We start from the raw sequence: 57,671 nt of genomic DNA on the forward strand, positions 1-57,671 counted from the left end.
ACATTCAGTTGTCCGAACCGCCCGGGTATCGTGGCGGCAATCAGTCAGCGGCTTTTCGAATTGGGTGCCAATATTACCGAGGCGCAGCAGTTCGACGATACGGACAGTACTCAGTTCTTCATGCGGATCGTCTTTGAACTTCCCAAGGATGGTCTTTCAGAAGAGACGTTAAAGACGGAGTTTGCCGGGCTGGCTAACATCTTCTCGATGAATTGGTCCATCAGCGACCGTTCAAAGCGTCTCAAGGTTCTTCTGTTCGTTTCCCGCTTTGATCACTGTCTCGTGGATCTCCTGTATAGGTGGCGGCTTGGCGAACTCCAGATCGATCCTGTAGGCATTATCTCCAACCATCCCCGGGAAACCTACGCGGATCTGGACTTCCACGGCATTCCTTTCCACCATCTGCCGATTACGAAAGAGACCAAGGCAGAGCAGGAGGAGCGGATCTGGACGGTCTTTCAGGACAGTGGTGCGGAACTCGCTGTCCTTGCCCGATACATGCAAATCCTGTCGAATGAGATGGCAACACGTCTTTCCGGGCGGTGCATCAATATTCATCACTCGTTTCTGCCAGGCTTCAAGGGGGCCCGTCCCTATCATCAGGCGTTCAGCCGAGGGGTCAAACTGATCGGGGCCACAGCCCATTATGTGACAAGCGATCTCGATGAAGGTCCGATCATCGAACAGGACGTGGAACGGATTTCTCACGCAGACGATCCAGATGATCTGATCCGCAAAGGCCGGGATATTGAACGCCGGGTTTTGGCCCGTGCCGTCCGGTATCATGTGGAGCGTCGGGCCATTCTGAACGGAAACAAGACGATCGTTTTCACGCCCTGAAACAGCTCGATGATCGTGCAGTCTGGCAGACCGGAAGTGCTTGGACATGCCTTTTTCGATGTGTCAGCATGGCGCGTCATATCCTGAGCAGTTCTGGTAGAAACAGTCTTTGAAACCCGTCAAAATTCTTCACACATCCGACTGGCATCTTGGTCACGAACTTTCAGGTCACTCGCGTGAGGCAGAACACGATGCTTTTCTCGGCTGGCTTCTGGATGCACTCGAAGAACAGGCCTGTGACGTCCTGCTTGTCACAGGGGACCTGTATGACATGGCGAACCCGCCCGTCTCGGCACAGCAGAGACTCTATGCCTTCATAGCAAACGCCAGAAACCGGTTGCCGCATCTCCAGATCATCATGATCGGGGGAAACCATGATAGTGCCCTGCGGATTGATCTGCCAGGCGCCCTTGTTGATGAGCGGGTTTATCTTGTCGGTGGTCTTCCGAAAAAGAACCGTCAGCCAGATTTCGAACGGATTTGCATCCCGCTTGAGAATTCGGAGGGTCAGGTTGCCGCCTGGCTCGGAGCAATCCCTTTCTGTCGCCCCGGCGATCTTGGAAAAGAAAGCCTCGAAGAGCTTTACGCGGAAACAACCCGGCAGCTTTTGGCTCGGGCAAATGGCCTTCCCCTTGTTCTCACCGGGCATCTGCATGTCGCCGGAGGAGATGTGTCAGAGCTGTCAGAGCGTCGGATCGTCATAGGGGGCGAAGAAGCGCACGCCGCGTCCCTGTTCAGCACAGACGTCACGTATGGTGCTCTCGGACATTTGCATCGACCGCAGCAGATTGCTGGACCGTCACTGGTTCGCTACGCAGGTTCCCCCTTCCCGCTCTCCGTGACGGAACGCAACTATAAGCATTCCGTGACCTTGTTAACGCTGACGCCGGGTACGCCGGTGGTCCAAGAACTTTTAATTCCTCGGGCTGTTCCTTTCTTGCGTATCCCCAATGGGGCTCCGCGTTGTCTTGATGATGTCGTGAAAGAGCTTGAGGCTCTTCCTGTGGAAACACTCCCGCGCGATCAGCAGCCGTTTCTGGAAGTTTCCGTTCTCATGGAGACTGCCGAACCTCATCTGCAAGCCCGCATTTTGAATGCGCTGGAAGGGAAATCTGTTAGGCTGACGCGGATCAACCGTGTTGTTCAGCAAAGCGGCCACTTGGGATCACTGGCGGATCAAAGACAGGAACTGGCCGACCTCCAGCCCGAAAAGGTTTTCGCGGCACTTCATGAGCGGAAATACGCCACGAGCCCGGACGCAGCGCTGGAACGCGCCTTTGCCGAACTTCTTCTCCTGGCAGAAACCGCAGACCCTACTCTTTCGAAGGCAGACTGATGCAGATCCTTGCAATCCGTGGCAGTAATCTTGCCAGTCTGGCTGGATCATTCGAGGTCAATTTCAATACGGGGGTTCTGGCTGATGCCGGCATCTTCGCGATTACAGGACCGACGGGGGCTGGGAAATCCACGCTTCTGGATGCCATCAGTCTTGCCCTTTTTGACACCATTCCCCGTTTGGAAAGTGCTCCCAAAACAGGTCAGATCACGCAGGATGAGATTGGCCCGCAGGATCCTCGGGCGATTTTGCGGCATGGCTCCAGCCACGGTTTCGCAGAGCTCGATTTTGTCGGGCGAGACGGTCGAAGCTATCGCAGTCGTTGGGCAGTCCGTCGCGCGCGGGACCGCGCAGAAGGTAAACTTCAAACCAGTACGCTTGATCTGGAATGCCTTGATACCGGGGAACGGCTGGGCGGGAAAAAGATAGAAACCAAAGCGGAAATTCTGCGGCTCGTCGGTTTGAATGCACAACAGTTTGGTCGGGCTGTTGTGCTGGCGCAGGGAGAATTTGAAGCCTTCATCAAGGCAGATGGTGATGAACGGGCACAATTGCTCGAAAAGCTGACAGGCGCTGATATCTACAGTCGTGTTGGCAGGATCGCTTTTGAGAAAGCCCGTGATGTTAGAGCGGGATATGACACTCTGGAAAGGCAGATTGCGGCGATGAACGGCCTCGATACAGAGGCGCGCCAGTCACTGGAAGAAGAACGACAGGCGGCAAAAGTCGCTCACGACGAAAAGCTGGCGATCTGTGAACAATTCCAGACCGCTCAGGACTGGCATGACAGACTGTCGGATCTTAAAGCCAAGCGTGATGCCGCATTCCAGGCCTGCGAAGCGACACGGCAGGCCTGTGATAATGCAGGTCCTCGCTTCACTGCGCTTGAACGCCACAAGCAGGCTCTGACCCATATGGCGGCTTGGGAAAGGCTGAAAGATACCGAAGGCAGAGTCCGTCAAGCAGAAGACGCCGCTTTTCAAGCCCGACAGACTGAACAAAGTGTCAGCCATGCCATGACGTGTGCTGAAAATGAGCTTGAAACTGCGACACAGGCTCTCGATGCTGCCAAGTCTGCGCAGCAGGACGCTGCTGCTGCTCTTCACGAAGCCCGACAACTGGACATGGAGTTAAAGCATGTCACGGAAGGGCTCGACCTTGCGACGAAAAGCCTCAGCAAGCAGACTGATATTTTTCAGAGTGCTGATACGGCTTTAAGAAAAATCACGCAGACGGTTCTTGATATTCAACTCAGGAAAAACGAACTCACGGCCTGGTTGAGAGAGCACTCCAACCTTGCAAAACTGTCCCCTTTTGAAGCTGACCTGATTTCTGACTTCAAGGCTCAGGCCACTCTGCTTTCTCAACGCTCAAGACTTGAAGAAGCAGAACATCTGGCGGGTTGTCAGCATTTGGAAGCCATAACACAAACCCGAAATGCCAAAGAGGCGCTCGAAAGTGCCGCTCAGGCTCTGAAATCTTCCGAGGAAGCGACATGGCAGGCTGAAGAAGATTTGCCTCGCCCGGAACGCTTTGAGCATCTGACCTTATCTCTTCGTGCACTGGAAGCCATTCAGAGAAAAAATCTGGAAGTAAATCGTCTTCATGAAGACTTACAGGACTCTGAAACGAATTATGGAAAAACAGTTGATGATATTCAGCGTCTGACTTCTGAAAAGGCAGACTATCAGAGCGAACTCACTCAGCTAGAGACGCAAATCCCAATTCTTTCAGCTATTCTGAAAGAGGCAAAACGTTCGGAGGAGCACTGTAGAAATACAACCAGTGACGCAGCCATGATGATGCGAACAGCCTTGGTGGAGGGAGAGCCTTGCCCGGTGTGTGGGGCGACGGCCCATCATCTTGACGCTTTGGATGCTATGCTTGGTGGTGCAGTCGAAGCCGCGCGAAAAAGGACAGCCGATGCCGCTACGGCGCTGGAGACCGTGCGTGATCGTGCAACGGTTGTGGCGACCCTGAGTGAGACGGTGCGCGAGCAACTCCGCAATCTATATGACCAGCAGCATCACCAGAATATGGCGAAAGAGGCCTGTCAGGTAGCGTGGACATCAGGTGTGGAGCAGTTGGAGCGAGACTGTCGGGCTTATGGTCTGGATAACAAGCTGTCCGGCCACACCTTAACCGAAGAGACGCAAAAACGCCTGACGGCTCTCAGTCAGGAGCAGGCCGCACTTCATGCAAAAATGCAGTCACTCGATGCAGTCCGAGCAGCAGAGCGCACAGCAAGAACGCATCACGATACAGCCCGACAGGCTCACGAGCACGCTGAAACTCATTACCGGGTCGCAGAAGACAGGATGAAAGAGGCACGCCAACTGCGTCTTCAGGCCGATGCAGAGCAGAAGCGTCTGGAAAAGTGCCTGGACGACAGACTTTCCGACGTCATTGCATGGCGTGATCTGTCAGAAGATCCAGCCATGTGGTTGTCTCTTACTCTTGCGGCGTGGCGTCAGAGGACTGATGCGCTCTCCCAGTTGGAAAGTGATTGGCCAAGCTTGCATGCCGCACATGTGCGTGCTGAAGGTGAAGTCCAGGCAGCCAGAACATCTCTGGCAGAGGTCCAGGCAGACTGGCAGGCAAGGAACGATGTCTATCAGGTTCTGCTTCAAAGACGTTCGGGCTTGCTTGATGGGCAACCCGTTGACAGCGTTGTTGAGGCTCTTGCCGGAGCAGTCAAAGTCGCTGAAGACGCATTTCAGAAGGCACAGAATGCCAGAAATGCTGCATCAGAGCTTGCGGTGGGCGCAAGAGCGCGTCGTGAGGGGGCGGAAAAGCTTTTTGAAGAAACCCGAAAAGAGCTGGTTGATTTAGGCGAAAGCTTTGATGCTCGGCTGGAGCGTGAGGGGTTCAGCCGAGCAGATATTGGAGAGGCCGAGGCTCTTGGAGTGGACTACGCCACTTCTGAAGAAAGGGCGCTGTTTGAACTGAACAAGGCCCATAGTGATGCGTGCGCGGCCCTCACGCCCCGTGAAAGTGATTACGCACAGCACGAGGCCAGCAGGCAGGCAGTTTTTGAGATTGCTGATCTGGAGCAGCAGCTTCTAAAGGCGAAAGCAGCCGTCGCAGACGCTCAAACCGCGCTGACCCGGTTGGAAGCGCGGATTATTCAGGACGACGAAACACGATTCCACACAGCTGAACTTAGGGCGCAACTCGCAGCAAAGCGTGCGGATGGTCATGTCTGGGAGCGGCTGGGAGAGATGCTGGGTGACGCTCAGGGAAAGAGGTTCCGTAATTTCGCACAAAGCCTGACGCTTGATCATCTTCTCGACTTTGCAAACGAACGCCTTGCAGATCTTAAGCCCCGTTATACCCTTCAACGGGCGCCCGCAGGGGAAATGCTGATCGAAGTCATTGATAATGATATGGGGGGGCTGGTTAGAGGATTGCAGAATCTTTCCGGTGGGGAACGCTTTCTCGTCAGTCTTGCGCTAGCCTTGGGACTTTCTGAAATGTCTACCGGGCGCGGCATTCGGATCGAAAGCCTGTTTATAGATGAAGGGTTCGGAGCGCTGGACTCTGCAAGCCTGGGACAGGCGGTTGCTGTGCTTGAACACCTTCAGGCGCAGGGGCGCCGCGTTGGTGTGATCAGCCATGTAGAGGAACTCAAGGAACGCATCCCCGTAAAAATCGAGGTAACGCCTTTATCAGGTGGAAAAAGCCAGATCGCGATTGTCGTCGATTAGGACTGACAATTTTATGCGATGGTACGGGCAGAGGGACTTGAACCCCCACAGCTTGCGCCACCAGAACCTAAATCTGGCGTGTCTACCAATTCCACCATGCCCGCGGACTGTGGGGTGGGTCTATACGAACTCTTCGGCATCGGCAATGGCATTTGTAGTTATGGCATTGAAAATGTTGACCCACCTGCCTGATACAGATCTGGCCGTATCAGGCTCTTCCTCACAGGATGCTCGGGATTTGAAGTTCAGTCTTTAACCTTCTGGAACTTCAGAACAAAATTGTCGCCCTCCCCAATGGCTTCATATTTTGCATGGTCCGTTGCTCCCAGTGCGTAAGTGGGAGGCAGCGTCCAGATCCCTTTGGGCCAGTTGGCTGTATCTTTCGGGTTGGCATTGATTTCAGAACTGCCAACCAGTTTGAACCCTGCCTTCTGGATCAGGTCGATTGCGTAAGACTGCCGAACATATCCGTCTTTTGCCATCGGATCCTGAGGTGCGGTGGTATTCCCACGATGATCCTCAATGCCCAGTATGCCACCTGGTTTGAGGACCCTGTGAATGGCGGCAAGCATTTCCGGCGCGTTTCCGGCTTCCATCCAGTTGTGCATGTTGCGGAATGTCAGGACGAGATCAACGCTGTTTGCAGGTGCAAAATCCAGATGCTGCCCGTCAAATTGCGTGGTTTTGATCCGTCCGTAAATGTCTGGACGTTCGGACTGAAGCTTGCTGATAGCCTGTTTTTTCAGGTCAGCAGGGCCTAACGCGACGGTGTATGTGCCATGATCATACAAATAAGGCGCCAGAATTTGCGTCCAGTACCCCCCTGATGGCCAGATTTCCAGAACATGAGCGTCTGGCTTCAACCCGAAAAAAGTCAATTCTTCAATGGGATGGCGGACCGCATCACGCGCTACAAAAGCGGGCGTTCTTTCCGGAGAGTGTACAGCCTGATCCAGGGTTGGCCCGGCAAGCGCGGACGTAACGGTCAGGAGAGGAAACAGACACAGGAAGGCATATTTCGACAGCATGAAAGTGCTCCAGTCGTGAATCTCATAACTGTGGCTTCAAAACTGAAAAAAGTCTTTACTCATCTGAGAAAATTTCTGAGAGCAGAGGCGTTGTTCCGCTTTCGGATATGTTTCTTTCAACCGTTGGCAGGCACTTTCTGGCAACGCTCTCCACCGGCAGTAAAAACAGGACTGGATACCCATGCGTCTGGACGATCAGCGGGAAAGCACCAACATTGACGACGTGAGAGGTTCCGGTGGGGGTGGTCGCACGCCTTTGCGGATTGGCGGTATTGGTGGCGTCATTCTCGTGATTGGTGCGCTCTATTTTGGGGTTGACCCCCGCATCGTCCTGAACCTTTTGCAGACTGGCCCGTCATCCGACAGTTCGACGGTTGCACAGGTTCAGCGTCCAGCCAATGATGCTAGCAAGCAGTTTATTGCCCGTGTTCTCGGATCAACGGAAGACGTCTGGACAGCATACTTCCAGCAGATGGGACGCACATATCATGATCCCCGGCTGACGCTTTTCAGTGGTGGCGTACAGTCCGCCTGTGGCTATGCACAGACATCGGTTGGACCATTTTATTGTCCGGCGGATCACAAGGTGTATCTGGATCTCCAGTTCTTTCAGGAGTTGCAGAACCGGCTTGGAGCGGGCGGCGATTTTGCAAGAGCGTATGTTGTTGCCCATGAGATCGGGCATCATGTTCAGAATGAGCTTGGCATCATGCAACAGGTCAGCCGACAGGGCGATGCGTCTCAAAAAGGGGCCAACGGGCTTTCTGTACGTGTGGAGCTTCAGGCCGACTGCTTTGCTGGTGTCTGGGCCAAACGGGCGAATGACGCCAAACATCTTCTCGAAACGGGGGATATCGAGGAAGGCATGAATGCGGCTGCTGCTGTTGGTGATGATCGGCTGGAGCGTCAGGCGAGAGGATATGTCGTTCCTGACAGCTTTACACATGGCACTTCAGCCCAGCGCGTCAGTTGGTTCAAACGCGGTCTGAGCAGTGGTGACATCAATCGCTGTGATACGTTCAGCGCGCCGAGCCTCTGATATCGTCCGAGTATGCCTGAGACTGCACGCTACAGAATGAGATGACATCTTTCGATGCCGTCATGAGTCTGGAAAAGTGCGAAAATATGATGCTTCATGCTTGGATTGCCGTTGATCAGGATATTCATCATGAAGCGTATCTTGCTTCCCCTTTCCATTGCTCTGTTTGCCTGTCATGCAGGTTCTGCACTGGCTGACGACGCAAGTTGCAAAAGTGGTCTGCATCCCCTCCCTGCTGGCTATGAAGGATGGAGCAATCCCTCCCCTTTAAACGCCGCAACTCAGGCTGGTGCTCTCTCTGCGAGCAGGCTGACATTGGGACATGCCGCCACAATCCGGCTCGCTCACACTCCGGATGTGCATTTTGTAGAGCGCCCGGCGGAGCCAGGCGGAAGTGTCAGTTTCAGTGGCATGGTGGTTTTTGAGGCGCCTAAAGATGGGACATACAGGGTTATGCTCCCTAACAAGACATGGATTGATGTCCTGCAAGGAACTGTTCCAGCCAGCTCGACTCACCATCAGCACGGACCAGATTGTTCCGGTATTCGGAAGATGGTCGATTTTCCACTTAAGTCTGGCACTTACACGCTACAGCTTGCCGGAAGTGGCCAGCAAGATATTCCTGTTATGGTTTCTTCTGTCCCGTGAGAATTTCTGGGCTGTTTCTTCTCGTGGTGACAGTGAACTGCCTGCCAGCAATGGCTTGTGCGGCCTCTCTGTCTCCCGAGAGGGCCGAGACAGAGTTGGGGCATCGTCTTTTCTACGATGCCGACCTGTCTCTGGATGGAAGCATGTCCTGTGCTACCTGCCACGAGCAAAGACATGCTTTTTCTGATGGAAATCCCACACATCCCGGCGTGACGGACGAACAGGGTATCCGTAATGTTCCCTCCCTCGCCAATGTAGGATTATTCCACAGCCTGACATGGACAGATCAACATGTCACTTCTCTGGAAAAGCAGATCTTTATTCCCCTGAGCGGGAACCATCCTGTTGAGATGGGCATGACCGATATGGCCGAACTCTCTCGGCGCCTTTCGACAAATCCCTGCTATCGGGCTCTTTTCTCAATCGCATTTCCAGAGAGTGCTAGGGACATGAAGCACTTCTCTATGGCGCTTGCGGCTTTTGAGCGCAGCCTGGTGTCAGACCACGCTGTTTGGGATCAGCCGGATCATAAGGAGACAAGCGAGCAGAAGCATGGAGAAATGTTATTTTTCGGGAAAGGAAAATGCTCGGTTTGCCATAAGCCACCGTTGTTCATGGACCAGCATTTTCATGTTCTGGGAAAGCTTAAGGATGGCCCCATCAGAACGCCGTCTCTTCGTAATGTGGAAGTCACAGCCCCGTATCTGCATGATGGATCCGCGGCTACTTTGGCGGCTGCCATTCAGGCTCATCCGAATACAGATTTTTTATCTGACACAGAAATAGCCAGCATTACGGCTTTTCTGTCTCTTTTAACGGATCAGACATTTCTCTCACGTCAGGACTTCGCCTTGCCTGCCGAACAATGCCCTGTCAGGATTGCACAATGAAGGATCATTGCGTCCATGATCTGCTGATAGGACATTCAGGGTGACGTCTATGCTCAAGTGTACCACCTTTTTTCTGACAGCTGCTTTGGCGGCACTCTCCGTGGCTCATGCAGAAGATGGTCTGGCAATTTACAACAGTCGGTGCAGCGTTTGTCATCAAGCTGCGGGGATTGGTTCTCCTAGCCAGTTTCCTCCCCTTAGTGGCCGGATTGGTAAGATCGCGGGCTCTCCTGAGGGCAAAGCCTATCTGATCCATGTTCTGCTGAATGGCCTTCACGGGCCGCTTGAAGCTTCAGATGTGAGCTACATGGGCTATATGCCCTCCTTCAAATCCCTGAGTGACGAGGATCTGGCGGCAGTTTTGACCTATGTTTCTTCGTTGAATACGCCTGGTACGCCACCGGTTTTTTCTGCAGACGATTTCAGGTCGCAGCGCGACACGCCCAAAAAAGCCAAGGATATTCTGGCAGAGCGTGAAGCGCTGGATGCTCTGCATCCCCTGCCCTGATCAGCGCAGTCTCTTTGTTCGTCCTGTCCAGACCCGTCGTTTAAGAACAAACAGAAAGCCGCTCAGGATGGCCAGATAGGACAGGACGAACAGTCCCGTCCGATGTCTGGTATGAAGATGTGGATGCGCAGCCCATGAGAGAAATGCTCCAACGTCATGCGCCATCTGTGGAACGGTAGCGGTTGTCCCATCAGTATATTTGATTTGTCCGTCATGGAGTGGCGGAGGCATGGCAATGTGAAGATGGGGCATCGCGGTATTGTAATACGAACCGGGTGGAAGTTTTTTCCCTTCTGGCGGGGAGGTATAAGAGACCAGAATATCGATAATTCTCTTAATTCCGCCTTTCTGTGTCATAGCCAGACGGGAAAAATCTGGTGGAAGACCGCCGTGGTTGGCCATGCGCGCCATACCGGCTGTAAGGTAGGGAGAACCGATAACATCTGAAGGATGAGCGGGCCGTGTCTTTGGGTCGCCATCATCATCCAGGCCATCGGGGATTTCATGCTGGGCAGCATAGGCTTCGATATCGGAGACGGACAGGCCCAGCTCTCCCAGATCGGCATACGTAACATGATTGAGACTGTGGCAGGAGCTGCAAATCTGCCGAAAAACCTCGAGGCCGCGCTGTTCGGGTGTAGAGGCATGAGCTGCAAAAGCCGGAAACGCCAGCATACTGGCTATAAAGAGACGTCTCATTAAAAATGCTCTTTTCGGCGGCTGGCCTGTTCTCGACGCGCAATCATAGGAAGGAGGCCCAGAAAATAGACATACCAGTACGCGACAGCGGCACGGCTGATCCAGAGCCAGAAGGGACTTGGAGGGCTCATCCCCGCCAGACCAAGAGCTAAAAAAGCAAGAAACAGAAGAGGCAGAGCCACTCGGAGCCAAGGCCGGAAACGGGCTGATCTGATCGTCGAAGAGTCAAGCCAAGGCAACGCGAACAGAATGAGGACGCTGCCTGTCGCAAGAATAAGACCACCGAGCTTTGAGGGGACGGCCCGAAGAATGGCGTAGAACGGGGCAAAATACCACTCAGGTGTAATATCCGAAGGTGTTATGAGCGGGTTGGCCTGAACATAATTGTCGCTCAGCGTCAGAAAGTCAGGCGCGAAGAAAATCAGCGCCGCATACACCAACAGAAAGAGGCAAAGACCCAGACCGTCTTTCGTCGTGTAATAGGGGTGGAACGGCACGGTCTGGTCAGGCTCCGTCAAATCCTTGCCGGTCGGGTTATTGGACCCCGTAACGTGTAGAGTTGCGACATGCAGGACAATGACGCCAATGATCGAAAATGCCGTGACAAAATGCAGGACAAAGAGGCGGTGCAGCGCAATATTCCCCAGACCTTCCCCACCCAGAAGCCAGGATGCCAAAGGTTTGCCAACAAGTGGAACTGTATTGACGGCATTCACCACGACGGTCCCACCCCAGTAAGACATCTGTCCCCAGGGAAGAACGTAACCGGCAAACGCGGTAATCATAACCAGAAGCAGTAGTCCCAGCCCTGTCAGCCAGACCAACTCACGCGGGGCTTTGTAGGAACCGTAATACAGGCTGCGTGCAATATGCACATATAGCGCTGCGAACAGCATGGATACGCCGCCCATGTGAATGGATCGGATGAGCCAGCCTGATGCGACCTGCCGGTCGATGGTTTCAACACTTGAAAAGGCGTCGGCAAGCGTCGGTGTGTAATTGAGAGCGAGGAAGATACCGCTGAGGATCAGAAGCGTCAGTGAAACAACTGCGAAAGCCCCGAAATTCCAGAGATAATTGAGATTTCGCGGCATGGCGAATTCAACATACTCACGCCGGAAAGCGGATAAGATTGGCAGTCGGGTATTTAACCATGTCGATACGGATTGAGGACGTTCAGTCATGGTTGTGCTCAGATTTGTCGAATGTTGGCGATATCGAAGTCAGGATCGCCTTTACTCTCGCCGATACGCAGATGTGTGGCAGAGATCATCGTCACAGGCGGAACCGGGAGATTGTACGGCGCAGGCGCGTCCTTAAAAGCTCGACCAGCGCTGTCAAACTGCGATCCATGACAGGGACAAAGGTATTTCCCGAAGGGCTCGGCCTGTGTTGGAGCATCAAATGTTGGGACGCAGCCCAGATGCGTGCAGATCCCGATCATGACGCCGATGTCGGGGGTAATGGACCGATGCCAGTTTGCTGCATCCCTGGGTTGTTGCGGCATACGGGACTCAGGGTCACGCAATTTTTGAAGCAGCGCTGGATCCTGAAATTTTTTCAGCATTTCCGGCGTTCTTTTCTGCACAAAAACGGGCCAGCCCCGCCATGTGACAACACTCTGCTGGCCCGGTTTTAGTGTAGAGAGATCCACGTCCAGAATGTCGCTCTCGCCAACACGGTTGCTACGTGTTCCGTTCAGGCTGTCCAGAAAGGGATAAGCGAGCGCACATGCGCCAGCGCATCCCATGCCAACAGTCACGGTAGCCAGCACATCCCTGCGTCGAGGTCCCTGCTCCAGTTTGGAGTGGGGGATGTCAGAAGTCAGGGAGGCATCGTCTTGTGTCATGGGTTCCGCTCGAAATGGACCGGTCCCAATCATCGGAGTGCATTATGGGAGGTGTCAATCTCAAAGCGGTTTATTGTTTTCGTATGATTGTCATTATTCCCAGACAGTAAATGGATCCGGGAGAGTGTCATAGTGCCAGGGCATGAAAATGCCATTCGCATTTTCTGGCATCAGGCAGTTATCCAATGCGGCCCGAATATCTGCTTCATCCATGTTTGCACCAATAAAGACCAGTTCCTGCCTCCGATCTCCATATGTATCGTCCCAGTATTTTGCGAGTGTTGCGCGCCAGGCGTCATCGTCAGGCCAGGAATCCTGCGGCACGCTGCTCCACCATCGCCCTGCAGCCTGATTGCGGGCCAGCGCACCTGCAATGCTCAGTTCACCAACCCAGTCCGGTCGTGTTGCAAGCCAGAAATAGCCTTTGACGCGCACAACACCTGACCATGACTGTTCGATAAATTGTGCAAAGGCTTGTGGGGAGAACGGACGACGGGCTCTGTAAACAAAACTCGAAATTCCGTATTCCTGCGTTTCCGGAACATGGTCGGCATGACCATAGAGTTCCTTGAACCACATCGGATGCTGGTGAGCCCGATCAAAGTCGAAGCGGCCAGTGTTCAGGACCTTGTCCAAAGAAACAGTGCTCTGACTGGTTTCGAGGACTTCGGCATCCGCATTGAGAGATCTGATGATGAGGCGAGCTGCGTCCCTCTGTTCAGGTGTCGCGGTATCAACCTTGTTCAGCAGCACCACATCGGCGAACTCGATCTGCTCCACAAGAAGGTCAACAAGTGCCCGTTCGTCGTCCTCACCTGCGACCTCTCCCCGATCTTTCAGGAAGTCTGTTGAACCATAGTCGCGGAGCAGATTCACCGCATCCACAACTGTCACCATGGTATCGAGGCGCGCAATATCGCTGAGACTACGGCCGTCCTCGTCCCGAAACTCGAAGGTTGCGGCGACAGGCAGTGGTTCTGCGATGCCTGTTGATTCGATCAGCAGATAGTCGAACCGCTTTTCACGAGCCAGTCGATCGACTTCCTTCAGAAGATCATCCCGCAAGGTGCAGCAGATGCATCCATTACTCATTTCGACGAGTTTCTCATCCGTACGGGAGAGATCACTCCCTCCCTGTCGCACCAGATCCGCGTCAATGTTCACTTCGCTCATATCATTGACGATGACGGCGACTTTCCGCCCTTCGCGGTTGTTCAGGATATGATTGAGAAGTGTTGTTTTTCCGGCTCCAAGAAAGCCGGAGAGAACGGTAACGGGCAATCGGTCATCCATGATGACAAAAGCTCCTTGATGGAATGAACGGTCTTGCGTGAAAGGCTTATATAGTTATGATATAACATATCAATATATAGAGTGATTTTGTTGCGATGTCATCATGCCCGACGCGTCACCAACTGGTCAGCCAATCGTCTTTCAGGGAAATACTCTCCCCGGAACGCACGATTGCCGTTCATTCTCAAAGACTTACTGAATCCATCAGAAGAGCTTCTGAGAGTCATCTCCGGAATGGTGCGCGTCTGGTCATGGCTCAAGGGACGCTGGAGACGATCTGTAGCGGTCTTACCCAAGCTTTCCCGGATGAAACCCTCCCTTTGCTGGCGGATATGATTGATCTTGCAAGCCGATATCAGGAGGTTTCCGGGCATCAGACGTTACGCGTTCGGCTTGAGAAAGTGACAACGGACAGTTGCCGAAAATTCCATGTTGACTGTGTGGGGCTGCGATTGCTTCGCACTTATGTCGGCCCTGGTGTTGAATGGACGGCAGATGGAGGTTTGACCATTCATCAGGCTCCGGATGGGACCGTTGTTTTTCTCAAAGGAAAGCATTTTCCGGGATGGTCTGAAGCAACCAGTGTCCGCCATCGCTCGCCACGTTTATCGGCTCTGCCGATCGAGAAACGCCAGAGGCTTCTTCTGACGATTGACGAAGCTGGTGCGTGTGGAGCGTCCATGGACGCTCCTGTAATGATTGCGGCCTAATATCATGTTTGTCATCGAAAGCTGGCCTGATCCTGTCCTCGCCGATGCTCCGCGTGTTCGAGCCTCAAGTCGACCGGAAATTCTCGTAGACCTCGCCAGGACAGATCTGGACATGATTGTCTGGACCCGGAAAGTGCCGAACGACTGGCAGCAGAGATTGCAGGGTCATCAGCTTCCTGCAGAAGATCTTTTTCTGGACGGAACACTCAATGATATTCTGAGGCAGTTGAAGAGTTCCACCATCCGTGAGCGCTATCCGGCCTTCATGATTGAAGATGTCGAGCAGACGGTGGCTCTGGCGGCAGCATTTGCTATCTCGGATCGGCTGGTCTTGCGGTTGACATCAGAAAAACAGCCAGAGCAGCCGTTCGGGAAAGCCAAACTGCGAGCGTTTTGCTGCTATGGATCCGGGCAACTCCATTGGAAGTCGGGCACGTTCAATGGCTACGATCCGACCGGTAGTCTATCTCCTTTTGACCTTGCGTTTGTTCCTTCTTTGAGTGGGGACAGGGTGCGCGTCAGTTGCGAGGCTAGTCCACAGGCTGTGTATCTTGCGTTGTCTGTTCTCTAAAGCCCATTCACAAAACAAACATAAAATATCGTGCTCTTGCCTCGTGATTTTCAAACATCAGGCATGGTAACCATGCGTCCAGTTCTGACCATTCGAGAGAGATGATCCGGTGACCGTAAAACTCGACCGTCGCGGCCTTCTGGGCCTTGGTGCCGGCTTTTCCCTGAGCGCTCTCCTGCCCTCGATCCAGCGTGCTCGCGCCATTCCTGCGCACCGTGAGAGCGGAACGCTTGAGGATGTGCAGCATATTGTCGTGCTGATGCAGGAAAACCGTTCATTCGACCATTATCTTGGCCATCTTTCAGGCGTTCGTGGTTACGGAGATCGGCATGTTGTTCGCGGCCCCGGCGGTGAACCCATCTGGTGGCAGCAACGACAGAAGGCCGAAAACGGCTGGATTACGCCGTTTCACCTCCCAACCCAGACGTCCAGCGCGGAATGCGTTATCGACCTTGACCATAGCTGGTCGCCCACGCACGCGGCGATCAACAAGGGTTGGAACAATCAGTGGCCCCGTCACAAAAAAGATATGACGATGGGGTACTACACGCGCGAAGATATTCCCTTCCATTATGCATTGGCGGATGCCTTCACGGTCTGCGACCATTACTTCTGCTCCACACCAACCCAGACGCATCCAAACCGCTTCTATCTGATGTCCGGGATGGTCGATCCGAATGCCACGGGTGGCGGCCCAATTCTCGACAACGTGGACTGGGTAGACCGGGAGTTTTACCCCAAGGTGCCAGATCCGTTTACCTGGACAACCTATCCGGAGCGTCTGCAGGATGCCGGTGTTTCCTGGCAGGTGTATCAGCAGGGTCTTTCTGGCGCGGATATCGAAAACGGAAATTTCGGTACCAACGTGCTGATGTGTTTCAAGAATTTTGCTGAGGCACAGCCAGGCTCCGCGCTACATGACCGCGCCATGACGGCCCGGACACTGGATCATCTCAAACAGGATGTACTGGCCGACAAGCTTCCGCAGGTTTCGTGGATACTGCCTCCAGCAGCTTACTCCGAACATCCGCGCTGGACACCGGGATACGGGGCAACATTTATTGCCCATGCTCTTGATGCCCTGACGGCAAATCCTGACGTCTGGGCCAAGACAGTCTTTCTGGTCATGTATGACGAGAATGACGGCTATTTCGATCACATGCCGCCGCCACAGCCTCCTACCCCGGTTCTGCCCGGCCTGAGTACTGTGTCCACTGAAGGTGAGATCCACAGGCATCTCCAGAACTTTGAAACACAGCGCTACAAGCCTGACAATCTGCCGTATGGCCTTGGTCCGCGCGTTCCTGCCTTTGCTATTTCCCCTTGGAGCACTGGTGGGTTTGTCTGCTCGGAAGTCTTTGACCACACCTCTGTCATTCGCTTCATTGAGAGTCGGTTTGGCGTCAAGGAAACCAACATTACGCCTTGGCGTCGTGCGGTTTGTGGCGATCTGACAAGCGCTTTTGATTTCTCTCGCAAGAGACACGTAAAAGTCCCGCTCCCCGATACAGCTGCATACAAGAAAATCGCGGACGCTTCCTGCAAGCTGCCCAACCCTGTCATTCCTCACCAAAGCACAGTTGACGATATCGGAGATCAGGAGCGTGGCGCACGCCCTGCCCGTCCGCTGCCATACAATATGGCTGTGGATCTGGTTGAAGACACGCCTGATGCGGTGGCGTTCGAGATCCGGAATACGGGGAGGGTCGGTGCCAGCTTCTATGTCTATCGGGACGGAACAACCGAAACGCCGCGCCGTCATACGGTGGAGCCCGGTAAATCCGTCAAGGATCGTTGGGATATTTCGCATGAAGGCCAGCATGACTTCACGGTGCTCGGCCCGAATGGCTTCGCGCGATATTTCAAGCGTGCTGTCCCATCAACGCTAGTGCTACGGGCTCACCACCAGAAAGAAACAGGACAGCTTGTCCTTGACCTGAGGAATACTGGTACGGTCAGTAAGAACATCCTGATCAAGGATAACGCTTACGGTGCAGAAGACAGGCCGCTTTCCATAGCAGGTGGTCAGGCACTGGCTGTGTCTCTCGATCTAACTTCAAGCCATCAATGGTATGATGTGAGCGTGTTGGTCGATGGAGAAACCGATAATCATCAACGCCTCGCAGGTCATGTGGAAACCGGCCGTGCCAGTATTACAGACCCTGTCATGGGTGCGGTCATGGCTCATCAAATCAACGGCTGAGCATAAACCTCTTGAGGACTACTTTTGGGTAGTCCTCAAGAGGCCGTTCTTAGCCCTCAATATCCAGTCCGATATCGAGAGCCCTGACGGTATGAGTCAGCCAGCCGAGGGAAATGATATCGACACCGGTTTCCGCAATCGGACGAACTGTTTCAGGGGTGATGCCGCCTGATGCTTCCGCGATCCCTCTTCCATCAATTAATCTGACAGCCTGGCGCAATTGGTCCGGTTTCATATTATCGAGCAGATACGCATCTGCTCCCCCTGCCGACAAAGCCTCTTCAAGCTGCTCCAGTGTATCAACCTCAAGCTCGATCTTCATGAGATGACCCGCGCGGCTCCGGGCCTTGGCAAGAGCAGCAGACACGCTGCCACAGAGTGCCAGATGGTTGTCCTTGATCAGGATGGCATCATCCAGCCTGTAGCGATGGCTGGATCCTCCACCGGCCCGAACAGCATATTTCTGGACGGTCTTCATTCCGGGTAGCGTCTTGCGCGTACAGCAGATGCGTACGCCGGTCCCATGAACTGCATCCACAATTTCGCGCGTGGCTGTTGCGATGCCACTGAGATGAGACAAAAGGTTCAAGGCGGTTCGCTCGCCAGCAAGAACGGTTCCAGCCCCACCTTCGACAACTGCCAGAACATCACCGGCAACGATTTGCTCCCCATCGTTTTTCTGAGGCAGGAACCGAACGCTTTTATCCAGGAGCGTGAAAGCAAGTTCAGCCCCTTTCAGGCCCACAAGCACACCCGTCTTTCGGGCACGGAAAATGGCCTGCAATGGTCGGTCCGGGTCTAGTAGCGCCTGTGTCGTGGCATCGCCTCCTGTTCCCAGATCTTCCAGAAGTGCAGTACGGACCAGAGGCTCCCAGAGAAGATCTGGCAGAAAAGTCTGAAATGTCATGAGAGTAATCTTTCAGGAACAGGGAGATCTGACAAAGTGAGACTTGTTCGATAATGAGCTGTTATTTCAGGATAATCCGTTCGGTAGTGACTTCCTCGGCTCTCGCGTCGTTTGAGCGCGGACTGAGCCATGAGGGCCGCCACAAGGGCTCCGTCGTTTGTTTCAATGTCTGGTAGAACTGCATGAAAGAGCGTCTGAAGGCCGGTTTCGTCTCTGAGAATTCCGGCATACTGACTCATGAGTTTCGGTATCTGGCCTGAGAGCTGCGAGTGAGCCTGACGTGTCGTCACAGAGCGAAGAAGTGCCGGTTGAGGGTCAACATGGTCGATATCTTCTGCCGCCCATTGTCCCGTCAAGAAGGCCTCCAGCAGGGAATTACTGGCCAGACGGTTTGCACCATGAAGACCGGTGCAGGCTGCTTCACCTGCCGCCCAGAGGCCGGAAACAGAGGTGCGTCCACTCGTGTCCACGTCCAGACCGCCCATGTGATAGTGCATTGCTGGACTTACCGGGATGGGGCTTTTCTCTGGGTCGACGCCAATGGCATGGCAGGCTGCGGTAATGGCCGGAAACTGCTGACTGAACACTGTCCCCCGCAGACGGCGCCCATCCAGAAAAACGTCATGCCCTTCGCGGATATGAGCAAAAATGGCTCTCGCCACGACGTCCCGAGACTGGAGTTCGTCCGTAAAGCGGTCGCCTTTTTCATCCACAAGAATGGCCCCGGCACCTCGAACGGCCTCACTGACAAGTGGGCGCCGTCCCGTCATCGAACCAGTTTTCAGGGCCGTAGGATGGAACTGGGTGAACTCCATATCAGCCACCCGCGCACCCGCTCGAGCAGCGAGAGCAAGGCCTGATCCGCTCACTGTAGATGGACTGGTCGCCTCGTTGTAAAGTGCCCCTATTCCTCCCGAGGCCACAAGGCATGCAGATGTGGGCAGAAAACCTGCGGATGTATGGACACCTCGCAGGCGCCCATCCTGAACCATGAGCCCCTTCAGGCTGGTGCCCTCCAGTACTGTAATGTTCTCACGGGTCTGCACGCGTCTGATGAGCGTCTGCATAATGGCAGCGCCGCTCCCATCGCCTCCGATGTGCAGAATACGCTTTCGGGAATGTGCAGCTTCCAGATGCAGATCCAGAACTCCGTCTTTCCGCGCGAATGGAACGCCCCAGTCCAGCAGAGTCTGGATAACCTGAGGCGCTGCGGTTGTTACGCCTCTTACAACCTCAGGCACACTCAGACCCGCGCCAGCAGCCAGCGTATCCGCTGCATGCAACTCCGGTGAGTCATCCGAACCGATGGCTGCCGCGATCCCTCCCTGTGCCAGAGAACTGGCGGCCTCTAACCCTAATGGCGACGGGGTAAGGATGACGCAGGGTTGGCGCAAATGGAGTGCAGCGGACAGACCCGCCAATCCTGCCCCAACTATCACGGGCAGACCTGCGAGAGCGCTCAGAAGAGCCTTACCCATGGCTAGATCGCCAGCATCCGTTCTACGGCCGCTCGGGCCGGTGCTTCAAGGACAGAGGGAATGGTGACGGGTGTCTCCATATTTTCCAGCGCGCGGCGAATGCCAGCCAGCGTGATACGCTTCATGTGCGGACACAGGTTGCACGGGCGCACAAACTCTGTCTCCGGATTGAGTGTCACCAGATTGTCGCTCATCGAGCACTCCGTGACGAGCAGCACTTTTTCGGGTTTCTGCGTGGCCACATAATCAATCATGTTGGCTGTCGAACCTGAATAATCAGCTTCAGCCACCACCTCAGGCGGACATTCCGGGTGGACTATGACCGTCACGCCCGGATGCATGCGCCGATACTGGCGGATCTCTTGCGGCGTAAAGCGCTCATGGACCTCGCAGTGGCCCGGCCAGGTCAGCATTTCAATGCCGGTCTCGTTCTGGATGTTCTGTGCCAGAAACTCATCAGGGATCATGATGACACGCGGCACGTTCAGGCTCTCGACAACGCGTTTCGCGTTTCCAGAGGTGCAGCAAACGTCCGTTTCGGCTTTCACATCCGCGGTACTGTTGACGTAAGTCACGACCGGAACGCCGGGATAACGCTCTTTCATTTTTCGTACGTCGTTGGCCGTAATGCTCTCCGCCAGCGAGCAGCCCGCCCGCTCGTCCGGGATCAGAACGGTTTTGTCGGGATTCATGAGCTTGGCGGTTTCCGCCATGAAGTGAACGCCGGCCATGACGATCACATCGGCATCCAGATTTTGAGCATCCCGCGCAAGGGCGAGGCTGTCTCCATGGATATCGGCCACGCAATGAAAGATTTCGGGGGTCTGATAGTTGTGAGCGAGAATGACGGCATTCCGCTCCTGCTTCAAACGCAGAATGGCTTCGATATCATCCGCATAAAGCCGCTCCCAATCCTCCCGGGCCATCAGGCGGGAGACGGGTTCGTACAGCCTGTCTCGGCTTTGCAAGGCACTTGGACCGCCCATGATGGACTCCGTGATCTATTATGCTCCAATTGAGCATATAGTATCTTACTCCATCAGCAACGCTTTCACGCAACACATTTTCAGGAGATGTAGTCCAAAGGGAGCTTGGCACCCGAAAGATAACAGTTTTCAGAATTCTCCCGGCGGAACCTGTAGAGCCGTGCAGGACGTCCCTGCACACCGCTTTCGTAGCGGTCCGTTTCTTCTACAAGCTGTTGATTTTGCACAAGGCGTCGGAAATTCTGCTTGTGCATGAGACGACCCGACAGGGCCTCCATGGCTTGCTGAAGATGCAGGAGTGTAAACTCTTCGGGAACGAGTTCGAAAACGGCTGGCGTATAGCGAATTTTTGCACGTAGTCGTGAAAGCGCTGTCGCGAGAATGCGTCGATGGTCCCAGAGCATGGGTTGGTCATTTATCTGCGGTACGGTGTTCGGCCCCGCCTCCGGTACCAGACCTGCTTCCCAGAGCAGTTCATAGCGCTCCAGAACGGCATCGTCATTCCAGCTCTCGCCATTCAGCCCAAATGCCTGATTGCAGCGTTCAAGCCTTGCGGGTTGCCCGTCAGCCCAGCTTTTCAGGTGATCTTCGATGGTCTTAAGGGCTGTGAGGCAGCCATTGGTGCGGCGGTCTTCCCATGGGAAATAATTGTACCAGCTTTGCCAGCCACCCTGCGTCTGTCCGTCACGGGTCAGGGCCATGTAGGAAATACGAACCAGCCTGTCTTGCTGAGCCAGTGCAGCATCCCCGAACGTATAAAGCTGTTCCACATGCCCCAGCCGGAAACCTGTCTGCTGCTCGACCCAGTGTCTCAGACCGCGCTGGAGAGAGGTATGCTCGGTTTCCAGAGGCCCGGCTGGCAGGCAACGGCCGTCTTGAAGGGTCAGCACTTCTGGCATGCCGTTCCGCAATGTTGTCAGAACGGCAACCAGTTCGGCACGGCAGGTTGCTACGTGGTGATCCATGCTGAGATCGTGTCTTTTCACCACAGAATCAGTCTTTACTCTCATAGAGTTCGTTTTCTGCGAAACAGGCTGGAAATCATCTGTTTCGCAGAACGATATCAGCCTTCGAGTGTTGCTGGCATGGAGGCCATGTCGATGACAAATCGGTACTTCACATCGGAGCGAAGCACGCGATCATAGGCTTCATTGATTTCATCCATGCGAATGACTTCAATATCGCTCGTGATGTTATGTTTCCCGCAGAAATCAAGCATTTCCTGCGTCTCCTGGATACCACCAATGGCTGATCCTGCAAGGCTACGGCGCTTGGCGACGAGGCTGAAAGCCCCGATGGACATCGGCTTTTCCGGAAGACCGACCAGAACCATGTGCCCGTCCTGCTTCAGAAGCGCGAGATAGGCATTGATGTCGTGGTCGGCGGAGACGGCATCCAGAATGAAGTCAAACCGGTTCGCTTCTGCTGCCATGGCATCGGCATCACGGGAGATGACAACCCGGTGTGCGCCGAGACGCTTGCCGTCTTCGATTTTGCCGGGAGACGTCGTGAATAGAGTCACTTCCGCACCCAGCGCTACGGCAAATTTGACGGCCATATGTCCAAGCCCGCCAAGCCCAACGACGCCAACTTTGTGCCCTACGCCGATCTTCCAGTGCGCCAGTGGAGACCAGGTCGTAATGCCCGCACACAGCAGAGGGGCCGCCGCGGCTGGGTCCAGATTTTCCGGAATGCGAAGAACAAACCCCTCATCCACAACAACTGCACGAGAATAGCCGCCGTACGTGTGAGCGCCCTCTACCGGAAATGACGTGTCAGGGCTGTTATAGGTCCAGGTTGGGCCGGCATCGCAATACTGCTCCAGCCCCGCCTCGCAGGATGCACAGGACCGGCATGAATCAACCATGCAGCCGACGCCAACCAGATCTCCAGCCTTAAAGCGGGTAACGTCACGTCCTACGGCGCTGACACGCCCGACGATCTCGTGACCGGGTACAACCGGATAGGACGCTGGTCCCCACTCGCTTCGGGCTGTGTGAATGTCCGAATGGCAGACACCGCAATGGGTGATGTCAATCTGAACATCCATTGGACCACAGTCCCGGCGTTCAAATGCGAATGGCGTCAGCGGAGACGTCGGACTGGAAGCGGCATAGCCAACGCAGGTCAGCATGGGATTTCCTTTTCTGGGAAGACAGCCAGGAACTCAAAAGAGACCGGCTCGAATACCAGAAAACGGGCTTCAGCCATAGGTTATGTCCTGCATTGGCTCCCGTCACGAAACTGCGAGGCATCCCACAACGCTTCTCGCCTCTGCCAGAAGGGATTCGAGATCCAGTCCCGGAATCATTCCATCTACGACAACGGGCTTTCCATCCATCAGGACGTGTCTGACGGTTGTGGCTCCAGAGACAACCGGTGCAATCAGCGGGTCGTGCATCCCTGCACATCGTGGGGCATCCAGACCATGAATGACCAGATCTGCCGTCGCTCCGACTTCTATCCGGCCCACATCCGGAAGCCCCAGAATGGCGGCCCCTTCAGACGTTGACCACCTCATGACATCTTCGGCCGTTACAGCCCCTGCTCCCTGAACCGCGCGATGGACCATCCAGGCACAGTGCATTTCTGCACTCATGTCACACGCTTCATTGGACGCCGCCCCATCGACGGCCAGAGAGACGCGCCCTCCCAAGGCATCCAGAGCGGGTGCGGGCGCAATTCCTGAACCAAGTCGACAGTTACTCTGCGGGCAATGCGACATACCCGTGTTTGTTTGGGCGAGTAGCCTGAGTTCGCTCTCATCCAGATGGACCAGATGTGCGAACCACACGTCGTCTCCGACCCAGCCATGCTCCGCTACGAACTGAACGGGCCGCATATTGTATGTTTCCAGGCAGAACCTGACGTAATTATCCGTCTCCGACAGGTGCGAATGCAGTGGAATGCCCATACTCCGTGCCGCCACCGCCATCTGCCGCAATTCGTCCGGCGTGACGCCCCATGTGGGCGTATTGGGTGCCAGAGCAATCCGACGTTTCGCATTCGGCCCGAACTGATGATACCGGCTGACAAGCGCATCGACGCGCTTGAGCATGGTATCTAACGTTTCGGTCGGGGCAGGAATAACTTCGTCCGTATCGAATTTTCTGGCCCGTGTTGTCCCTCCCCGGGCCAGAACGTAGCGAAGGCCCAGATCTTCGGCTGCCTCGAACAGAACAGCAGCCGGGTCGTAAGCATACATGTCTGCAAACAGGTAGTGATGATCCGCAATCGTCGTACAGCCTGACAGAAGCAGCTCCACCATCCCGACCCGCGCAGCAACATTCAATGCCCGTTCGTCGATGCGGCTCCAGTAGGTGTTGGGAACAAGGCGCAGCCACGGCTCAAGCGGCTTGTTGATGGCGGTGGGGACGGCCTTGAGAACACTCTGGAACAGATGGTGATGCGTGCTGATCAGGCCGGGCGAGACAACGCCGCCCTTGGCATCAAGCACTGTTTCTCCGTCCTGTGGAGACAGGTCACCGATTTCGATAATTTTCCCATCACGGATGCGAAGACTTCCCGTTCTTCTGGCTGCTTCACCTTTCAGGCCCGTCAGAATACCGCAGGTGTTGTGGATAAGGAGCGTCATGTGGGCATGATCCGGAGGTTGTCTACAAATTCTGTTGTGAAGGCGCTTTTCCAGTCTGCATCGGCTGGGAGAAGGTTTTGACTGACCATGAAATCCCGCGTCACCTGCCACCGAGCAGTCGTCATTGCGCCCAGTCCTTTTGTCCGGACATCGTCCGACAGAAGAACGTCCGCTTTCTTCAGCCCTTCGTAACCGAATGTCAGGTGCTCAAGCGTCATGTTTGGATTGGCTTTCAGGATTAAGCTATTTCCTGGTGTGGGGTCTTTAAAATAGTCGTTCCAGCCCAGCAGAGACGCCTTTACGAAGCTGTTCACCTTGCCTTTGTCTGTCCTCACCATCTGCTGGGTGGTGACCATCGGGGCGCCATAAGGCGGGTATCCCAGATCCTTGAACAGGAAGAACTCGACCGGCATTCCTTTTAATTTCGCATCCCAAAGCTCAGATGACGCGTAAGCCTGTACGGCCATGCTCTTGTCGAAGAAGAAAGGCTGAAGGTTGAAGGAATACGGCCTCGCCTGCTCTTCCGTATAACCAAAGCGTTTCCTGAGCCATGGCCAGAAGGTCGCATGAGAGGATGATGCAATCAGAATGGGATGATCTTTAAGCTGCTGAAGATCAGTAACTCCCGCATGCGTCATCAGCCCTTGCTGGTCATGCTGAAACGTACTCGCCACGGCAACGAGGGGAATACCAGACGCGACAGCAGAGAGAAGCTGGAAGTCATATCCGGTGATGAAGTCGGCTTGTCCCGCAGCAAGGAGTTGCGGAACATTCATCTGCGGGCTGGCTGCCTCAATTGTGACGTCCAACCCTTCCCGTGCATAATATCCTTTGGCAAGCGCCTGATAAAAACCGCCGAATTCTGCCTGCGCGTACCATGATGTGACGAGCTTTACGGGTGTGCCAGCAGCGCGTGCTGTTTGAACAAACGGCATGGAAAGCGCGCCAAGACCGGCAGTCAAGCCAAGGAGACACTGGCGGCGACCAAGCATGATTCTGGACATAAGGGGACATTCTCCCGTTTCGCTGTGCATACAGTTTATGAACCGAAATGATTTTTCCGGAAGTCTCTATTTGCGTTTGATCTGATGCTGTTTTGATGACGACGCTTTGGAATTGACAGCGCGGTCTTTGATATGTTTTGAATTTTGAACGAGTATAAGCGGTCGGGATCTTCAAGAAGATTTTGGGCATTGCTCCAGCAGGTCTGCGCAACAGGCTTGGATGGAGGAATATGTTCGGAGTCACCCCCCGTTTGTCCCCCATTCATTTTACGCGTGGTCCCTGCTGTCTTTCGTCAGGCATAAGGAGAGACTGCGCAAATGAGCACTTCAGCCACGATACCCATGAGTGAAATTGAGACCGAGCGCCGCATTGGCGGAGCTGGAACCAGTATCGTCAGAGACATTCCCAGAATTGACCTATCGTCATTCGAAGAGCGTAAGAAGGAAATCGCCGAAGCTCTATGGTCGGCGGCGACTGAAATTGGGTTTTTCCAGGTCTATAATCACGGCATTCCGCAGGACGATATTGACCGGGCGTTTTCGCTAGCTGAGCAATTTTTCGCTCTTCCGACAGAGACAAAAGCAACTCTCCCATTGAAGCCAGGCACCAATGCTGGTTGGGAGTTTCGGGAACAGGTCCGGCCCTCAACGGGTACGCCTGACCATAAAGAGTCCTTCCAGATTACGCTTCCACGCATGGCGGGGCTGTGGCCGCACGATGCGGATATTGCCGGTTTTCAAAGATTTCTCACGCAGTTCGAACATCAGAACTGGGTGCTGGGAATGAAAATCCTGTCGTGTTTTGCGATGAAGCTCGGCTTCGATGAAGATTTTTTCACATCGCGGCATAAACCTTCTTCGCCGGATTATCAGTGTACCCTGCGCCTCATCCACTACATGAGCATGGAAAATGCCAAGCCTGCAGACTTCGAAAACTGGCGCGCCGGAGCACATTCAGATTTTGACTGCCTGACCCTGCTGCATCAACGTGCCGGTGAAGGTGGATTGCAGGTCTGTCCGGGGAAGGATGTTGACAGTGGGGCGTGGACGGATGTTGAGCCAGCCACCGGTTACGTGACTTGCAATATTGGTGACATGCTCATGCGTTGGAGTGATGACAAACTCCTCTCCACCCTGCACCGTGTGCGGATGCCGAAACCCGGTGAGTATCTTGGAGAACGGTTGTCCATTCCGTTTTTCTGTCAGGCTAACCGCGATGCGATCATTCAGGGGCCGGATAAGAAATACGCGCCTATTTCGGCCCAGAATTATCTTCTTGAGCGCCTTGAGGCCAATTTTGCCGCGTTGCAAAAAGCCAAGCCTTCATAATGGAACGGGCCATCAGGCTGCGACGCGATGTTGTCTGACCTGAAAAATGGTCAGGCAGCTCATGCCTGGGGTATTTAGTCCCGGGATTTGGTGGCGTGATGCGCTCCGGGAATACAGTCCACACAAGACGCTTTACAAGTGCTGGAGTGCTATGGGGGTCTTCATCCGCCTGATGGACGGTCTGGTTGCCGGAAAGGCAGAGCCTCAGACGATCATGATTGATGCGCCCCTCTCAAGACACATCATATGGCTTCGCATTGTTGGTTGAAGAAGAGCACAGGCCGTCTGATTGGGTGTACCGAAGGCGAGGTAAATACGAAACTGTGTGCTGTTACCGGCCGAAACGGATGTCTGCTCGACTTCTTCATGACCGCAGGCTAGATCAGTGGTTACATTGGTGCTGCTGCCTTTCTGGGCAGTCTCCCCAAGGCGGAGCCCCCTTAAGAAACCGCTAAAATACGACAAGCGGAAATACAAACGGTGCAACAGGTTATGACAGATGCCCCAGTCCTCTTCTCGGCTATCTGCCTCGCTGCAAAGTCGTGTTCTGGTTATAAGTCCTGAGGCTCCAGCGTTCTGGCGCTGAGCATCTTGCCCGGATTAAGGAGCAGCATCGGATCATAACGTGTCTTGATGGCGGCCAGATCTGGCGATGCCACACGATGCATGCCGCCCTCCTCGATCGTCACAACATGAGGGTTGGCAATATTCACGCCACGCTTTTCATGTTCCGCGATGATGTGATTAAGGCGGTCTTCATCTGTAAAGCGAATGACCGGAAGAGCTGCACAACTGACATGACCACCCATCGGGAAAAATTCCAGGTGCATTATCAGTTCATCAGGGAAAAGTGCCCGGATTTCCGCAACCTTATCGAGTGTGCCGTCTGCCGGATAGCCGCATTGGAGATAGGTATATCCGCGATCCTTCTTCAACACCTGAAGCGTCGTATGATTCCACGTCAATTCATACAGCGGCGTTGCGCCGGACGTGTTTTCCATGTCCCGCGTGTTGGCTTCGTAACAGAGCTTACCATCAGCCTTTGTTGCCAGAAGCTTGACGGTCTCGATTCCTGCCGGAGCAATCATGAGAATGACAAGGGAATCTCCCTCTGGGACGTGCTCGCGCACAGAGGCAAAAAACGGCGGTAGGTCGCCATCCACAACGGAGACAAGTTTCTTCTGAATGCCACTTTGCAAGGCGATGTCTCTTGCGAAAGCAGCAGCCTCCTCAAAGGAAGCGAACGAAACGGCCATATCCTGCCAGTTCACGACAGGTTCCACCCCGATTTCAAGCTCGGTAATTAGGCCGGTCGTTCCATAGGTATGCAGAACACTGCGAGCATCCTCGCCCCGTAGCTCTACAACTTCGGGCTCTTTACCAAGTGTCATGAGACGCAGGACCAGAACATTTCCCGGCGATGACAGACCGCCCCAGCGAACCGATCCAATGCCGCCGGAGCCACCTGCAATAAAGCCGCCAATCGTTGCTGTCCGCTTGGTGGAGGGATACATGCGGACTTCCCAGCCCTGCTCCTGTAAGGCTCGATCCAGATCCAGCATATTCATGCCAGCCTGCACGCGTGCAACGCCATCCTTGACCCAGAGCAGCTTGTTCAGTTCTGTCATTTCAATGACAGCCCCGCCCTCCATCGGAACGGCCTGACCATAATTACCGGTGCCCCCTCCACGTGGGGTCAAGCGTGTCTTCGTTTCGCGTGCCGCAGAGGCAATCTTGAGAAGATCCTCTTCATTACGCGGCATCACGATACAATCCGCAAAACAGCTGTCGAGCTGGCGCTTCAGAACCGGGCTGTACCAGTAGAAATCGCGACTTTTGCGCTTTACGAGAGCCGGAACCGTCTGAACAGGAATGTCACCGAGCAACGAGAGGAAGGTTTCAATACTGCTCATCGGCCTAGATCCTCAGTGATGGGGCGAATGCGGTCGAGTGGGTATTCTGCAATTTCTGCAAGAAGCTCAAGGAAACCCTTGATCCATTGGTTGGCAACCGCCTCGCCCTTTTCCGCCGTCGCAATGCCGGCATTGCCAGCGGCCCCGGACGGATGAATGTCATGGGTCAGCCAGCCAAAACCGACACGGCCTTCTGCTTCCAGCCACTTCGCGGTCTCGGCCAGTTTCTGTGGCCAGGGCTCGAAATTGTCTGCGCGGCTCATATCGACGAGGTCGGGCCGAAGATGCAGCATCAAAGAGGTTTCGATGTCTCCGCCATGAATGCCGTACTGGCGCTCTTCGGCTGTGAACATGCCATCCGGTACACCAAACCGGGACCAGCCCACACAAACCACAAACATTCCATGCGTTCGACGAAGCGTTCTTGCAACAATATCAAGGATCTGTGGCTGTCCACCATGGGAATTCAGAAGAACCAGACGCTTTACACCCGAACGCGCAACACTCTCGCCAATCTCGATCAGAACCTGTGTCAGGGTCTGAGCACTCAGCGTCAACGTACCAGGATACGCCACATGCTCCTCACTTTTTCCGACAGCCTGGATCGGAAGCGCGGTCGCTGGAACTGTTGAAGGAAGAGCTTCGAGAGCCTTGTCGAGCAGCATCTCGTTGATGCAGGCATCCACATAGACTGGCAGATGTGGGCCATGCTGTTCAACAGCAGCCACAGGCAGAATCGCCACCGTTTCTGGCGGAAGATGGCGGAATTGGCGGGAAATCATGTCACACCAATATTTCTTGGGCCAGAAAACCGTCTCGGGGCTGCTTGTCATGGGCTTGGCTTCCGTTGTTCGTCGTGTGGAATGACGCATCCCGGTCGAGCCGGGCTGACAAATTTCCTGTTCCGATATGATATCATCCCGGAACGAAAAGATATGAGAAACAGGAACTTTGCAACTTTTAAAGCATCTATTTTCGATCATATGAGTGCAAAAAAAGCGCACAAATTGCTCGAACATTCCGATAGCGTTCTTGAAAATTCCTTGGAAGGTCCGGCATGTCACTCTCTTCTTCGCCCATGAATCCCACTCGCGCCATACTCCTGAGTCGGGCGTCTAAAACCGTCATGGTCGCGTCTCTTGGAGTGTTTGGAATTCTGGTAGCCGTAAATAATATGACGGATTACGGATCAAACTATGAGTTTGTCCGCCATGTCCTGTCTATGGATACAACATTTCCGGGTAACGCGCTGAGATGGAGAGCCGTTTCATCCCCCGTGCTGTGGCATCTCTTTTATGTTCTGATCATCGCAGCGGAATTCCTGACTGGTGCCATCTTTTCCTTCGCTGCGTTGCAAATGGCACAGGCGGTCAAAGCGCCGGCTGAAGAGTTTCGCTCTGCCCGTGCGCTGGTTCCTGTCGCGACCGCATTGGGTTTCATGATCTGGTTCTTCGGTTTTTCTGTTGTCGGTGGTGAATGGTTTGCGATGTGGCAGTCCCATGTCTGGAATGGGCAGGAAGCGGCGTTCCGTTTCTTCATGACAATGCTGGGTGTGTGTGTCTTCACGCAGCAGGGAGACTGAGTGCATCCTTTTTGCGTGCACAAAGAGGTGAAAAAGGTATCGGTCCGGCAGCAGAATAAGTCTTCACATCGGAATGAAAAAGCCGTTACGGTCTGATTATAAAAATCAAGTCGGGAGGCAGCGCATGACATTACCAAGGCTCAACCGCCGCAGCATGCTTCAGGGCATCATGGCTGCGGGAGCTCTGTCTTCCCTGCCCACCACAAGAGCAAACGCCGCAACAAAGCCGCTTAGTCTTCTGTCCAACTGGTATGCCCAGGCAGAGCATGGCGGCTATTATCAGGCGGCAGAAGACAGTCTTTACGCTCAGCAGGATCTGGATGTCTCCATTCAGATGGGCGGCCCCCAGATGAACATGACGCAACTTCTGATGGCTGGTCAGTGTGATATCGCCATCATGCAGGGCGAAGAAGCGATCCGCTGCGCCATTCAGGGTATCCCGGCCGTCGCGATCGGCACGACCTTTCAAAAGGGTGTCGGCGGCTTGATGACTCACCCGGATATCCACGATATCGCCCAACTCAAGGGGCATCCCATTCTGATCAGTTCGGAAGGCCGTGCCAGTTTCTGGATATGGCTCAAAAAACGGTATGGCTTCACTGAAGATCAGGTGCATCCTTACACCTACAATCTTCAACCTTTTGCCTTCAATCCGCAGATGGCTATGCAGGCTTTCGTCTCGTCCGAGCCTTACGGTGCGAAAAAGGCGGGCATTCCTTTCAATTTCTTCCTTCTGGATGATCTTGGATACGCGGCTTACGGAAACGTTCTGATGGTGTCTCGTAAGACACTTGAAGAGCGTGGTCCAGAATTACAGAAATTCATTGCTGCCAGCAGCGAAGGATGGAAGCGCTACATCTTCGGAGATGCCAGTAAGGGCGATGCCGCCATTCGCAAGGCTAATCCGGATATGAGCGCCGATCAGCTCGTCTGGTCTCGTCAGAAGCTGAAAGAAATCAAGGCTCTTGGAATGCCTGGAGCCCCTATCATGACGATGAATGATGAACGCTGGAAGCGCATTTACGATATCCAGCTCGCCGCTCAGCTTGTTCCAGAAAACCCGCAATGGAAAAGTGCCTACACGCTTGAATGTGTCCGCGACGGTCTGGCGACGGTTCCGGCATGAGCAGTCCCGTCCTTTCCCTTGCGAGCATTGAAAAAGTTTTCCCCAATGGCGTCCGCGGACTGTCTCCCGTCGATCTCACGGTCGAAAAAGGAGACTTTGTTACGCTCATTGGCCCATCGGGTTGTGGAAAAAGCACCCTTCTCAAGCTGATTGCCAATCTGCACACACCATCCGGTGGGAAAATGAACTGGTGGGGTGGTAATTTTGGCGACGTCGGCCGCAAGGGGCGCCGCATGGCGTTCGTTTTTCAGGACGCCACATTAATGCCTTGGGCGACCATCGCGAAAAATGTGCGTCTGCCTCTCGATCTGGAAAAAGTAGACCGGGCCACGGCGGACAAGCGCGCTTTGGCGGCCTTGGAACGCGTAGGCCTTGGGCACGTCACGGAGCATTACCCGGCCCAGCTTTCCGGCGGCATGAAAATGCGTGTGTCCATCGCTCGGGCGCTTGTCACGGAACCTGACCTTCTCCTGATGGACGAACCCTTCGGTGCTCTGGATGAATTCACGCGCAACCGTCTCGACGAAGAAATGGCGCGGCTCTGCTACGAAGACGGCCTGACAACACTGTTCGTGACCCACGCTCTACATGAAGCAGCTTTTCTCTCCAGCCGCGTCATGGTGATGGCCGCCCGTCCGGGTCGGATTCATGCCCAGTATGAGATCGATCGGTCTATCCTCCGCAATGAGGAGTTCCGCCTGTCGGATCAATTTGCAGGGATCAGTCGGGAATTGGCCATTCTTCTGGAAGACGCCAGTCGGGAAAGCATGATCCAGCAGGAGATGCGCGCATGATGTCCTCCCGCACGTTCGCGCTATTGGCTCCCGTCACGCTCGGTATCATTATTCTTGGGATATGGGAGGGGATCTGCCGTTTCTGGCATATCCCGCCCTATCTGATGCCGTCTCCCTCGGCCATATGGCGCGCCCTGATGCTCGATGGCGTGGCGCTGCTCCATGCCCTGCTCATCACGCTGGAAATCACGTTCGCTGCCTTGATCTCTGCTGTTGTAGGAGGCGTGCTCGTCGCATTCCTGCTTGTGCAAAGTCCTCTTATCGAGCGTTGCCTGATGCCCTACGTCGTCATCATGCAGGTCACGCCAATTGTGGCGATTGCGCCTTTGATCATCATCCTGATCCACAACACGCCGCTTGCTTTGACGGCCTGTGCGGCTCTGGTCGCTATCTTCCCGGTCATTTCCAATACGCTCCAGGGTCTACGGAGCGTTGACCCTGATCTGGCTGCTTACTTCCAGATGCACAAGGCCTCGCGCCTTCAGACACTGACCCGCCTTCGCATCCCCAGCGCGCTTCCGATGTTCATGGCGGGGCTACGAATTGCCACCGGACTCTCCTTGGTCGGCGCGATTGTCGCCGAATTTGTTGCGGGAACAGGCGGCAACTCAGCCGGTCTGGCCTATCAGATCCTTCAGTCGGGCTTTCAGATGGATATCCCGCGCATGTTCGCGGCGCTTTTCCTCATTACCGTCGCTGGCCTTGTTCTGTACGCCGCCGCCGCCAGCCTGCAACGCTTCGCCCTGAGACACCGCTCATGACCTTTCCTTTTCCCGTCGGCCAATCTCCGTCCGGCCTTCTGAACGCGAGCATTCCAAAAGATTTGCTTCCTTCAGCACTCGCAGGCAGCAAGCTGTGCGATATTGCGCTCGAGAACGGACACATCGCGGAGATCGTCCCGGCAGGCCAACTTCCCCATACCTCGGGAAACGTCGACTTGAAGGGGCAAATGGTCTGGCCCTGCTTTGCCGATAGTCACACCCATCTGGACAAGGCCTTCATCTGGGATCGGACGCCCAATCCCGATGGAACATTCATGGGTGCGCTTCAGGCGACGACACAAGACCGGGAGGCTTACTGGACGGAAGCGGATGTAGAACGCCGCATGGAGTTCAGCCTGCACTGTGCTTATGCCCATGGTACAAGCGCAATCCGGACCCATCTGGATACGTTCGGTGTTCATGGAGCCCGGGTTTGGCCTCTTCTCCGCAGACTACAGAAAAACTGGGCTGGAAAGATCGCGCTTCAGGGCGTCTCACTCACGATGCCGGAACGCTATATGGGCGAAGACCGGGACGGTATTGTGCGCAGTGTTGCGGAGACAGAAGGCGGCGTACTCGGTGCCGTCCTGATGAAGCACAACACGACGGAAGACGCGTTGGACGTGCTGTTCGGTCTGGCGACGGAGTACGGGCTGGAACTGGACCTGCATGTCGATGAAAACAGCGAAACAGGTGGTACCGCGCTCGAACTGGTTGCTCAGGCAGCACTCAGGCATCGCTTTCGCCATAAAATCCTGTGTGGGCATTGTTGCAGCCTGACCGTACAAGATGATGTCGCTCAAACACGCATCATCTCTCTTCTGGCCGAAGCCGGGATTGGTATCGTCAGCCTGCCTCTCTGCAACATGTATCTTCAGGATCGGACTGCTGGCCGAACCCCGCGCTGGCGGGGCGTGACATTGTTGCAGGAACTGGATGCCGCAGGCGTGCCGGTCATGCTGGCAAGCGACAATGTGCGCGACCCCTTCTACGCCTATGGAGATTTCGACATGCATGAAATCCTTCAGGGCGGCACACGCATTGGGCATCTCGACCATACCAGCCGACCCTGGGTGCAGTCCGTTAACACCCGGCCGGGAGACTGGATGGGACGCAACCATCGTCTTGAGAAAGGTGCCGTGGCCGATCTTATCGTTTTTCCGGCCCGCAACATGAACGAGTGGATGAGCCGCAATCAGACAGGCCGCACGGTTCTGAGAGCCGGGCGCGTCATCGACGCCGTCCCTCCAGCCTACGAAACTCTCGGAGGAGATCTCTGATGGTTGCTCTCAAGCCGCGACGTACGGAAGCCATGCTGACACGGGATGGTATTCGTCTTGTGGCGGATATCTGGGAGCCGGAAGGAGATGGTCCTTTCCCCGTTCTTCTCATGCGTCAGGCGTATGGTCGGAAGATTGGTACGTCACTCTGCTATGCGCCGCCCGAATGGTATGCCCGTCACGGTTATATTGTCGTTATGCAGGACGTCCGTGGTCGTGGAGCTTCAGGTGGCGAGTTCGTTCTTTTTGAGCATGAAGCAGAAGATGGCGCCGATACGATTGCCTGGGCCGCTTCACTTCCTCGAAGCAATGGCCGCGTCGGCATGTTTGGCTTTTCCTTTCAGGGGAGCAATCAGCTCTTGGCAGCCGGTGAAAAGCCGGAGGCGCTGAAGGCGATTGCACCTGCCATGATTGGCTGGCAATTGGATCGTGACTGGGCGTACGAGAATGGCGCTTTCGCGATGCGTGCGAACATCGGATGGGCCACACAGCTCGCGGCGGAAACGGCCCGTCTCAAGGGAGACTACGAGGCTCAGCAGATTCTGTTTGCTGCCAGCCGCGGGACGTCCTTCAACGGGCGTCAGCCTACCGTTCCCGCCCACGACGCCTTACTGGCCAAGTATAGTCATTACACCCGCTGGCGAGACACGCCTCCCGGTGATGCCTACTGGGACAAAATCTCACCCGCTAGCCGTTTAAGCGATATTGCAGAATTAGCTCCAGCGGTCCTGCTGATCGGCGGGTGGTACGACAGTCATCTCCCTGGAACGCTCGAAGCCTATCGCGCGCTTTCTCCCCACACGCCGACCCGGCTCATTGTCGGACCATGGGCGCATTTCCCCTGGGACCGTCATATCGGGGATGTGGACGTTGGTGATGAGGCCATCACGGACATCGATCAGCAGCAGATCAGGTTTTTCGATCAATGGCTAAAATCAGAACCTGAGCAGCAGGTCGCTCCTGTTCGTCTTTTCGATATGGGGGCGTGCCAGTGGCAGGATCTGCAAGACCTTCCAGAAGGAAACACACAGGCATTTCCATATGGGAGTGGGCGCGCCGCCATTGATACCCGAGATGGCGCCTTGGCTCATGCGGTGCCTGATGATGCGCTGGCTTTGTCTGAAAGCCTTACTCTTGATCCATGGCGCCCTGCAGCGCCATGTGGCGGCAGCTTTGGCTTTCCCGGTGGCCCCGTAGATCGGGCGCGAACAGACGCCCGGTCGGACGTGCTGACCTTTACGACACCCCTGCAGGAGACGGGCAGACTTCTGGCAGGGACTGTCACAGGCTGTTTCGAGTTCGAAAGCGAATACGAGAGCTTCGATATCCACGCCACTCTGTCTCGTGTGGACAGGCACGGAAAGGTTCACCCGCTTGCTGAAGGCTATGCCTTGGCTAAGCCCGGTCAGACTCTCCTTCCGATGCGCGGCACATGCTTGACCCTCAAAAAGGGTGAACGGCTCAGGCTGTCCCTCTCCCTCGCCTGCTTCCCGGTCTTTCCGATCAATCCCGGTACAGGCGACAGCCCCATCGCGGCGCCGCTCGATCAACAGCAGGTGACAACAGTTCACCTAAAAACAGGCTCGGGCACCTACCTTCTTCTTCCTTGGCTCAAACAGGAAAGCTAACTCTCATGTCTTTTGCAAAATGCAGCCCCGATAGTGTTGAAGCCTTCCGGATTGCGCCGGACTCAACCAATTACTTTGCCATCCTGTTTGATAGGAAAGCTGGTGATTATTCTTCCATAGCTGTCGTGGAAATCTTTGAACCCGGAGGAGCCACGCCTCCGAATACACATACAGACGCTGACGAAATGTTTTTCGTTCTTTCGGGTACGGGTCGCGCCTGGTGTGACGGCAAAAGCTGTGAGCTGAAAGCCGGAGACGCTCTTCTGGTTAAACCTGGCTCGGAACATGTTCTGGAGAACACTGGCACCAGTAAGCTTTATACGCTGACTGTCATGACACCGGATGAAGCTTTTGGCGACTTAATTCGCAGCGGTATTCCCGTTAAGCTGGACGCTGAAGACCTGGCTGTACTCTGCGGAGGGAGTCAATGAGACGTTTGGGTAGCACATATGCTAACAGTTGGGGTGCCACAGAGGCTTCTATCAGTCTGCTACGACCAAACCGTAAATCCAGAACTGTCAGTCTTCCATCCGTTCCACAAAGTCTGACTCTTGATCTGGCAAAAACTGCGATCATCGTCATCGATATGCAGAACGATTTCTGTCATTCTGAGGGCTGGCTCGCCTCTATTGGTGTAGATATTTCTGCCGCGCGTCGCCCAATTAAGCCTTTACAGACGCTCCTTCCTGTTTTGCGAGAGCATGATGTTCCGGTCATCTGGCTGAACTGGGGCAATCGTCCGGATAAACTCAACCTGCCTCCCTCAGTGCTGCATGTTTATGATCCGGCCGGGGAGAATAAGGGCATCGGATCTGCGCTGGGCATAGCGGACAGGAAAGTGCTTGAAGATGGGAGTTGGAATGCTGCCATTATCGACGAGCTACATGTCGAGGCAGAGGATATTCATGTTGCAAAATACAGGATGAGTGGCTTTTGGGATACTCCTCTTGAAGGGATCCTGAAAAACCTGCGTGTGGATACCCTGCTTTTTGCCGGCGTCAACAGCGATCAATGCGTTCTAAGTACGCTTACGGATGCAGGGTGTCTGGGGTATGATTGCATTCTTCTCAATGATTGCTCAGCGACAACCTCTCCGGAGTTTTGTGAGCAGGCTACACTCTATAATGTCCGACAATGTTATGGGTTTGTCGCATCCGGATCTGATCTCGTAAAAAATCTAAATTCCGAACTTATAACTGAAGCATAATATTTCAACTGCGCAGGAAGTCGAAAGTGGATATGTAAGCATCTACCATAACGTGTTGTACTATCCTGAGGCTTCCTAAAAATTTTACTTTTATTTACGTGATGACCCGTTATCTTTACCTTCTGGCCTCATGAATTATAATCCTAAGATGACGGTGGCAGCGAGTATAATCGTAGAGAAAAAGGTTGTGAGGCGCCTGTCGTAGCAGGCCGCAACGCGGCGCCAGTCCTTGAAAACGTTCGAACATGCTCTCTATGCGTTTGTAGCAGTGCTTGCCGTATTTTAAGGGTCCTGGTCGACGAGCAGCCGTTGGACCTTTAGCACTCATCGAACAAAGCGGCGACATCGATATAATTAATGATCTGCCCTTGAGGTCATGAAGAAGCTCAAAGGGTGATTGTTCGTACCGTTAATGGGGTTAAGCTTGGTGCTCATTCCCCCTTTCAGGCCGATCAGGTGGTCCGTATCCCTTCTTTATCTGCAGATTGGAAGCCGTACGATACGCCTTCAGATAGGTTGCGTCGAGGATGACAGTCTTGCGATCGGAGAGCTTGTGTGCAACCAGACCTCTCATCTCCCGTAGGAATAATGCTCTTGTGATACCATCACGTTCCGCTAACGAAGGCCATTGCGATTGACGAAAATATTCAGGCTAGCACCTGACGATCATCCACTTCGGGCTTGTCGTGGCTCTTAGGAAAATACGACTCAAGCCGCGCCACCTGCTCGCCATGTCAGATAAGTAGCGACTGTTTTTCTCAATTGTAATGAATTTATAAACAAATGCCCCCTGAAGATTCAGAGGACATTTGTTTGGTAAAAATATTTATCAGAACGCTGTAGAAATTGTTCCAGTCATGCTGAAGCGCGGCTCAACATAAAACTGGGCGCCTGAACCCGTTTTGGAAAGGTTGCCATTCATCAAGCGGACTGCCTGTGTATTTGTGGCTACGCCGACTACACCAGTACGAACAATGGAGCCCGTCAGGTTGGTAAAGTTCAAGCGGATGGTGGGGGATTTCGCATACCACACCGGCTTGAAGTGATACCCTAGAGACAGTGTATTGGTCACATAACCCGGAATGCGCTGATCTCCGGCGATAGAGACAGATTGCGGACCGGTATAATGAACGGTGGCGTTGGCAAAGAAGCCTTCGTGCGCATATGTCAGGCCAAAATTTGCCATGACGTGAGGCGAGAGAGGTGCCTGCGTTCCTTTCGTCCGGAATGCAGTCAGATTTCCCAAGGCATCAGATGCTGCAATGTTAGTATCCATTCGAGCATTCAGGTACTCAAACGATACATAAGGGCTAAACCCATAAATCGGCTGAGTAGAAATCATCACGTCAAAGCCACGCGCTGTCTGGTTTCCAGCATTGACGACGCCACTCTGATTATTTCCCAGATAGGTGCTGAGAAGTCTGTTTGTAATATTGTAATTAAACAGATCCAGATCGACGATGACATATTTGTCATTATATCGGTAACCGAGTTCTTCCTTGATGGAATACTGGTTTTTTGGAAGTGTCCCGGTATAAGTCGTATTCCCGAGCGCAGACGCAGAGGGCTGGCGGAAATCGCCTTCAGCGTTCACGTACACCTGATGATGTTCGTTGAAGTGATAGCTGATCGAAAGATGAGGCAATGGCGCAGTCAGGTTCTGACCCATCTGCTTGTTGCCTGGGTATGTTCTGTACCAGACATTGGACATGACATACTTGAAACCAGCATTGACCAAGAGCCGATCATGGAAATACTTCGCTGTTTCCTGAAGGAATAGCGAATGAATTTCATATCCGGTCGTATTACCGGGATAAGAGCGACTGCTTCCCGAATAAACCTGATATGTGGAATCATTCGGGCTCGGGTTTGAGCCGTCCGCCTTTGTCACGCTGGTTGGGAAGTGCTGGGTGTAATCTTGATTTTCGTACCAGTAACCAAAGTCAAGGTGGTTGTGTTTGTCGATATCGTAGCCAAGCTTGGCTGTCGCACCGACATCAAGTGCACCATTTTCCTGGAAGTAGCTTGTCAGAGGTGTGCCTGAGGCAATTGTCTCGCCTGACTTATAATTCGTGGTGCCTGTTGCAAAGCCGCCAGACGAACCGTCCCAGCCCTGCCCCCAGTTATAGTACGGGCGCAGATCGAACTGCAGCTTGTCCGTAAGAACAACGTGGATCGGGGCGCTCAGGAATAGCTGGTTCCAGTGATCAATATTATTCTTCCAGTAATCGTTTCCAATCGAATCAAATTCAGCTTTGCGACCGTACCCAGTGCCTGTCTCCTTATACTGGTGGAACTGAGCAGATGTTGGGTAATTGTCAATTACGAAATCTTCATAGTTCCAGGACATGAACAGTTTCGCATAAGACCCGTTTTCCCAGTCCTTACGAATACCGAAGTCGAGGTGACGGCGCTGATTGATCCCTGCCCCCATCCATGATCTTGCATGAGTATTGGAGAACGAGAGGTAGCTGCGGAGACCTGTCTTCGCAATATCACCGGACTCAACGCGAATAAATTCGCGCGACAGATTGTTAGTGCCATATGAAAAATCAATCAGCCCGCCAAACTGGTGGGAGGGATCATGAGATGTTTCGTTCATGACACCTGCAGCAGCGGATGTCGCAGGCAGGTCGATTGGAGAAGACCCAGGCATCATGCTGACGCTATCGAGGTTTTCAGAGTCAATATCTTCCGCCAGGTAAGATGCGCTGGCTGCTGGCGCCCCATCGACCATGAGTGCCATGTCAGCATCGGTCAGGCTTCGGCTCTGAATACGACCGCCCTGCATACCTGACGTATCGGGCGTAGAAACGTTGACACTTGGCAGGTTCTTGATGAGATCAAGTGCCGTACTGGTCGGGCTCTTGGCTTCAATAAAGGCTTTAGTAATGGTCTGGATAGCGTAAGGTGCCGTTTCAACGCGCATCATCCCGCCGCCGCGACTACGTGCCAGACGGGACGTAGAAACAGTTACGTGTTCGTCCCCCGTAGAGTTAATCGATGACGGACGACGCATCTTGGGGTGTTCAGGGGCAGCAGTCACAGCGGCATCACGAGAGGCACGCTGGCTCTGAGTTGCCATGCGATGAGCGTGAGCGGTTTTGTGTTTGACGGGGCTGGTTGTAGCCCGAACTGGCTCAGCAATGAATACTGAACTAAAACCCGCCAGGCACGTTACAAGGAGGAGGGTCTTCTTATAAGACTGTTTTTCAGATCGATACGGACACATAACCTGCTGGCTTCCCCTGCTACAAGACACTTAACGTTCTCCACAGGACCTGGTCTCCGATCAGAAGACCCTTCCCATAACGGACTCGTAACATAATCAAGCACTGCCTCAAAAGGCGAATAATTGCCTCACAGTGATATCAAAAAGAGATCACTTGCGAGATATGTCACACTTGTGGATCTTTTTTGCACACCTAAGGGAATGTTTCACAATATAATCGTTTGGTAAGTTTTTAAATTACAAACGATAAAAATCCATATATAATAATCAGTTAACAGAAATATTTTCAACGAGATTATGGTTGGGTTAGAGGCGTCTTATTAACATCTCGCTAACGAGAATGGCGTCTGTGTTGTTTGTGCCACTATCGCTTCATAAGCTGCCTCACTGTTTTTGAAGCATTCTCAATGCGGAGGCGGTACAAAATCTTGAAGGTGTTTCGGAATGTTCCTATTGTGCATCTTTTGGATGAAAGTTCTGCCATGCTGCACAGTCGACTTCTGGTCTATCTGGATACAGTCGCCCGTTGCGGCTCCATAAGAAAAGCTGGAGAACACTTGAATGTCGCTTCCACGGCGATCAATCGGCAGATTTTGGCGTTAGAGCAGGATCTTGGCGCCCCAATTTTTCAGCGCCTTCCTAGAAAACTCGTACTGACAGCCTCCGGGGAAATCTTGCTGGCGCATGTTCGTGAAACTCTGAAGAACATGAATCACACCCGCCAAATTCTGGAAGATCTGAAAGGATTGAAACGTGGCGAGTTCTCGATCGCCACAATGGTGGGGCCGGTTTCTACTTTTCTTCCGCTGGCTTTAACGGACTTTCATAATACGCATCAGAATGTTCGAACTCATGTCAGTACCTACGGCACACATGATCTGGTCGAAGTAGTCAAGAATGGTCAGGCTGATATCGGAATAGGTTTTGATATTCCATCAGAAAATGGACTGGTCGTACAGGCGTCCAGAAGTGTGCCCCTCGGTGTGGTTATGAGTGTGCAGCATCCTCTTGCTCATCAGGAATCCATCAGTCTTGAAGACTGTAATGCTTGGCCACTGGTAGTAGCAGATGAGAGTATGGCGATCCGTCCTCACCTGGAGGAGTTATATATGGCAAAGGGATTGACCTTTACGCCTTCTCTTGAAACCAATTCTATTGAACTCATGCGACAAATGGCTCTTGTGCCAGGGAATATTACCTTTCTAACGCCGCTCGATATTATTCAGGAACAATCTGAGGGAAAGCTCAAGTTTCTCACATTACGAGAAAACGGCATTCATCCTCAGACAGTTTCGATTGTTGCTCGTTCGAAAGCTTCAAATCCCTTCACGTCTCTTTTTATTGAAAGGGTTGAGTACTTTCTTCAAGAATACAGTTCGGCCCATTTTGTCTAAAATACTACTTCAGTACGTCTGTCTGGAATAGAAAGACCTTCAATCCACCATGAGGGATTGGAGCCCCTGCTGGTAGGAACGGCAATCCGCTTGCGTGAGCCAGTGATTTTTCCGTTGTGATAATTCCTACCCGCCAGCCTTTGAAATGCTCAAGCAATCGCGTACCGAGCGCTCTATACAAAGCTGACAGTTTCTTTTTGTCACCCAGGCGAGTGCCATACGGAGCATTCAGAATTACCAAACCTGGCGGGCCAGCAGGAGGCGTTATATCGCTCACTGTAGCCTGGCTGAAGGTTGTATATGCTGTAACACCAGCACGCTCAGCGTTGGCTTTGCTCATAGCAATCGCTCCAGCGTCTCGATCGCTTCCGTAGAAGCGAAATTCCGGGGTGCGCTGGCTTTTCACTGCGCGCATCTGCTCCCACGCAGCTGAATCAAATGTGGCAAAGCGTTCAAACGCAAACTGCCGCGAGCGGCCCGGATTAAGGCGCGCTGCGATTTCGGCCGCCTCGATAACGAATGTTCCTGACCCGCACATAGGGTCAAGAATGGGTTCCTGGCCGGTGTATCCACATTTTCGCAGAAACAGTGAGGCCATTGTTTCACGCATGGGTGCGCGATTAACGGCTTCCTTATGGCCCCGTCGGTGCAGAAGATCACCTGATGTATCCAGACTGAGTGTACAGAAATTATTCTCGATCCGTGCGCGAACAATAACAGGTGCAGTTTCGGAATTTGGTGCTCCAAGCGTCTCCGTAATGGCTTTGGAAATGCGTTCAGCTGCGGCTCCGCTATGATAAATTCGCGAAGATGAGCACGAAACTTCGACTTGGAACGGCACGTCAGGTTTGAGCAATTCACTCCAGGGGATTTCCTTGGAGCGGAGTTCAAGTTGATTCAGATATTCAGCACGGAATTGCGCAACGCGTGCCAGAACCCGGCTGGCACCCCGGACCCAAAGGTTTGCGCGCCAGACTTCAGGCCATCCTCCTCGCATTGTCACTCCCCCGGGAACAACTTTGGGCTGGCGGAACCCTTTCAGTTTCACCTCGGCGCAGAGCATGTCTTCAAGGCCGGGAGACGTTGCGAGAAAAATTTCAAAATGCCTGTTTTTCGTCATGGGGCCTCCATGACAGGAAGCGACGTCTAGAGCAATCTTTTCTGCTACATTCAGGAGTATAATGGGCTTATTTCTGGAAATTTTTTGTCAAGTAACCAGACATGATTGTAAAGTTATCGTGCCATCGTTATTCTTTTTGCCGGTGAAGCGTAAATAACCATATTCTTGGAAGCCCCCTGCGTTGGTCACAAACGTGAAGCCAGCGGCCTTTCCGTCAAATCTCGTCCCATGTCGTGAACATAATCCCCTCGGGAGGATCGACGATGAAGCCATCAGAAACACGCAAATTTGGCCGTAACAACTTTAGCGTTACAGCTTTTGCTTTCGGGACCGCACCGCTCGGAAATTTTTTGCAGGAAGTGTCCGAAGAAGACGCAAATCAGATGATACAACATGCTTGGGATGCGGGGATCCGCCTATACGATACGTCTCCGATGTATGGTCATGGCCTGGCCGAACTGAGGCTCGGACAGGCTCTCAGGTGGAAAAACCGGGATGACTTTGTCATTGCCACGAAAGTTGGCCGTACACTGCATGCAGCGCCTCGTGCCGAAATCGATTTCGCTCCCTGGGTCAATGCAGCACCCAACCGTATGAGATTTGATTATACTTATGATGGGACAATGCAATCTTTTGAAGATTCATTGCAGCGACTAGCTCTTGAACGGATAGATATGGTGTTTATCCATGACATTGACCGGTTCACACACGGGCAAAACCAGCCAGAAGTTTTCAAACGGGCAACGGACGGAGCCTGGCGGGCGCTTGAAAAACTGCGTACCGAGGGCGTCGTCAAGGCTATTGGCGTTGGTGTGAATGAATGGGAAGTTTGTCATGCTGCCCTTCAACAGCATGATTTCGACTGCTTTTTGCTTGCGGGTCGTTACACCTTACTTGAACAGGATGCTTTGCGGGATTTTCTGCCGCTTTGTGAACAAAGGAATGTCACGTTACTTGTCGGCGGGGGCTTTAATTCGGGTATTCTCGCCACAGGCGCTGTAAAGGGGGCTAAATATAATTACGCTCCTGCCCAGCCGCATATTCTCGAACGCGTTTCCCGCATTGAGGCTGTTTGTAAACGACATCACGTTCCGTTACCCGCAGCAGCTTTGCAATTTGTCGTGGCACATCCAGCAATTTCGTCTTTTTGTGCTGGCACCCGGAATACCAGTCAGCTCACGCAAAACCTGGCATGGTTCAGCCATCACATTCCAGAAGAGTTCTGGAGCGACCTTAAGACCGAGCGCCTTCTGGCCGAAGATGCACCAACTCCTGTTGCAGCATAACGTATCGTCTGGAGAGGACAGCACTGGTTGCCACCCCCTCTCCAGATCTCCGTGACATTCATCTTTTTGCGATCTGTACGTTTTCTTTTCCAAATTCCATTTCGCGCTATGGACAGCCAATCTGCTATATGTAACATAAATACCGTTATGTATTCCGAGGTGAGCGTTATCTTTTGGAGTGACAGAACATAGCGTGATCGAACTTTCTCCGAAGTTATCCATGATCGTCGGAGACAGGGTTTGATTTTGAACATCTCAGGCGCTGTGAATGACACTGGAAAGATAGCTCTCCCGGGATCTTGGTAATCTGCACGTTACAACCTGGGTGTGGCTTTATGGATCTGGTTCTTGGAGTTGATGTTGGAACAGGGAGCGCCCGTGCAGGTCTCTTTACCCTTGATGGGACAAAAAAGGCCTCTGCCGTCCAGTCGACCCGTACATGGACGCCAGCCCCCAACTATGCCCAGCAGTCTTCCGCCAATATCTGGGAGGCTGTTTGCACAGCAACCCGCGCGGCGCTTTCCAAACTCGATCAGCCTTATCGGATTGTAGGTATTGGCTTCGATGCAACCTGCTCTCTTGTCGTCCTTGATCCAGAAGGCCGTCCGTTATCTGTCGATCCTGAAGGTGCGGATGGGCAGGATATTATCCTGTGGGCCGATCATCGTGCCCTGAAGGAAACCACCGAAATCAATGCCGGTGGCTACGACGTCCTGCGTTATGTGGGAGGCAAAATCTCCCCGGAGATGGAAACGCCAAAGCTTCTTTGGCTCAAACGCAACCTGCCCGATATTTTCGCCAAAGCTGGGCATTTTTTCGATCTGCCGGATTTTCTGACATGGAGGGCTACGGGATCTCTCTCTCGCTCGGCATGTTCCACGGCCTGTAAATGGACCTATCTGGCTCATGAAGATCGTTGGGATGACACGTACTTCAAAGCCATTGGTCTTGAGGAACTGACAGAGAACAATTTTTCCCGGATTGGTAATGATATTCGTGCATTGGGCGGGATCGTTGGCGAAGGTCTGAGTGCTGAGGCCGCTGCTGAACTTGGACTTGAGCCCGGTATTCTTGTTGGAGTCTCTGCTATTGATGCGCATGCAGGTGGTATTGGCGTCTTTGGTATTGAAGCAGCTGGCGCGCTTTCGGACGACGTACTTGAGCGCTCAATTTCGCTAATCTGTGGCACATCCAGCTGTCATATGGCCGCTTCTAAAGAAGCCCGATTTGTTCCGGGCGTCTGGGGGCCATACTGGAACGCCATGGTTCCTGACATGTGGCTCAATGAAGCAGGCCAATCTGCAACTGGCGCGCTGATTGACTTTGTCATTTCCAAGCATGCTTCTGGTCCTGCCCTCAAGCAGGAAGCAGAACAGTCGGGTACAAACATATACGCGCTGCTGAACGATCGCGCGGATGCTCTTGAGCAGGGTAAACTTCCGGGAACGAGCACGGCGAACCTGCATGTGCTCCCGGATTTCCATGGGAACCGCTCTCCACACGCTGATCCTGACCTCAAGGGTGTCGTGAGCGGGCTAAGCCTCTCAGCCAATACGGATGATCTGGCGAAGCTGTATCTCGCTACGCTGCAAGGTCTCGCATACGGCACTAAAGACATCATTGATGCGCTCAACGCCCAAGGCTACCGGATCGACACGATCCTGGCCACAGGGGGTAGCACCAAGAATCACGTCTTCCTGCGTGAGCATGCTAACGCAACAGGCTGTCGCATTCTCCTGCCCGAAGAGCCGGACTCCGTCCTTCTGGGGGCCGCCATTCTTGGCGCCGTCGCCAGCGGAGAATACGTCGATCTTCGCACCGCCATGGCCCGGATGAGCCATGCCGGAACTGAAATCCTGCCTGATGAGCGCACAGCCGCCTATCATGCAGCCAAACGTTCCATCTGCCATGACATGCTGAATAGCCAACTCGCATGGCGTCAACAGATGCGGGACGTCCTCGACCCTGCTCCTTCTCACTGATCCTGCACCCTTTTTCGAAAGGTCTGAGTTTCATGTCCCGTCTAAAGTCACTCTGCGCCCTGACCCTTCTCTTGAGCGGTTCAGTTCTCTCCTCCGCTCATGCTGCTGGCACTCTGACAATCGCCACCGTGAATAACGGCGATATGATCGTCATGCGGCAGCTTTCCTCGGAATTCGAGAAAGCCCATCCGGATATTCATCTGAACTGGGTAACACTGGAAGAAAACGTCCTTCGCCAGCGTGTTACGACCGATATCGCAATGAAGACAGGGCAGTTCGACGTCGTGACCATTGGCAACTACGAAGTTCCCATCTGGGCCAAGCAGGGCTGGCTGACGGAACTCAAGCCGGATGCAGCCTATGACGTAAATGACGTCCTCCCATCTGTCCGTGAAGCTCTGACGTCTGACGGCAAGTTGTACGCCCTGCCCTTTTACGCAGAAAGCGTCATGACCTATTACCGTAAGGATCTGTTCCAGAAGGCTGGCCTGACCATGCCAGAAGACCCGACTTACGACCAGATCCGCCAGTTTGCGGACAAGATCACGGACAAGTCCGGTCAGGTCTATGGCATCTGTTTGCGCGGCAAGCCGGGTTGGGGCGAGAACATGGCTTATGTCAGTTCACTGGCCAATACCTATGGCGCGCAGTGGTTCGATATGTCCTGGAAGCCTCTGCTGACGTCTGATGCCTGGAAGAAGGCGCTGACATGGTACGTTTCGGCGATGAAGGAAGATGGCCCTCCGGGTGCCACGTCCAACGGCTTCAATGAAAATCTGGCCCTGTTTGCCAGCGGCCATTGTGGAATCTGGATTGATTCCACTGTAGCTGGTGGTCTGCTGTTCGACCCGAAGCAGTCACAGGTGGCTGACAAGGTTGGTTTCGCACCGGCTCCCAAAGGTCCGTATGGCAAGGGCCCGACATGGCTGTGGGCCTGGAGCCTCGCCGTCCCGGTCAGTTCCCATCAGAGTGCCGATGCCCAGACCTTCATCACATGGGCGACGTCCAAGGATTACGTGAAGCTGGTTGCCGACCGTAAAGGATGGGTTGCTGTTCCTGCCGGCACGCGCGCATCCACCTATGCAGCCCCTGAATACCAGAAGGCCGCCCCCTTCGCCTCTTTCGTGCTGAACGCCATCAAGACGGCTGATCCGAACGGACAGACGGCCCAGCCACGCCCTTACACTGGCGCACAATTTGTGGGCATCCCAGAGTTTCAGGCTATGGGAACGCAGGTTGGGCAGACCGTTGCCGCTACACTCTCTGGCCAGATGACGGTCGATCAGGCTCTTGCGTCCGCACAGTCTTCCGTAACCCGTTCGCTGCGCCAGTCCGGCCGCGCCAGATAAGGCTCCAATGCCATGCAGGCCGTTGTCGAACATAGCCCCGCACCGGGAGCCTCCGCGCAGAAGGGAAAAGGAGCAGGTTTCCTGCTTCTTTCTCCGGCTGTTCTGATTCTCCTGGTTTGGTCGCTTGTCCCGCTAGGGATGACTCTGTGGTACTCCCTCCTGAACTATAATCTTGTGGACCCGACGCTCCACGGCTTCGCAGGGTTCAGCAATTACTGGTACCTGCTGACCGATCCTGATTTCCTCCACTCCCTCCTCAACACGTTCATTCTTGTAGCTGGCGTGCTGGTCATCAGTGTTGGTGGCGGGACACTTCTGGCTGTCCTGTATGATCAGGAGTTTTTCGGACGTGGTATTGCCCGTGTGCTGGTGATTTCTCCGTTCTTCATCATGCCAACGGTCTCCGCCCTGCTTTGGAAGAACCTGATGTTGCACCCGATTTATGGCGTTTATTCCGCCATGATGCGGGCTGTCGGCCTCACACCGATCGACTGGCTGGCACAGTTTCCCCTTCTGACAGTCATGATGATCGTTGCATGGGAGTGGCTTCCTTTCGCTGTGCTTATTCTCCTCACAGCCGTTCAGTCGCTGGACAGCGAGCAGAAAGAAGCCGCCCGCATGGATGGCGCAGGTCCTATCGCGCGGTTCCGTCATATTATTCTGCCCCATCTGGGGCGTGCGATCAGTGTCGTGGTCATGATCGAGACGATCTACCTGCTGACGGTTTTCGCAGAAATTTCTGTGACGACGGCTGGCGGCCCTGGCGTGGCGTCCACCAATCTGGCTTACCTGATTTACTCTCGCGCCCTGCTTCAGTTCGATGTGGGCGGTGCGTCTGCCGGTGGTATTATCGCCATCATCATCGCCAATATCGTTGCGGTCTTTCTTGTCCGTTCCGTTGCTCGCAATCTGGAGGTGTGAGATGGCCGTCAAAACGAAACGCAGTACTCGGATTGCCGTCACCCTTCTGGGATGGGGCATTGCTCTTTGGCTCTTTTTCCCGATTTTCTGGATGATTCTGACCGGCTTCAAGAGCGAAGTGGAAGCGGTATCAACGCCGCCAAAACTGTTCTTTATGCCAACGCTCAGCAGCTATGCGGAAGTTTTCGAGCGTGCCAGTTACTGGCATTTTGCACTTAATACCGTCATCGTGTCAGTCGGTGCGACAGCGGGCGCCCTGTTACTGGCCATTCCGGCCGCATACTCGATGGCCTTCATGCCTTCAAAACGAACGCGCGGCACGCTGCTCTGGATGCTCTCGACCCGGATGCTGCCCCCGGTTGGCGTACTGGTTCCCATTTATCTCCTGGCCCGCAACACGCACCTTCTGGACACATGCACCGGTCTGGCAATCGTGGATATGCTCACGAACTTACCGATTATCGTCTGGATGCTGTTCACATTCTTCCGTGAAGTCCCGGCTCCCATTCTGGAAGCGGGCCGTATGGATGGCGCTACCCGCTGGCAGGAAATGACAATGGTCCTTCTGCCTCTGGCGTTACCCGGCATTGCGTCCACAGCCCTGCTGTCGCTGATCCTCTGCTGGAACGAGGCCTTCTGGTCCCTGAACCTGACGTCTTCCAATGCCGCTCCGCTGACGGCTTTTATTGCCTCGTTCTCGTCCCCGGAAGGGCTGTTTTTCGGCAAGCTTTCCGCCGCCTCTACCCTCGCTGTGGCTCCCATTCTTGTTTTTGGCTGGATCAGCCAGAAGCAGCTTGTCCGCGGCCTGACATTCGGAGCCGTGAAGTGACCGACCTCTTCCTTCCTGCCGTTGCCCCTATGCTTGAAAACGGGATCTGACCCATGGCCACGCTTGAACTCAAGAACATCCGCAAGACATATCTTACGGAAGAAATCATCAAGGGCATTTCCCTGTCGATCGAGAACCAGGAATTTGTGGTGTTCGTCGGGCCATCCGGCTGCGGTAAATCCACACTTCTGCGCATGATTGCTGGCCTCGAAGATATCACGTCTGGCGATCTGCTGATTGATGGTCAGCGCGTCAACGACGTAGAGCCCGGTAAGCGCGGTCTGGCGATGGTGTTCCAGTCCTATGCGCTCTATCCGCATATGAACGTCTACAAGAACATGGAATTTGGTCTGAAGCTTGCCGGGATGCCGGAGGCAGAGCGTCGGCAAAAGATCGAGCATGTCGCCCGCACGCTTCAGCTTGAGCCCTACCTGAACCATAAGCCGGGCCAGCTTTCAGGCGGGCAGCGTCAGCGTGTGGCCATCGGGCGCGCCATTGTGCGTAATCCCAAGGTGTTCCTGTTCGACGAACCGCTGTCCAATCTCGACGCCGCTCTGCGTGGCCAGATGCGTGTGGAGCTTTCGGCTCTTCATCGTAAACTTGGTGCCACGACGATCTACGTGACCCACGATCAGGTCGAAGCCATGACCATGGCTGACAAGATTGTCGTTCTTCAGAAGGGTGTTGTTGAGCAGATTGGTTCTCCGCTGGAACTGTACCATCACCCTCGCAACCTCTTCGTGGCGAAATTCATCGGCTCCCCTCCCATGAACTTCTTCTCCGCCATTTTCCAGGATGGCAACGGGGAAGGTTCCACGGTTCAGCTTCGGGACGGAACAGTCATGCATGTTCCAGTCGCCCCGCCCGGAATTCTGCCGGGCACCAAGCTCACACTCGGTATCCGGCCTGAACATCTTGAACTCGCCGCCCCCGGCCCGAATAGCGGCATCGTCGAAGTCATCGAACGGCTTGGTGCGACCACACTCGTTCACGTTCGTCTGGAAGACGGTCAGGTCGTTGTTGTCCAGACGGATGGCTTTACAGACATCGAAGTCGAAACACGCGTGAGCCTGACGTTACCTCCTCAGTACTGTCACCTTTTTGCCCCCGATGGACTGGCCTTTGAAGCCTGTCGTCGTCATCCCCTCGCCGCCTGAACTCAGGAATACTTAAAATGTACATGGAAAAACTTCGTCTCGATGGCCGTACCGCAGTTGTGACCGGCGGTGCACAGAATATCGGCCTGGCCTGCGTGACGGCTCTGGCTGAAGCTGGCGCGCGCGTTGTAATCGCGGATCTGGATGAGGCTCTGGCTGCAAAAGCTGCGGAGGAACTTCGTGGTGAAGGGCTGGATGTCAGCAGCATTCGCATGGATGTTACGAACACGGAAAGCGTCCAGACCGCTATCAAGACCGTGCATGAGCAGGAAGGTCATCTGGATATTCTGGTTGCCTGTGCCGGGATCTGTATTTCTGAAGTCAAAGCGGAGGACATGACGGACAGCCAGTGGCTCAAGCAGGTCGACATCAACCTGAATGGCATGTTCCGCTGCTGCCAGGCCGCAGGTCGCATTATGCTTGAGCAGAAGAAAGGGGCGATTGTTGCGATTGGCTCCATGTCCGGGCTGATTGTTAACCGCCCACAGCAGCAGGCGGCTTACAATGCCTCCAAGGCGGGTGTGCACCAGTATATCCGCTCCCTGGCCGCGGAATGGGCGCCTCACGGTATCCGCGCGAATGCCGTTGCACCAACCTATATCGAAACAACCCTGACGCGCTTCGGCATGGAAAAGCCGGAACTGTATGATGCCTGGATTGCAGGGACACCAATGGGGCGTGTAGGGCAGCCGGACGAAGTCGCCTCCGTCGTGCACTTTCTGGCCTCGGACGCTGCAAGCCTGATGACGGGTTCGATCGTCAACGTGGATGCTGGCTTTACTGTCTGGTAATCAACATTCGAAACACCGGGCCTGTCATCAGGCCCGGATGTCTCAACTCCGGCGGCTCATCAACGGATCAGTCCGGCTTGGCCGTCCGGTCTCCACATGCCCGGCAACCTGTACATGCCCTGCTGTGCCGCCCTTGCGACGGGTGACCGTCAGATCATACCAAAAGTCACTTCCCGCAAGCGGGTAAAAGCGGGATAGCTCCTGCCCATGCCTTAGAAGAGCAGTCCAGTCAGCTGTCGCACCATAGGCGTCTTCAACGACCAGTTCCGCACCTTCCGACGCAATGCTTTTGAGAAACAGTGTCACGCCTTCCGTCTCTTCGCGAACACGGACCTGCAAATCTGAAATGTTTCTGCCAGAGCGGTGGAAACCGTTGGGTCCAGAAAGCGTGAAGTCATCATGCGGATGGAGCGAAATACTTAATGTGGCTCCCTCACCAACAGTATAGTGACGTGACGGGCCTTGCCCTGAGAGGCGAAAAACTGCTCCCTTTACACCTGTGTTGTTGAGAACGATCTCGGCTTTCTCTGTGTTCACCATCAGGTCTGCTGCCAGATGATACGGAAGAGCACACGTCGCCCTCTGCCCTTCTTCCTGCCGTGGCAACGTCTGGTATTGCGGAACCAGAGGTGGAGGCAACATGCAGGACTTGCGGGTCTGTGGCATGTAATCGTCTGTATTGGGAAGATTGGCATGCCAGCGTGTATCTTTGGCGGAGAAGTCAAAAGCAGATGTCAGATCCCCGCAGACAGACCGTCTCCAGGGTGTGATGTGTGGAGCCTGAACACCGAAGCGCTTTTCAAGAAACATCAGAACAGACGTGTGGTCGAACACTTCCGAATTGACACGTCCGCCCTTGCTCCAGGGAGAAATCAGGATGGCAGGTACACGCGGCCCTAGCCCTACAGGCACGCCATGATAGCTCTCATCGGTGACAGACACCGTGCTGTTTCCCTCGTCTCCTTCAAGTGCAGGAACCGGAGGGGGAACATGATCGAAAAAGCCGTCATTTTCATCATAGTTCAGGATAAAAACTGTTTTGGACCATACGTCCGGATGGCGGACAAACACATCCATCAGGCGTGAGATCAGATGCTCGCCGTAGCCGGGCGGTGCGTTCGGGTGTTCAGAGAGCGCAGCAGCAGGCACAATCCAGGAGACCTGAGGCAATGTCCCTGCAGCCACATCCTTTTCAAATGCCTCGATCAGGAAGCGCCCTTCAGATGTCGCAGCATTTTCAGCCGTGGAGCCTTCAACAATCCGACGCCCCTGTTGATATTGCCAGGACTGCTCGGAAAGTTCCCGAAAAGCGGTAAACCCTGCCAGAGCGTTGTCTCCGAAATTGTCGTATTCCTGATAAACCTTCCAGGACACACCAGCCTTCTGAAGCTCTTCGGCGTAAGTCGTCCATTGAAAGGACTGAAATTTCGGATTGTCGTGGCGCATATCGGCCGAGACGTTCCCGTCATCGACGTTCTCGACCGCCTGCTTGCCATCATGTCCGACGCTTAATCCGTTTGTTCCGGAAAACAGAAAGAGCCTGTTTGGATTGGTTGGCCCAAAAATCGAGCAGTGATAGGCATCGCAGATCGTGAAGGCATCTGCGAGCGCGTAGTAATACGGAATATCCCGGCGCGTGAAATGGCCCATCGTCATGGCGGTCTTGTGCGGGATCCAGCAATCCCACTCGTTCCAGACTTTCTGGCTGCCCTTCCAGCTATGATCCAAGCTGGCGATGCAGGCGCTCGAAGTATGCACCGTGTTCATGCGGAACGGCAGAACCGTTGAACCCTTAGCAGTCTTTTGTGCGAAGACGGACGTTCCGTCGGGCTGCTGTGCGGCACGCGGGTCTCCATATCCCCGCACACCGCTCAGGCACCCAAAATAATGATCGAAAGAGCGGTTTTCCTGCATCAGGATCACCACATGCTCGACATCCTGAATGGTGCCTGTTTTCCGGTTGGCCGGAACCGCAAGAGCCTGTTGCAGATTACCGGGCAGTGTTCCGGCAGCCGCAAAAGCGGCTCCCAGTTCAAGAAATCTGCGTCGGCTGGAAAGCGGTCCGGTCATGTGCGGGTCCAATCAGTCGAAGTGCTTGCGAAGCGTGAAGAAGACCATGCGGGGTGCTGCGGCCTGAAGCGTCTGGAAGGTTCCGGATGGGTCGGAATTGACGAAGCCATTGCTTCCAACCGTCGCCACATATTTCTTATCAAAGAGATTCGTAACGTTGATCTGCGCATCCAGCCCCCGCAAGAACCAGTTCTGGCTCTGGAAGCGATAGCCAACATTCAGGTTAAAGACGGCGTTGGCTGGAACAGATGCATCATTGGTATAGGTGTAGTAACGTTTGTCCTGAAACTGCATCAGGACGTTCCCCCAGATTGCGCCGTCATCATAGCCAAGCTCTACGTTCGCAAGATTGGATGGCATCCCAACCGTGTGTCTGCCTTTGATGCGAGCCGACACAACACCATCCGCATACACATTGTCATCATACAGGGAGTTGTTGAAAGCATAGGACGCAAACAGCGACCAGTTCCGTGCAAATTTCCAGTTGGCCGCGACGTCTACACCGCGCGCCGTAACGCCGCCCACGTTGCTCAGAACCGAGGCATTGCCCTGAATACCGACGCCCTGGGTCACAGCCAGAAGACGGTTCTGGAACTCGACATAATACCCTGTGACGGAAGCCTGAAACGTCCGGTTATGGAAACGGTATCCAAGCTCTTCCGTGTTGGACATCTCGGGCTTCAGCTTCTTCTGAAGCACTTCAAAGCCAGCTGTCGTTGTGGAGAAAGGACCTGACGTCTGGGCGCTGTCAAAAGCGGCCATATTGCGCGCGTAGTCTGCGAAGATTTCGTTGTGCTGGTTGATGCGATAGTTCGCACCAATCTGCGGCAGAAAACCATTCGAGGCACTCAAAGAGCCGGATGGGTAGGTTGTTCCGGTCGGTGTCCCCATCAGATTGCCGCTCAGAGCACGAGCAGAGTTATCCACGATGAGAGATTTGAAGCCATAGGTGAGCTTCAGTGCTGGCATGATCTGCCATGTGTCGCCCAGATGAACCTGATATGTCTTGGTATTAAATGTGCTCTGCCACTGGGTGTAGAAAGAATTTCCCTGATACCAGTGAATGGATGACGGAGCCCCGCTGTCCTGAAGCGGGTAAAAACGACGGGCCTGCTCGAAATTATTGTTTTCGAACCAGAAACCCCAGTCGATTGTGTGGTTTGCGATCTTGTACGTAAGGCCCCCGATAAAGCCTGCACGGTGGATGTCATATTCCGTGGTACGGGTCGTCAGCGGTGAGCCTCCCAGAGCCGCTGGCGTCGCGAGATAGGGTGTGACCCATGCGCCCTCACCCGTGTTGGTATGACCATATCCGGTCACGAAGCCTTTAAGGTGGCTCGTGATATCAAAATCCAGGCGGCCATAGCCCATGGCATCTTCACGCAGACCTGCTGCATTGTAATAGACTGTGTCCTGATTTTCGACACTGGATGGAAAGGCCGTTCCAGTCTGATAGGCCGTGGCAATCTGCTTGGCGAGAGCATAGTTATCTGTAATGTTGTCGAGCCTGTATCCGTATTTACTGATCTGGGCGAGCGAAAGATCCTGGTAATCGTTTTCCTTACGCTTGGACCAGTCCCCGAAAACCGTAAGTTTTACATGCTCTCCGAATGGCTGAATATACTTGGCATTGGCCTGATCCTGAACCTGAACACCATCGCCCTTCCACTTGTTGGCGTCCTGATGATTGTAGGACACGTAGAAGCGGCCACCGCCTTTGAGTTCGCCGCTGTTAATACGGGCAAATGTACGCCAGGTTGATGCCGAGCCGATCGTTCCGGCCACATCCACACCGAATTTCTTGGTCGGATCCACGGATGTAAACTGCAACGCACCGCCCAGATCGTTCGATGCTGCTACACCCAGCGCACCTGCGCCCTGCGTCAGTGTCGATGGGCCATTGTTTTCGGTCTCAAGAGCGCGACCGATAGAGAGACCGTTATCATTACCATAGGCCAGATTTCCCAAAGGAATGCCGTCCATCGTGAAGCCGAGGCGGCTCTGATCAAACCCGCGAATAATGATCTGCTGGGACCATTCATAGGATCCCAGGGGGTCAGACGACGTGAACATGACGCCTGGCAGCTTGGACAAAGTCTTGAATGGGCTTGTTCCTGGCGTCATTTCCTGAATGGCCCTGCGGGAAATGGTCTGCGTCTCACGAGCGGCGCCTGCCCCAAGAACAACGACGGATTCTGCGGATGCCGCTTCAGTGGATTGCGGCGTGCTCTTTTTGGCAGATACTTTTCTAGCCTGTGTATTGTGCGACGTGGCCTTTAGCGGGGAATGACTGGAAGCTGCATCGTTGGCAAACACAGTCTGAGGAACTGAGAGAGCGACAATTCCGCTCAGGCAGGTCGTCAGGGCAAGCATCATCTTCATTCTTATGTATTCCCGCTAGGGCGTGAATCGGCCCGTGAATTTGCGGGGACGTTATGAAGGCGGTTCCTTTCTGTCGTGTTATTGTTTCAAGACATTGCAATATGGTTTTCACATTTAAGAGCACGAACAAAAAAGGCCCGCCGAATGGCGAGCCTTTTCGATCTTAAAACAATTTTTTTGATGGTCGTTCAGGCAAGAATGTAGAACAGAATCGCCGAAACCGTAATTGTGACAGGCAGGGTAAAGAGCCACGCCAGAGCAATCTTGGTCAGCATGTGCATGTTGATGCCCGACCCGGAAGCCACCATCGTTCCTGCAACACCAGACGTGATGATGTGCGTTGTGGAAACCGGCAGGCCCGTATAGCCAGCCGTCATGATCAAGCCTGCCCCGACAACTTCGGAGGCTGCACCCTGCGCAGGGTTGAGGTGAGCTTTTCCAATTCCCTCACCCAGCGTCTGAACGATACGGCGATATCCGATCATCGTTCCAACACCAAGGCAAAGCGCACTGAGCAGACGAACCCAGAATGGGGCATATTCCACCGTCGGACGTAGCTTCTTGGCGAGTGCTGCCGCTTCTTTTTTCTGCGCATCTGAAGCAGCAGGGTTAGACGTGACCGAACGCAACCCGGACAGAACCTGATAGATGTCTCCCCGCGTCTCAGCCGGGCTTGCGTGGATTTCCGCACCTTTTTCAAGACGATCAATAGACGCTAATGCATCTGCCTTGAACGAGTAGCGATCAAACTCTGACACCAGAGGGCGCGCCGCCTGAACGTCTTGACGAATGACGTCGTATTGTACCGGAACCTGCGGGTTCAGGGCAAATGCAGCAGGCATCAGACCAATGATGGTCAGCATGATGAGGCCAATGCTCTTCTGCCCGTCATTGTTACCATGCGAGAAACTGACCAGCGTGCAGGTCGTGATCAGCAGTGCTCGCACAATCGGGTTGGGTTTGTGGTGTGGTTCGGGACGCTGATAAAGTGCTGGCAGATGCACAAACTTCCGAATGAGCAGGAACAGGATACCTGCACCAATGAAGCCAAGTGGTGGTGAGACAGCGAGTGTCGTCAGAACTTTCCAGATCTGGTTCCAGTCCACGCTATGTCCCAGGTCACGGGCATGAAGAAAGGAGTCTCCAATCGCAATGCCGACAAGCGAGCCGATCACGCAATGGGAAGACGAATTCGGGATGCCAAACCACCAGGTCAGCAGGTTCCAGGCCAAGGCGGTACCGAACAGAGCCACCAGCATTGGAACGGCAGGATTTCCGTTGGGTGGGGAAAGTACATCCGGGGGTAGGAGTTCAACCAGCGTGTAAGCCACGGCAATACCGCCGAGGAGCACACCCAGAAGATTCATCAGACCGGACCAGACGACCGCGACCTTGGGCTTGAGAGAATTGGTGTAAATGACCGTTGCAACGGCATTTGCCGTGTCATGGAAGCCATTGGCAAATTCAAACACGCAGACCAGCAGAAAGCACAGTCCAAGCGCGATGATTGACCAGATAGACTCTGGGGCGAAGTGCAGCATTCTGAATGCCAGCTCCTGGTAAAGGGTAGGTTAATTCTCGTAGCTGCATTCAGATGTTTGCCAAAGACTGCCTGAGCGTCTTTCATGAAAGTTTCATCAGGGGGAATTATTTCCATCATTTAATGGAACAATCACATTTCTTTCTCATGCCTTGGGGTAAGAGACGAATGGCTCTGTCGCCTGCTTCACACAAAAGGCTATCCGATGAACCAGCCCGAAAAAAAGCAGCCCCATGAACTATGGCGTGAGACACTCATGTCTGCCTGGAACAACAGACCCCAACCAGAGAAAAGCTCTGGCTTCCATGTTGTTTTTGCCGGTACAGAACGGGCAGATAGACGCCCCGCTTCCCATTCCTCAAGAGATGCTAGATTTCCGCCTGCATGACTTTTCGCGCCACCCTCCTTCTTTCTGCCCTCACGCCTTTTCTGCTGGCTTCAGCCCGCGCAGAAAACGTTCCTCAGAAAACAGAAACCGCGACGCCTATTCGGCATCTGGTGGTGATCTATCAGGAAAATGTCTCCTTCGATCACTACTTCGGAACATATCCATCTGCCGTGAACCCGCCAGGTGAACCGGTGTTTCAGGCGCGCTCCGATACACCACGCGCCAATACGCTCGTCACCGCTGATCTTTTGCTGAAGAACCCGAATACACGTGCGGAAAACGGGAAAGACGCGTCACTGCCGTTTCGACTGGATCGCAC

General features: G+C 54.0%; 48 protein-coding genes, 1 tRNA gene and 1 pseudogene (2 of these 50 running past the window's edge). 29 read left to right on the forward strand and 21 right to left on the reverse strand.

The features are described 5' to 3' along the window. From purU to AC3B6F_RS09715, 3 genes are all read left to right on the forward strand, one after another. A protein-coding gene (gene purU, locus AC3B6F_RS09705) for a formyltetrahydrofolate deformylase (protein WP_489824190.1) crosses the window boundary here: on the forward strand, window positions 1-840 show its 3' portion. Its footprint begins 39 nt before the window's first position; 840 of the gene's 879 nt are visible here — the last part of the coding sequence; its start codon lies off the left edge, out of view; its stop codon occupies window positions 838-840. A gap of 109 nt (window positions 841-949) precedes the next feature. Continuing rightward, a complete protein-coding gene (locus AC3B6F_RS09710) occupies window positions 950-2,176 on the forward strand; it encodes a metallophosphoesterase family protein (protein WP_489824191.1) in 1,227 nt (408 codons plus the stop codon). Next, complete coding sequence (locus AC3B6F_RS09715) at window positions 2,176-5,883, forward strand: AAA family ATPase (protein ID WP_489824192.1); 3,708 nt, start codon at window positions 2,176-2,178, stop codon at window positions 5,881-5,883. Before AC3B6F_RS09710 ends, AC3B6F_RS09715 begins: the two co-directional genes overlap by 1 nt. A gap of 19 nt (window positions 5,884-5,902) precedes the next feature. On the opposite strand, the gene AC3B6F_RS09720 is transcribed toward AC3B6F_RS09715, so the two are convergent. Beyond that, window positions 5,903-5,987 (reverse strand) — tRNA-Leu (locus AC3B6F_RS09720). Window positions 5,988-6,128: 141 nt separating this feature from the next. Next, entirely contained in the window at window positions 6,129-6,911 is a 783-nt protein-coding gene (locus AC3B6F_RS09725) for a class I SAM-dependent methyltransferase (protein WP_426066479.1), read from the reverse strand. 181 nt (window positions 6,912-7,092) lie between these two features. Here AC3B6F_RS09725 and ypfJ point away from each other — a divergent pair, with 181 nt between their 5' ends. The 4 genes from ypfJ (at window position 7,093) to AC3B6F_RS09745 (ending at window position 9,996) form a co-directional block, all read left to right on the forward strand. After that, window positions 7,093-7,950 (forward strand): KPN_02809 family neutral zinc metallopeptidase, encoded by an 858-nt coding sequence (gene ypfJ / locus AC3B6F_RS09730; RefSeq protein ID WP_489824193.1) that lies wholly within the window; start codon window positions 7,093-7,095, stop codon window positions 7,948-7,950. 129 nt (window positions 7,951-8,079) lie between these two features. Continuing rightward, window positions 8,080-8,598 carry a hypothetical protein gene (locus AC3B6F_RS09735; protein WP_489824194.1) on the forward strand — a complete coding sequence of 173 codons (519 nt, stop codon included), beginning with the start codon at window positions 8,080-8,082 and terminating at the stop codon, window positions 8,596-8,598. Then, window positions 8,595-9,488 (forward strand): cytochrome-c peroxidase, encoded by an 894-nt coding sequence (locus AC3B6F_RS09740; protein WP_489824195.1) that lies wholly within the window; start codon window positions 8,595-8,597, stop codon window positions 9,486-9,488. The genes AC3B6F_RS09735 and AC3B6F_RS09740 overlap by 4 nt, the downstream gene beginning before the upstream one ends. Window positions 9,489-9,537: 49 nt before the next feature. Further along, entirely contained in the window at window positions 9,538-9,996 is a 459-nt protein-coding gene (locus tag AC3B6F_RS09745; RefSeq protein ID WP_489824196.1) for a c-type cytochrome, read from the forward strand. On the opposite strand, the gene AC3B6F_RS09750 is transcribed toward AC3B6F_RS09745, so the two are convergent. The 4 genes from AC3B6F_RS09750 to zigA form a co-directional block, all read right to left on the reverse strand. Further along, window positions 9,997-10,695: a cytochrome c1 gene (locus AC3B6F_RS09750; protein WP_489824197.1), complete on the reverse strand. Its 699-nt coding sequence runs from the start codon at window positions 10,693-10,695 to the stop codon at window positions 9,997-9,999. Further along, window positions 10,695-11,879, reverse strand: a complete 1,185-nt coding sequence (locus tag AC3B6F_RS09755; protein ID WP_489824198.1) for a cytochrome b — start codon at window positions 11,877-11,879, stop codon at window positions 10,695-10,697. Before AC3B6F_RS09755 ends, AC3B6F_RS09750 begins: the two co-directional genes overlap by 1 nt. 8 nt (window positions 11,880-11,887) lie before the next feature. Beyond that, the gene (gene petA / locus AC3B6F_RS09760; RefSeq protein WP_489824199.1) at window positions 11,888-12,544 is read right to left on the reverse strand and encodes a ubiquinol-cytochrome c reductase iron-sulfur subunit; all 657 of its coding nucleotides are present in this window, start codon (window positions 12,542-12,544) and stop codon (window positions 11,888-11,890) included. A gap of 93 nt (window positions 12,545-12,637) precedes the next feature. Beyond that, window positions 12,638-13,837, reverse strand: a complete 1,200-nt coding sequence (gene zigA / locus AC3B6F_RS09765; protein WP_489824200.1) for a zinc metallochaperone GTPase ZigA — start codon at window positions 13,835-13,837, stop codon at window positions 12,638-12,640. Window positions 13,838-13,932: 95 nt separating this feature from the next. On the opposite strand from zigA, the gene AC3B6F_RS09770 reads away from it, so the two are divergent. The 3 genes from AC3B6F_RS09770 to AC3B6F_RS09780 all read left to right on the forward strand — a co-directional run bounded on the left by AC3B6F_RS09770 (window position 13,933) and on the right by AC3B6F_RS09780 (window position 17,321). After that, on the forward strand, window positions 13,933-14,547 hold the full coding sequence (locus tag AC3B6F_RS09770; RefSeq protein ID WP_489824201.1) for a DUF1826 domain-containing protein: 615 nt from the start codon (window positions 13,933-13,935) through the stop codon (window positions 14,545-14,547). A gap of 4 nt (window positions 14,548-14,551) precedes the next feature. Further along, complete coding sequence (locus AC3B6F_RS09775) at window positions 14,552-15,118, forward strand: hypothetical protein (protein ID WP_489824202.1); 567 nt, start codon at window positions 14,552-14,554, stop codon at window positions 15,116-15,118. A 109-nt stretch (window positions 15,119-15,227) separates the two neighbouring features. After that, window positions 15,228-17,321: a phosphocholine-specific phospholipase C gene (locus AC3B6F_RS09780; protein WP_489824203.1), complete on the forward strand. Its 2,094-nt coding sequence runs from the start codon at window positions 15,228-15,230 to the stop codon at window positions 17,319-17,321. A gap of 49 nt (window positions 17,322-17,370) precedes the next feature. Here AC3B6F_RS09780 and nadC read toward each other — a convergent pair whose 3' ends face one another. The 7 genes from nadC to AC3B6F_RS09815 form a co-directional block, all read right to left on the reverse strand. Next, on the reverse strand, window positions 17,371-18,228 hold the full coding sequence (gene nadC, locus AC3B6F_RS09785; RefSeq protein WP_489824204.1) for a carboxylating nicotinate-nucleotide diphosphorylase: 858 nt from the start codon (window positions 18,226-18,228) through the stop codon (window positions 17,371-17,373). After that, window positions 18,225-19,706, reverse strand: a complete 1,482-nt coding sequence (locus AC3B6F_RS09790; RefSeq protein ID WP_489824205.1) for an L-aspartate oxidase — start codon at window positions 19,704-19,706, stop codon at window positions 18,225-18,227. The genes nadC and AC3B6F_RS09790 overlap by 4 nt, the downstream gene beginning before the upstream one ends. A gap of 2 nt (window positions 19,707-19,708) precedes the next feature. Continuing rightward, on the reverse strand, window positions 19,709-20,692 hold the full coding sequence (gene nadA / locus AC3B6F_RS09795) for a quinolinate synthase NadA (protein WP_489824206.1): 984 nt from the start codon (window positions 20,690-20,692) through the stop codon (window positions 19,709-19,711). Between the two features lie 80 nt (window positions 20,693-20,772). After that, window positions 20,773-21,657 carry an NUDIX hydrolase gene (locus AC3B6F_RS09800; RefSeq protein ID WP_489824207.1) on the reverse strand — a complete coding sequence of 295 codons (885 nt, stop codon included), beginning with the start codon at window positions 21,655-21,657 and terminating at the stop codon, window positions 20,773-20,775. 98 nt (window positions 21,658-21,755) lie between these two features. After that, window positions 21,756-22,826 carry an NAD(P)-dependent alcohol dehydrogenase gene (locus tag AC3B6F_RS09805; protein ID WP_489824208.1) on the reverse strand — a complete coding sequence of 357 codons (1,071 nt, stop codon included), beginning with the start codon at window positions 22,824-22,826 and terminating at the stop codon, window positions 21,756-21,758. Window positions 22,827-22,928: 102 nt separating this feature from the next. Continuing rightward, window positions 22,929-24,287 (reverse strand): amidohydrolase family protein, encoded by a 1,359-nt coding sequence (locus tag AC3B6F_RS09810; RefSeq protein ID WP_489824209.1) that lies wholly within the window; start codon window positions 24,285-24,287, stop codon window positions 22,929-22,931. Continuing rightward, window positions 24,284-25,291, reverse strand: a complete 1,008-nt coding sequence (locus AC3B6F_RS09815; protein ID WP_489824210.1) for an ABC transporter substrate-binding protein — start codon at window positions 25,289-25,291, stop codon at window positions 24,284-24,286. The genes AC3B6F_RS09810 and AC3B6F_RS09815 overlap by 4 nt, the downstream gene beginning before the upstream one ends. A gap of 318 nt (window positions 25,292-25,609) precedes the next feature. On the opposite strand from AC3B6F_RS09815, the gene AC3B6F_RS09820 reads away from it, so the two are divergent. Both AC3B6F_RS09820 and AC3B6F_RS09825 read left to right on the forward strand, forming a co-directional pair. Then, window positions 25,610-26,620, forward strand: coding sequence for an isopenicillin N synthase family dioxygenase (locus AC3B6F_RS09820; RefSeq protein WP_489824211.1), 1,011 nt, complete (start codon window positions 25,610-25,612; stop codon window positions 26,618-26,620). 61 nt (window positions 26,621-26,681) lie between these two features. Next, window positions 26,682-26,888, forward strand: a complete 207-nt coding sequence (locus tag AC3B6F_RS09825; protein ID WP_489824212.1) for a hypothetical protein — start codon at window positions 26,682-26,684, stop codon at window positions 26,886-26,888. A gap of 283 nt (window positions 26,889-27,171) precedes the next feature. On the opposite strand, the gene AC3B6F_RS09830 is transcribed toward AC3B6F_RS09825, so the two are convergent. Together AC3B6F_RS09830 and AC3B6F_RS09835 are read right to left on the reverse strand one after the other, a co-directional pair. Continuing rightward, window positions 27,172-28,533 (reverse strand): FAD-binding oxidoreductase, encoded by a 1,362-nt coding sequence (locus tag AC3B6F_RS09830; protein WP_489824213.1) that lies wholly within the window; start codon window positions 28,531-28,533, stop codon window positions 27,172-27,174. Then, window positions 28,530-29,366 carry a creatininase family protein gene (locus AC3B6F_RS09835; RefSeq protein WP_061931086.1) on the reverse strand — a complete coding sequence of 279 codons (837 nt, stop codon included), beginning with the start codon at window positions 29,364-29,366 and terminating at the stop codon, window positions 28,530-28,532. Before AC3B6F_RS09835 ends, AC3B6F_RS09830 begins: the two co-directional genes overlap by 4 nt. Window positions 29,367-29,590: 224 nt before the next feature. Here AC3B6F_RS09835 and AC3B6F_RS09840 point away from each other — a divergent pair, with 224 nt between their 5' ends. The 8 genes from AC3B6F_RS09840 (at window position 29,591) to AC3B6F_RS09875 (ending at window position 36,911) form a co-directional block, all read left to right on the forward strand. Further along, entirely contained in the window at window positions 29,591-30,115 is a 525-nt protein-coding gene (locus AC3B6F_RS09840; RefSeq protein ID WP_211568846.1) for a DUF2165 family protein, read from the forward strand. Between the two features lie 124 nt (window positions 30,116-30,239). Continuing rightward, window positions 30,240-31,241, forward strand: a complete 1,002-nt coding sequence (locus tag AC3B6F_RS09845; RefSeq protein WP_489824214.1) for an ABC transporter substrate-binding protein — start codon at window positions 30,240-30,242, stop codon at window positions 31,239-31,241. Beyond that, complete coding sequence (locus tag AC3B6F_RS09850; RefSeq protein ID WP_489824215.1) at window positions 31,238-32,035, forward strand: ABC transporter ATP-binding protein; 798 nt, start codon at window positions 31,238-31,240, stop codon at window positions 32,033-32,035. Before AC3B6F_RS09845 ends, AC3B6F_RS09850 begins: the two co-directional genes overlap by 4 nt. Then, window positions 32,032-32,796: an ABC transporter permease gene (locus AC3B6F_RS09855; RefSeq protein WP_489824216.1), complete on the forward strand. Its 765-nt coding sequence runs from the start codon at window positions 32,032-32,034 to the stop codon at window positions 32,794-32,796. Before AC3B6F_RS09850 ends, AC3B6F_RS09855 begins: the two co-directional genes overlap by 4 nt. Beyond that, a complete protein-coding gene (locus AC3B6F_RS09860) occupies window positions 32,793-34,076 on the forward strand; it encodes a cytosine deaminase (RefSeq protein WP_489824217.1) in 1,284 nt (427 codons plus the stop codon). The genes AC3B6F_RS09855 and AC3B6F_RS09860 overlap by 4 nt, the downstream gene beginning before the upstream one ends. Continuing rightward, window positions 34,076-35,704 carry a CocE/NonD family hydrolase gene (locus tag AC3B6F_RS09865; RefSeq protein WP_489824218.1) on the forward strand — a complete coding sequence of 543 codons (1,629 nt, stop codon included), beginning with the start codon at window positions 34,076-34,078 and terminating at the stop codon, window positions 35,702-35,704. The genes AC3B6F_RS09860 and AC3B6F_RS09865 overlap by 1 nt, the downstream gene beginning before the upstream one ends. Before the next feature lie 5 nt (window positions 35,705-35,709). Beyond that, window positions 35,710-36,135, forward strand: a complete 426-nt coding sequence (locus AC3B6F_RS09870; protein WP_010503212.1) for a cupin domain-containing protein — start codon at window positions 35,710-35,712, stop codon at window positions 36,133-36,135. Next, window positions 36,132-36,911: a cysteine hydrolase family protein gene (locus AC3B6F_RS09875; RefSeq protein WP_489824219.1), complete on the forward strand. Its 780-nt coding sequence runs from the start codon at window positions 36,132-36,134 to the stop codon at window positions 36,909-36,911. The genes AC3B6F_RS09870 and AC3B6F_RS09875 overlap by 4 nt, the downstream gene beginning before the upstream one ends. 135 nt (window positions 36,912-37,046) lie before the next feature. Here AC3B6F_RS09875 and AC3B6F_RS09880 read toward each other — a convergent pair. Both AC3B6F_RS09880 and AC3B6F_RS09885 read right to left on the reverse strand, forming a co-directional pair. Further along, window positions 37,047-37,633 (reverse strand): annotated as a pseudogene (locus AC3B6F_RS09880) (transposase family protein). Window positions 37,634-37,740: 107 nt separating this feature from the next. Next, on the reverse strand, window positions 37,741-40,143 hold the full coding sequence (locus tag AC3B6F_RS09885; RefSeq protein ID WP_489824220.1) for a TonB-dependent receptor: 2,403 nt from the start codon (window positions 40,141-40,143) through the stop codon (window positions 37,741-37,743). A gap of 434 nt (window positions 40,144-40,577) precedes the next feature. On the opposite strand from AC3B6F_RS09885, the gene AC3B6F_RS09890 reads away from it, so the two are divergent. Next, entirely contained in the window at window positions 40,578-41,537 is a 960-nt protein-coding gene (locus AC3B6F_RS09890) for a LysR family transcriptional regulator (protein ID WP_489824506.1), read from the forward strand. 4 nt (window positions 41,538-41,541) lie between these two features. On the opposite strand, the gene AC3B6F_RS09895 is transcribed toward AC3B6F_RS09890, so the two are convergent. Beyond that, on the reverse strand, window positions 41,542-42,657 hold the full coding sequence (locus AC3B6F_RS09895) for a THUMP domain-containing class I SAM-dependent RNA methyltransferase (RefSeq protein WP_489824221.1): 1,116 nt from the start codon (window positions 42,655-42,657) through the stop codon (window positions 41,542-41,544). 263 nt (window positions 42,658-42,920) lie between these two features. Between AC3B6F_RS09895 and AC3B6F_RS09900 the strand changes: the two genes are divergently transcribed. From AC3B6F_RS09900 to AC3B6F_RS09930, 7 genes are all read left to right on the forward strand, one after another. Continuing rightward, window positions 42,921-43,943 (forward strand): aldo/keto reductase, encoded by a 1,023-nt coding sequence (locus tag AC3B6F_RS09900; protein ID WP_489824222.1) that lies wholly within the window; start codon window positions 42,921-42,923, stop codon window positions 43,941-43,943. Window positions 43,944-44,278: 335 nt separating this feature from the next. Beyond that, the gene (locus AC3B6F_RS09905) at window positions 44,279-45,925 is read left to right on the forward strand and encodes an FGGY-family carbohydrate kinase (protein ID WP_489824223.1); all 1,647 of its coding nucleotides are present in this window, start codon (window positions 44,279-44,281) and stop codon (window positions 45,923-45,925) included. Window positions 45,926-45,957: 32 nt separating this feature from the next. After that, a complete protein-coding gene (locus tag AC3B6F_RS09910; protein ID WP_489824224.1) occupies window positions 45,958-47,274 on the forward strand; it encodes an ABC transporter substrate-binding protein in 1,317 nt (438 codons plus the stop codon). Window positions 47,275-47,286: 12 nt separating this feature from the next. Next, the gene (locus tag AC3B6F_RS09915) at window positions 47,287-48,195 is read left to right on the forward strand and encodes a carbohydrate ABC transporter permease (protein WP_489824225.1); all 909 of its coding nucleotides are present in this window, start codon (window positions 47,287-47,289) and stop codon (window positions 48,193-48,195) included. A 1-nt stretch (window position 48,196) separates the two neighbouring features. Then, window positions 48,197-49,024 carry a carbohydrate ABC transporter permease gene (locus AC3B6F_RS09920; protein ID WP_061930822.1) on the forward strand — a complete coding sequence of 276 codons (828 nt, stop codon included), beginning with the start codon at window positions 48,197-48,199 and terminating at the stop codon, window positions 49,022-49,024. Window positions 49,025-49,077: 53 nt separating this feature from the next. Next, on the forward strand, window positions 49,078-50,181 hold the full coding sequence (locus AC3B6F_RS09925; RefSeq protein WP_211568832.1) for an ABC transporter ATP-binding protein: 1,104 nt from the start codon (window positions 49,078-49,080) through the stop codon (window positions 50,179-50,181). Window positions 50,182-50,198: 17 nt separating this feature from the next. Next, entirely contained in the window at window positions 50,199-50,972 is a 774-nt protein-coding gene (locus tag AC3B6F_RS09930; protein WP_061930817.1) for an SDR family NAD(P)-dependent oxidoreductase, read from the forward strand. 42 nt (window positions 50,973-51,014) lie between these two features. Here AC3B6F_RS09930 and AC3B6F_RS09935 read toward each other — a convergent pair whose 3' ends face one another. The 3 genes from AC3B6F_RS09935 to AC3B6F_RS09945 form a co-directional block, all read right to left on the reverse strand. Further along, a complete protein-coding gene (locus AC3B6F_RS09935; RefSeq protein WP_489824226.1) occupies window positions 51,015-53,042 on the reverse strand; it encodes a phosphocholine-specific phospholipase C in 2,028 nt (675 codons plus the stop codon). Between the two features lie 12 nt (window positions 53,043-53,054). Continuing rightward, window positions 53,055-55,424, reverse strand: a complete 2,370-nt coding sequence (locus AC3B6F_RS09940; RefSeq protein ID WP_489824227.1) for a TonB-dependent receptor — start codon at window positions 55,422-55,424, stop codon at window positions 53,055-53,057. Between the two features lie 188 nt (window positions 55,425-55,612). Then, window positions 55,613-56,965, reverse strand: a complete 1,353-nt coding sequence (locus AC3B6F_RS09945; RefSeq protein WP_426066943.1) for an inorganic phosphate transporter — start codon at window positions 56,963-56,965, stop codon at window positions 55,613-55,615. Between the two features lie 383 nt (window positions 56,966-57,348). Here AC3B6F_RS09945 and AC3B6F_RS09950 point away from each other — a divergent pair, with 383 nt between their 5' ends. Then, window positions 57,349-57,671 carry the beginning of a phospholipase C gene (locus AC3B6F_RS09950; RefSeq protein WP_489824228.1) on the forward strand. The gene runs 1,333 nt beyond the window's last position, so only the first 323 of its 1,656 coding nucleotides appear in the window; it begins with the start codon at window positions 57,349-57,351; its stop codon lies off the right edge, out of view.

This window comes from Gluconobacter sp. ESL1110, assembly GCF_058107395.1.

Excerpts from the sequence above, each read along its gene's own strand:
- AC3B6F_RS09715 (WP_489824192.1), top strand. The coding sequence starts at position 2,176 with ATGCAGATCCTTGCAATCCGTGGCAGTAATCTTGCCAGTCTGGCTGGA.
- AC3B6F_RS09725 (WP_426066479.1), bottom strand. The coding sequence starts at position 6,911 with ATGCTGTCGAAATATGCCTTCCTGTGTCTGTTTCCTCTCCTGACCGTT.
- ypfJ (WP_489824193.1), top strand. The coding sequence starts at position 7,093 with ATGCGTCTGGACGATCAGCGGGAAAGCACCAACATTGACGACGTGAGA.
- AC3B6F_RS09735 (WP_489824194.1), top strand. The coding sequence starts at position 8,080 with ATGAAGCGTATCTTGCTTCCCCTTTCCATTGCTCTGTTTGCCTGTCAT.
- AC3B6F_RS09745 (WP_489824196.1), top strand. The coding sequence starts at position 9,538 with ATGCTCAAGTGTACCACCTTTTTTCTGACAGCTGCTTTGGCGGCACTC.
- AC3B6F_RS09750 (WP_489824197.1), bottom strand. The coding sequence starts at position 10,695 with ATGAGACGTCTCTTTATAGCCAGTATGCTGGCGTTTCCGGCTTTTGCA.
- AC3B6F_RS09755 (WP_489824198.1), bottom strand. The coding sequence starts at position 11,879 with ATGACTGAACGTCCTCAATCCGTATCGACATGGTTAAATACCCGACTG.
- petA (WP_489824199.1), bottom strand. The coding sequence starts at position 12,544 with ATGACACAAGACGATGCCTCCCTGACTTCTGACATCCCCCACTCCAAA.
- zigA (WP_489824200.1), bottom strand. The coding sequence starts at position 13,837 with ATGGATGACCGATTGCCCGTTACCGTTCTCTCCGGCTTTCTTGGAGCC.
- AC3B6F_RS09770 (WP_489824201.1), top strand. The coding sequence starts at position 13,933 with ATGTCATCATGCCCGACGCGTCACCAACTGGTCAGCCAATCGTCTTTC.
- AC3B6F_RS09775 (WP_489824202.1), top strand. The coding sequence starts at position 14,552 with ATGTTTGTCATCGAAAGCTGGCCTGATCCTGTCCTCGCCGATGCTCCG.
- nadC (WP_489824204.1), bottom strand. The coding sequence starts at position 18,228 with ATGACATTTCAGACTTTTCTGCCAGATCTTCTCTGGGAGCCTCTGGTC.
- AC3B6F_RS09790 (WP_489824205.1), bottom strand. The coding sequence starts at position 19,706 with ATGGGTAAGGCTCTTCTGAGCGCTCTCGCAGGTCTGCCCGTGATAGTT.
- nadA (WP_489824206.1), bottom strand. The coding sequence starts at position 20,692 with ATGGGCGGTCCAAGTGCCTTGCAAAGCCGAGACAGGCTGTACGAACCC.
- AC3B6F_RS09800 (WP_489824207.1), bottom strand. The coding sequence starts at position 21,657 with ATGGATCACCACGTAGCAACCTGCCGTGCCGAACTGGTTGCCGTTCTG.
- AC3B6F_RS09805 (WP_489824208.1), bottom strand. The coding sequence starts at position 22,826 with ATGCTGACCTGCGTTGGCTATGCCGCTTCCAGTCCGACGTCTCCGCTG.
- AC3B6F_RS09810 (WP_489824209.1), bottom strand. The coding sequence starts at position 24,287 with ATGACGCTCCTTATCCACAACACCTGCGGTATTCTGACGGGCCTGAAA.
- AC3B6F_RS09815 (WP_489824210.1), bottom strand. The coding sequence starts at position 25,291 with ATGTCCAGAATCATGCTTGGTCGCCGCCAGTGTCTCCTTGGCTTGACT.
- AC3B6F_RS09820 (WP_489824211.1), top strand. The coding sequence starts at position 25,610 with ATGAGCACTTCAGCCACGATACCCATGAGTGAAATTGAGACCGAGCGC.
- AC3B6F_RS09825 (WP_489824212.1), top strand. The coding sequence starts at position 26,682 with ATGCCTGGGGTATTTAGTCCCGGGATTTGGTGGCGTGATGCGCTCCGG.
- AC3B6F_RS09830 (WP_489824213.1), bottom strand. The coding sequence starts at position 28,533 with ATGAGCAGTATTGAAACCTTCCTCTCGTTGCTCGGTGACATTCCTGTT.
- AC3B6F_RS09835 (WP_061931086.1), bottom strand. The coding sequence starts at position 29,366 with ATGACAAGCAGCCCCGAGACGGTTTTCTGGCCCAAGAAATATTGGTGT.
- AC3B6F_RS09840 (WP_211568846.1), top strand. The coding sequence starts at position 29,591 with ATGTCACTCTCTTCTTCGCCCATGAATCCCACTCGCGCCATACTCCTG.
- AC3B6F_RS09845 (WP_489824214.1), top strand. The coding sequence starts at position 30,240 with ATGACATTACCAAGGCTCAACCGCCGCAGCATGCTTCAGGGCATCATG.
- AC3B6F_RS09850 (WP_489824215.1), top strand. The coding sequence starts at position 31,238 with ATGAGCAGTCCCGTCCTTTCCCTTGCGAGCATTGAAAAAGTTTTCCCC.
- AC3B6F_RS09855 (WP_489824216.1), top strand. The coding sequence starts at position 32,032 with ATGATGTCCTCCCGCACGTTCGCGCTATTGGCTCCCGTCACGCTCGGT.
- AC3B6F_RS09860 (WP_489824217.1), top strand. The coding sequence starts at position 32,793 with ATGACCTTTCCTTTTCCCGTCGGCCAATCTCCGTCCGGCCTTCTGAAC.
- AC3B6F_RS09865 (WP_489824218.1), top strand. The coding sequence starts at position 34,076 with ATGGTTGCTCTCAAGCCGCGACGTACGGAAGCCATGCTGACACGGGAT.
- AC3B6F_RS09870 (WP_010503212.1), top strand. The coding sequence starts at position 35,710 with ATGTCTTTTGCAAAATGCAGCCCCGATAGTGTTGAAGCCTTCCGGATT.
- AC3B6F_RS09875 (WP_489824219.1), top strand. The coding sequence starts at position 36,132 with ATGAGACGTTTGGGTAGCACATATGCTAACAGTTGGGGTGCCACAGAG.
- AC3B6F_RS09885 (WP_489824220.1), bottom strand. The coding sequence starts at position 40,143 with ATGTGTCCGTATCGATCTGAAAAACAGTCTTATAAGAAGACCCTCCTC.
- AC3B6F_RS09895 (WP_489824221.1), bottom strand. The coding sequence starts at position 42,657 with ATGACGAAAAACAGGCATTTTGAAATTTTTCTCGCAACGTCTCCCGGC.
- AC3B6F_RS09900 (WP_489824222.1), top strand. The coding sequence starts at position 42,921 with ATGAAGCCATCAGAAACACGCAAATTTGGCCGTAACAACTTTAGCGTT.
- AC3B6F_RS09905 (WP_489824223.1), top strand. The coding sequence starts at position 44,279 with ATGGATCTGGTTCTTGGAGTTGATGTTGGAACAGGGAGCGCCCGTGCA.
- AC3B6F_RS09910 (WP_489824224.1), top strand. The coding sequence starts at position 45,958 with ATGTCCCGTCTAAAGTCACTCTGCGCCCTGACCCTTCTCTTGAGCGGT.
- AC3B6F_RS09915 (WP_489824225.1), top strand. The coding sequence starts at position 47,287 with ATGCAGGCCGTTGTCGAACATAGCCCCGCACCGGGAGCCTCCGCGCAG.
- AC3B6F_RS09920 (WP_061930822.1), top strand. The coding sequence starts at position 48,197 with ATGGCCGTCAAAACGAAACGCAGTACTCGGATTGCCGTCACCCTTCTG.
- AC3B6F_RS09925 (WP_211568832.1), top strand. The coding sequence starts at position 49,078 with ATGGCCACGCTTGAACTCAAGAACATCCGCAAGACATATCTTACGGAA.
- AC3B6F_RS09930 (WP_061930817.1), top strand. The coding sequence starts at position 50,199 with ATGTACATGGAAAAACTTCGTCTCGATGGCCGTACCGCAGTTGTGACC.
- AC3B6F_RS09935 (WP_489824226.1), bottom strand. The coding sequence starts at position 53,042 with ATGACCGGACCGCTTTCCAGCCGACGCAGATTTCTTGAACTGGGAGCC.
- AC3B6F_RS09940 (WP_489824227.1), bottom strand. The coding sequence starts at position 55,424 with ATGAAGATGATGCTTGCCCTGACGACCTGCCTGAGCGGAATTGTCGCT.
- AC3B6F_RS09945 (WP_426066943.1), bottom strand. The coding sequence starts at position 56,965 with ATGCTGCACTTCGCCCCAGAGTCTATCTGGTCAATCATCGCGCTTGGA.